Origin of the sequence: Mediterraneibacter agrestimuris, assembly GCF_943193195.1 — a bacterium.
Classification (GTDB): domain Bacteria; phylum Bacillota; class Clostridia; order Lachnospirales; family Lachnospiraceae; genus Schaedlerella; species Schaedlerella agrestimuris.
Map to the genome: position 1 here is coordinate 1 of NZ_CALPDG010000034.1, position 42,153 is coordinate 42,153.

Consider the following 42,153-nt stretch of genomic DNA (forward strand, 5'->3'; position numbering starts at 1 on the left):
AGTAAATCAACCAAAGAATCCTTTATTTATAAAGATTTCTATCTCTAGCTTTGCATAATATATAGCTTTTCATAACCGACTTTATGTGAAGCTTCACATAAAGTCGGCAAGACCACCACCACAAGCAATTTAGGAATTGGATTGGCAAAACAGGGAAAGAAAGTGCTTCTGATTGATGCGGACGCACAGGGAAGTCTTACCGCAAGTTTAGGCTTTACAGAGCCGGACAGTCTGGAAGTCACGCTTGCAACCATTATGGGGGATTTAATCAATGACGAGGAAGTAGAACCGGGAGAAGGCATTCTCCACCATGAGGAAGGGATAGACCTTATGCCGGGGAACATTGAGCTTTCCGGTCTGGAGGTTTCCCTTGTGAATGTGATGAGCCGGGAAACGGTACTCCGGTCATACATAGAGATTGTCCGGGAGAGTTACGATTATATTTTAATTGATTGTATGCCTTCTCTCGGCATGATTACCATAAACGCCTTTGCCAGCGCCGACAGCATATTGATACCCGTACAGGCGGCATACCTGCCCGTCAAAGGCTTGCAGCAGCTTATTAAGACGGTGGGAAAGGTAAAGCGGCAGATTAACCCGAAGCTGGAGATTGAAGGGATCCTGCTTACAATGGTGGACAGCCGAACGAACTACGCAAAGGACATCAGCGCCATGCTGAAGGAAGCCTATGGAAGCCGGGTGAGGATATTTGCCAATGTTATTCCCATTTCCGTCCGGGCGGCGGAGATTTCAGCGGAGGGCATCAGCATTTATAAGCATGATCCAAAGGGAAAAGTGGCGTCAGCCTATGATTCTCTGACAAAGGAGGTGCTTGCAGATGGGCAGTAACGCAAAACCAAGAAGCGCATCAAAGGTTGCTCTGGAAAGTTTTGATGATTTGTTCGGTGGAAATACCGCACAGGAAAATGGGATAGAGCAGATTATCAATGCGCCACTGGCAGAGCTTTACACGTTCAAAGACCACCCGTTCCGGGTGGAGGACGATGAGAAGATGGAGGAAACAACCGAGAGTATCCGCCAGTATGGGGTGCTTGTGCCGGGGATTGCAAGACCGAGGGCGGGTGGAGGCTATGAAATCATAGCCGGACACCGCCGCAAACGTGGCTCGGAGCTTGCCGGAAAGACGGAGATGCCTGTGGTTGTCCGCAACTACACCGATGATGAAGCTACGATAATCATGGTGGATTCCAATATCCAGAGGGAAGATATTTTACCGAGTGAGAAGGCGAGAGCCTACAAGATGAAATATGAAGCCATGAAGCATCAGGGGAAGAAGTCAGGCAGAAACACACTGAATGAGGTCGGGGAAGCTGCCGGGGAAAACGCTAAAAGGTACAGCGGTATATCTGGCTTTCCCGTTTGACTGATGAACTCCTTGCTATGGTGGACGGTAAAAAGCTCGGTTTCTCACAGGGCGTTGACATTTCCTTTCTGGCGGAGGAAGCGCAGCAGTGGGTGCAGGCAGTCATAGAGGAAAAAGGCTGTAACGTCAGCATGGTGCAGTCGGCAAAAATAAAAGAGTATGGCAAGACCGGGGAGCTTACCCTTGCAATGGTGCGCCTGATACTGACGGAGGAAAAGCCAAAGGAACGGAAGGTAACACTGAAAGCGGACAAGATCAGCGAATATTTTGCGGAGGACTGCAGCAGTGAGGAAATAGAGGGCATCATCATTCAGCTATTGGATGAATGGAAGAAAAGACAATAGAGGGGAGGTGCATCAGCGTGGATGGCACAATAAAATTTGACTATTATTATGGTATCGAAGCGGAACAGTTTTCTTTTTACCGGGTTCCGAGGCTGCTGATAAAAGACGCAAGGTTTAAAGAGTTGTCCAGCGATGCAACTACTTCATCAAATGCAGTAAACGGCATTAGAGATTCAACAAAACAAAATTCCTTTTGTGTTATCGGATAATTACCGAGTATGCCTGCTGTCCATTGATAAAATGATTTTTCATCTTGGCACCACGATAATATCGTATCTACATCCGAAGCTTTATATGGTCTTATTCTAATCATACATTTTCCCTCGCAAATCGGAATTCTGATAAGACACTTTTTATAGGATTTATTAACTGTTATATCTTATCTGCAAAAAATCTGCAAACCCTTGAAAATGCTAAATTTATAGCGAGTGAGTTTGCCCTTAGACTTTCCCTTGTGTTATATCCTTTTCCCTCGTGTTACGAACCCTCATAAGGGCAAAAATAAGGGAAGGAAAAACCTGTAACAAATTATAACATGAAATGAACAGGACAGGAAGAATTGATTGGAATGCTTTCACAAATTTCTCCAAAATACAGACAAGAAAGGACAGATAAGATATGAGATTTATATATGCAGAATACAATATGTACCACAACAGCGTTGATGTAACAACCTTTGACGGATATATCCTACGGATTGACTGTAATGTAGCAGAAGATAGATTACGGACTACTCCCCGTTCTCAATGTGCGCTAGATGCTTTAGCAATAGACGAACCACTTGAATATGCCCGATTAACACTTGATGGCAACTTGCAGATATGGGTAGATGCAGAGGATGATTTAGAAATTTGGTAATAATAGAGTGCTGGCTGTTCTGAATCTGACTGGTGAATGCCACAGTCTTTCCTATGACGCACTGACTGCCCATACAGCAATCGTGTTTACCAGATATATGCTGCTTGCTTTGGAGTAGCACAGGAATGAAGATCAGAGGACTCTGGGGGAGCTGTTCTTCTTTCTTGTAGATGAAATGGCGGATATAACATTCTCACATTCCCTTTGTATCCTGATGGAAGCAATGATGGCAAGTCTTCATGATATCCTGAAACTGAGCAATGAGCAGATAGCAGCTTTTACTGCAGATTTTGAGAAGCGTTTACCAAAATATCTTCAAAAAGCATTACATCCAGCAGCAGTATCGGCATAAATACTGTTTTGTTAGCTGAAATATTGAATTTTCGAGGTACGAAGCCCATTTAAGATATGGGAAGTCTTAGTAATTAATATACAAATTAGGATACTGATTATAGATATCCAGGAAATAGTATTTCGTTTCTTATTATGACTTCCTGTTCTCATTCAGTATCCCTCCTATCTCTACTTAATTAAAAGTCTTTCAACTGCTCCGAGCCTTCCACCACTCCTATTAACTGAATGCTCAAATTTAGATATCAAAGCACCTATTTCCATATTTGAACATTTATTAAGTGTACTTCTATCATAAATACCAGACATTACCGTAATATTGTCTTCAACTACATGGACAACTACTTTATTCACTGGTAGCAACGCCATTAAATCTCTAGCAACTCTAATCGAAATTGCAGCAATCAAGTTTTCAAAACTACTATTATTAACACCACCATCCAACAGATCATTTGCATTATGTGAAAACTCTACCTCTATATAACTTGGTTTATCCGTGCCAAATTCAAAGTTTCCGCTGTATAATAACAAATCATCAACGGGTCTTAATTCTTCTATTGCTTTTAAATAAGCATCTATGTTTCCACTCAATATATCTGGAGCTATTTTTTTACAGAACTGCCAAACATCAGGATTTATTAATAACTCGTCAGCTGTAGCACCACCTAATATCTCTGTCCATTCGATGGTTGCATCACAATATCTATATATATTTTTAATATCTTCCTCTGTAAGATTTATTTTCTTGCTTTCATCGACATTCCCAGGCTCCAAAGAATCCGAATAATCCCATGGTATTTCACTACTGTCTATATCTATAAGTTCTGAAAATGCACTTGTCCCACTAGAAGAAGTTGCCACTTCTCTCCTGTCTACACTTCGACTCGCCTCTGGAATATCAACATATTCAGACTCATTATCATATATTGAATCCATCGAAACGAGTTCATCATATCTTTGCAAATCAGATTCTTCGGGTACCTTTTTTCTACCAAACAGACCATTGGTTGCTCTACTTGGTTGGGTACTCCTATTTTGTTTTTGTCCACCAATCTTTTTTGTATCTGTATAATAAATACCTGTTCCCGGAAGGCCAACGGTTGTTGTGACTCTACCACTGGTACTTATAGTTTTATGATATCCTTTTGTTCCAAGAGAGACACTCATCCCAGTTTTACTGAAATTCAACTTGACCCCTTTGCACAAGGATACACTTTTTCTGAATCGTAATCCCATTCTTATCTCTCCATTATCAATACTGAACAATCATCGCTGGATCCAAGTTCTTGAGCCTTTTTCCATAGTTTAACTACTCGTTCTTTTATTGGTATAGGTTCACACAGTATTTCTTCAAAAGTATCTATATCAACGTAATCATGTATTCCATCTGATGTCATAATCAATGTATTTGGAATAGACTCCATTAAAATTGTTTCTACAGATAACATTTTAAGCAAATCATTGTCCCCTCCACCAAAACACGAAATAATCTCGCTTTTATTACACATTTCAGCAGCTTCGTAATTTCCTTGACGAATCAACCATTGATATGTTGTGTGGTCAGATGTTAACTGTTTTAAATAGTTTCCTTGCAACGCATATAATCTGGTGTTGCCAGAATGAGCTATTTTCAAGCCTTCATTACAAAAAAATACGCCTGTAAATGTAGTTGCCATTTGTTCTTTTCCGGCTATTTTTTGTGCATTGTCTATCAAGCTTATGTTTGCATCTTTCAATAACAACTCTAAAGCGGCCTCATCATCTGTTTTCTCATAATTACACTGTATATAGTCCAACAAATAAGTACTAGCTTCATGCCCTCCGGCATTACCTCCTACTCCATCGGCAACTGCAAACCATGAACTCTCAATTTTTTCAAATACAATAACCGCATCTTGTGAGATAATATTTTCTCCATTAAAAACACTATCATCGCATATTTCTTTTCCAATACCTGTTTTTACAAGCGCAGTAACTATCACGAAATCACCTATCTCTCCGAGCAAACAAGTGAGTATGGCATTTTTTCAGCATTAATTTGCTCAATTACTATTTCCTTATCTCCAAAAATCTCATTATCAAACATATATCTAGAAAGAGGATTAATGAACAAGCTCTCAACAATGTTACCTATTCCTCTACCACCATTTTCAAGATTTCCAAGAGCTGCATCTTCCAATGTTTTCATTGCAGAATCTGAAATAGAAATTTTAATGTTCTTTTCAGACTGTACATTCTTAACAATCTTATCTATTTGAGCCGCCAAGATGGATTTTGCAACATCTGGTCTAATAAAATCAAAAACAACTATATTCTCACCAATTCTATTAAGAACTTCTGGTCTGCCTAACTGAAGCTTAAAATAATCTTCGATACCCTTTCTCACATTTTTCTGCACTTCTTCATAAGGCATATCTGGATTAACTCTTTGGACTCTTTCGCCCATATTATTGGTCGAATATATTCCTAAGTTGCTTGTGAAAATTATTATTGTTTCTGAAAAATAAACTGTATTACCTTGACCATCCGTCATTCTTCCATCCTCCAATATCTGAAGAAATTTGTCTAAAATTGACGGATGAGCCTTCTCAATCTCATCAAACAACAAAATTGAAAAAGGATTATTCTTTACCGCATTTGTAAGCTGTCCACCCGCTTCGTAACCCACATATCCAGGAGGCGCTCCTAATAACTTTTGATCACTGTGTGACTGACCATACTCACTCATATCAAAACGAATGCAATTATGTTCATCACCAAACAATTTTTCAGCCAATGTTTTTGCTGTTTCTGTTTTACCCGTACCTGTTGGTCCCGCAAAAAACAACACTCCTTTGGGCTTACCAGAAGATTGCATCCCAGACATTCCAGTCATAGCTCTCTTTATTACATCTAATGTTTTTGTTAATGCTATTTCCTGTCCTTTTACTCTTTTTTCGAAGTCAGCATGAGCATTCTGCATTTCTTGATATTTGAGTGTATTCCATGGATTCTCTTTAATTCCAAACTTATACAAATCTACAACATCACACATATTTTTGATGTGAATTTGCTGATTTTTTGATAATCTTCGTAATCCATTTAGTTCAGTAAAAGTGAATCCTTCTGTTAATGCGACAAATTTATCTTGTATTTTTTCAAGTTCGTCTGGATGTTCTTGATAGTAAGCATTTTCTTCTACAAAGATATCACTTGCAAAAAAGCTAGGGAAATTGGCTCCTTTAACTAAAGCCTCACGTTCCTCCTTTGATGGAGTTTTCAGCAAAATCGTTTTTACATTTGGATTGTCCAAATAAAACCAAGCTGGCAAATCGTTAATCTTATTAACAAGAAGTATCACAACATTTTTTAGTATTCCATTTTGGGTTCTGACATCTTTTCCTTCAATAGAGGCCTGTAATAAAATTGTAAAACTATCAATTTCCGACTGCTCCATATTACTAGGAGACGCAATATATCTAGATGCAAAATCCATTACCACAGCTGTAGCTTCATTTGCTTGTGAGATAGCTTGCTTAACAATATTTGAAGCCGTGCCATTTCGTCCCTTAAAATCGGCCCTTATATGTTGATCCTCAAGACTCCCTCCAACCAGTTTTGCAAAATTTTGAATATAGCCATCCTCACAATTGTTGTAGAATCCTCTTATGCTATCGTAAAATGCAATATTTTGATATCCAGCATCCTTAAAATAATAATGAAGATATTCAACAAGCCTTAATATGCTACCTTTTTGAACACTTCCATCTGTTGGATATTGGTATTTATCCAACACATTTCCTTCAAGAATGATTATAGGTTTAATCTTATCAAAGATTTCTAATTCCCTATGCCACTTCGGAATAAAATCACCCATTGTTTGTCTCCTCCAATCCCATTTTATTCATCAAATCATTTAGTTCCTGTTCGTATCCCCGTCTATGAATTCCCACAGAAATCACACCGTCAGTTGTTGTAAAATTTTGTATCTCATTCTCTCCATTTATAAGATAGTTATCATACATATCCTTATAACTTTGGTTTAATACAATGATATTTTGGTTAGTTGAACCTTTCATAAAACAGTTCTCATTTTTTTCTTCGATGTATTCCCCATCGATTAAAACTGCTATTTTTTCTAAAATAGAATGATGTTTATCATTCAAATAATCAAATTTGTAACCCGAATATATAATTATGTCTTGAGTAATTGTGGATAAATAATTTACTAACTTTTCCAAATCTTCTGCCTGTTCAAAAGGATCTCCACCTGTAATTGTAAACCCATCAACCTTATGATGTTCTGTTATTCTTTCAATTAACTTAATGACATTTTCTAAAGAGACCTTGTACCTATCCTGTAATTCCCACAATTCCGGATTACTACAACCTTTACAAAAATGAGTACACCCATTGAACCAAATACCTACACGGTTGCCCGGACCTAAAACTTTTACTGGATACAACAATCTTGCTACGTACATGAACCAATTCTAATCACAAAATATGCAGCCTCATTTTGACGTTGTCCATTTTGTGAATTACCTCCTAATCCTATTTCATCTCCATCTTTTAACTCTTTAGGATTATCATCTTCTATTTTTACATTGTTAATATATGTATAATTTGTTTTGCTAAAGTTGAAAACATACAACTTTCCATCTATAATTTTGAATTCCGCATGTCTTCTACTGACATATGACTTATCTCCCAAATAATCCTGAAGTTCATTCTCACGTCCAACAACGGTTGATTCAGAGACGAATTCATAAGCAAAAGATCCATCCAAACTAGAAATAATAAACTTGTTTGTTTCTTCTGTTTCCGCCTCATCTGGTGACGGAACAACCATCGAAATATCCTCTCCGCAGCTTTGACATTTTCTACTTTGTACAGGATTCTTAAAACCACAATCACACAGACGAATCATCTTAGCTGTAGAAGAAGAAACATTTTCTTTTGAATTCTGTTCAGATTGCGCTTTTTCTGTGTCTTCATCTAAAACACGTGTGCTTGATAAATCAGTTTCACACTTCGAACATTCCAACATATATGGTTCATTATGTTCTCCACACACAGGACATATTTTATACTTTGCCATATCTTATCATTCGTCCTTTCTTAAATATCCTTGGGTAGCAGTTGACTTATGAGTTTTTTTAGCCTCATAGCTTACCACATCCTCTTTCATACAATAGTCTGAAGTGTTTATTATTTGGGCAAATTGTGCTTCGGGTGGCAAAATAGACACACGATGACTTACTATACCCATTGCCCTCAGTTTTTCTTCAATTTTTAAATAGTCATCGCAAAACGAAACCATATCTTGTGCCAAACTTTGGCATTCTGCTTCACTTGGAATTCTGTCCTGATCATCTAATCCACCTAATTCCATAGTAATCTGTCCTTCATCGCTATACGTAACATTTACAGCAGTACCTTCATCGAACAGGTACAATTCATTTGTAAATCTTCGGCCATCCTTTCTAACAACTTCACGATTGCCAATGACCTTGTATCCCATTTCCTGCATTGCTTTATCAACACATTCACTTATGTACTCTTGTTCTTCTTTTCTTTGAATTATTTTTTGCATATCCTGAATTTCTTTTTCTAATTCTTCAATGCTCTCTAAAGAAAAGGAAAACTGCTTTTTAGGAACACCCAATTCACCAACTAGCACTTCATACTCTGCACATAATTCTTCAAACCTCGCTCCATACTCTAAAAATAGGGAATTATACGCTTGGCACTCTTTCAAAAACGGTATAATTGACATTGCATAATAATTCTCTATAAAATCTATACTATCTATTTCAGCAGCCTTTTCCTTTAGTACTATGAACTTAGCTCTTAATTCATTAGAAATTTGAAATCCTCTAATTTCTTCCAATGCTGCATCAATTTTCGAAGTATAATCCGACATATTAACCGCTGGAAGTTCTTCCTCTATCCTTATAAATGAAATTGTGAATCCTTCAGAAATTGCAGCATTTATCTCTTCTCTGAATTCTTCATCTGCCTTTCTTAATTCGGATGACATTTTCACTTCGCCATCAGACAACACCTTCGTCATTTCCTTTAATTTTTTATTTGTAGACTCCATCACAGACAATCCACTTTTTTCAGAAACAGTTCCGGCATCATTTAGGATTTGCATAGCCTTATTTCTTACCGATTCAAGAGTGTCTATTTCAAAAGTACTTTTTCCAGTTTCAGAAACTATTCTTCTGAATTGTGCAATTTCTGTATCAACCTTTGAAACTATCTCTTTCAACCCAGCTACATTTTGCTTTAGCATAACCGTATTTTTTTGAATCTCTCGCTGAATTCGTCTCTGCTCCGCTAAAATCCTTCTCTGCTCGGGTGTCAATGTATATCGAGAAGTTTTAGGACCACTCATATCTTTTCCCTCCTAATTTAATACTTTCTGTCTCCATTGCTCTATTTCTTTTCTCTTACCCAGGGCAACAAGCCAACTCTCGAACTGACAATCTAAATTACCATCATAATCAACAAGACTATGACAGAGTTCTTGAAAATCATCAAAAGACTCATCTACCATTTTTTTCATAAACTCGTTTAATTCACCAACTGTTCTAAAGTCCTTGTCTCCAATATGCATAAGTTTCTGGCCAGAAAGCATATATCCTGTCATATACAAGTTAATTCTTCTATCGCGCCCGCTAGTATAGGCTCTAAATGATGATTCTAGACTTTCCACAGCTTTAAGCATCTGTGTATTTTTTGCATCAAACTGTCTAACATATGCAGAGAAAATAGAGTTATTAAAGATTTCTGTAACGTATGAATTTAAGCTTTTATCGTCTTTCCATAAATGTTCTAGCAAATCTCTCCCTAATGCTGGAAGACTCTGATACACTCGACCTTTCCAATAAAACTCTGTGGTTTTTGGATTCAAAGCGTACATTGTTGACCAAAAAATCATATCATCTTTTCCACTTTGTCTAGTTGCATCCATTTCGGCCTTCCTACATATATTTTCAGCTGGTTTATCAAATCTTCCAAAATACTGTGAAAAGTTACCACGAAACAGTTGTTTCTTTCCATCATCCCAATTTTCAACAAGAGCTCGAACTAATTCTTCTCGTTTTATATACTTCTTTCCTTTGAACTCAAACGGAGGTATTTCCTTCCTATCAATACCTTCGCCGGGTATAGTTTGTTTAATACCACTGCACCATTTTTTTACTTCGTCATAGCCCCATCGTCTATTAGGATTCTCTTTGTTCTTACGATTAGTAATATCATAGTATGTTAATGCAATTATGAGTTCCTTTAATTCTTGTGGCATATTTGATGGAAAAGGAATTCTTTGCACTGAAACATATTTTTCAATTTCTTCTTGTGGCATATTATCATATGGTGTTTTTCCACAATATAATTCATAAATGGTTATACCCATAGAATAATAATCGGATTCACTCAAAAATAAATCTCTAAATGTTTCGGGTGCCGAGTACTGTGGAGTCATACCAGTTCTAGTAACAATTACCGTGCTACCCGATTCAACAGCTGAACTTATACCAAAGTCTATAATCGCTATGCTTTTTCCACCTTCGGTAATCATAATATTTGAAGGTTTCAAATCTTTGTGAATGATTCCATTATCGTGCATAGCCTTAAGTCCATTATTTAAACAAGGGATTATCACATTTTTTAATTGATCTAATTCTAGTTTCTTTCCTTGCAGGCTTCCTATTGGGTAATATGGCATTACTTCAACAGTTGTCCCATTCCACTCACCCATATCACATATTGGTGCGACATATGGGGAAGAAATATTCTTCAATTTTGCAATTACATCCGGCTTTATCGACATTTCTCTTCGATACACTTTTGCTACATACTTCTTATTACCATGCTCACATATGTATAAATCTGCCTCTCCTGATTTAACTTGCATTTTTTCTTTGACCACATATTTTTCGCACAGAACTGTCCCCACAGAAATATGTGTTCCAGAAACACTTCGATTAATTACAGTTGCATTGCCATTAGAGGGATTAACATTTCTATTAATCATAGTGACATTACTTCCAGATTTTATATTTTTATTTATTTCTGTTACATTTGCCATTTATTATCCCTCCAATAGCTGTACTCGTTCATCAGATACCCTAACGATTCCCCGCTTTTCTAATGATTCGATTGCCTCAAGCATTCTTTGACGTATCTTAGCGCCCGTCTTTTCAAATCCAAAAATTCTCGCTGTCTCCAAAATCAAAGATGGTACTTCAACGCCAAATGCACCTGATAAAACTAATTTCATTGCTTCTTCTATTTCCTTTAACGGAATATATTCAATATTTCTATCTGGACTTCCAGCAAGAGAACGTCTAACTTTTATTCGAGAAAAATCAGAAAGCGTTATAAAACTATCTCTGTCAATTTTTATTTCGCCTGACATCTTTCTCTTTAGAGCATAATCAACACTATTCCTGATTGGGGCAGTTACCTTCTCATTTCCAAAGCAACCTGCCATTCTCTTATACAAAAGTTCCAAGTGAATTGGCTGCTCAACTCTAATCACTTCGTGCATTCTGTCAGCAATTCTTGATTCATTATCATTGGCCCTGTATGTTGTAACATCCCACCAATGACCTTCTTGATACCTATCAAGATTATATGGATTATTCTGATTAATAGGTTGAACATTCTTATTTGACGAAATTTCTTCTGTCTCAACTTTAATCTCTTCATTTTTTCGCTCTATCGTTTCAAATTCAGAATAATTCTTTAATGCATCTGTGATAAAATCAATTAATTTCTGTTTTGCCACCTGCTCGTTTTGAATCCACTCAGTAGACCAAACTCGATACATCTTCCAGCCCATTCTCTCCATAACAGATACACGCAAATGATCTCTATCACGTACAGTTCTTGCCATTTGATATGAATCACCATCACACTCTATACCAGCAATATATGCGCCTTCAATTTCAGGATGCTCTATGGCCATATCAACCGTATAATCTGATGTTCCTATATTGCGCTTAACCTTATATCCTCTACTTTCAAGGAAAAGTGCTACACTTTCACTAAAAATATCAGTTTCATAAAGTCTATTTTTCTTCTGTACAGGACTAGACTCTCTAACGGTTCTAGATGCAAATTCAATATATGTTCTCAACATCCTAACACCTTCAGATTTAGTTTTATCCAAATCTATATCCTCTGGTTGAATGGATCCAACAAGTTTTACATTATATTTTGCTCTAGTAATGGCAACATTGAGTCTTCGTTCTCCTCCTTGATGCCCAAGAGGACCAAATCTCATGAACATTCTTCCTTGAGAATTCTTTCCATAACAAATAGAGAAAATAATAGTATCTCTCTCATCACCCTGCACGTTTTCCAAGTTTTTAATAAAAAATGCCTCTTCTTTTTCTTCTGAAAAGAAACCATCATACTCTCTATGCTTCTTTCTAAATTCTTGAACGGCATCTTCAATTGTACTCTGCTGGCTTTCACTAAAAGCAATTATTCCTAGTGACCTCTCCGGATGTTTTTTGATATGTTGCTCGATTAATTTAACACAATATGCTGCCTCTTCTTTATTGCACCTATTCTCATATACACCATTTTGCACATAAATATATTCAACACCAGAGTCCGCTTCGTTCACTTTACTGCTCGGAAATGTAACTAAATTATTTCCATAAATTTCTCTGTTTGAAAAAGAAATCAAATCTTCATATCGGCTTCTGTAATGCCATAGCAATGATCTGTTCGGTATTGTGTTTGTAGCTTCCTCCAAAATAGAATCAGAGATGATTTCATCATAATCATCGTCATCTGAATCGTAATCCGAATCATTGTTAGTACTAGCCGCAAAGAAATTTGTTGGTGGAAGCTGTTTGCTGTCACCGGCAATAATAACCTGGGCTCCCCTAAAAATTGCTCCAATAGCATCTTGCGGAAAAATCTGCGAAGCCTCATCGAAAATAACCATATCGAACTTATATGTATCTGCTTCCAAAAAATATGAAACAGAAAGTGGAGACATCATCAAACAAGGTTTCAACTTAAGTAAAAGATTTGGTATTGATTTGAATAACTTTCTTAATGGCATTATTTTTCTCTTCTTGCCCAATTCATGAATCAATACCGACATCTCATCTCCCGTTCTGTTGAACATAGACTTGTCTGGCATTCCTTCTATTAATTTTTCCCTTATTCTCATTTGTGCAACAGGCAACTGATGTGTATCTAATTCTCTGAATTTCTCAACATTATCAGAATGAATTCTTGCATTGAACCCTCCAATTGCCTTTACATCATCAGCTCTATCTCCAATCCATGCATAATAGAATGCCTTTAAGAACACCCTATTTAACTGACCTTCTGGGAATACAATATCTTCTGACTGCTCAACAAATTCTGTGAGACCATTTTGTTCGCAAGACGCTTTACACTCCCTATAGTCAATCCACAAATCCATAGTTTCAAACTGATCCACACATTTGTTTAATTTATTTGCAAATTTTTCAAAATTAGTAAATCCCGGTTTAATATCAGCATTAAACAACTCGATAAAAGCATAAAAGAGACTCTTTTTACTTATAATTTCTGCAATATATTTTTTTATCTCTTCTACTTCATTTCTTTTACCCTTATTAGAAATAAATTTGAGCCATTCTATGCTAACACCAGTTTTTTCAGGCAATGCCACAAACTCTTCGAAATTAGAAATTAAAGTTTTCAATGAAGCCCAATTGGTATCTGCATTTATACTCGCAAATGCAAATTTCTCTCGTGCAGATTTCAAAAGAGTTTCATAATTTGCTTTCATCAAATTATAATCCTGCAATTTACTCATATCTGCTTTTATTTCTGTATACGATTTATTTCCCTTCAAATATGCTTCAATACCTGCGATTTCCGATTTAATTGCTGATATTATTCCCTGTGAATCCACAATTGAATCATTCATATCTACAAGTCCATTTTTAGAAACATTTGTAAACTTATTTGAATAATCCCGGACAGCATTTATTAATGTCTTGGTGCTATCCACTTCTGACTCTGTCAGTACAGACGCTGTTACTGTCAACTGTTTTCCAAGCAATTCTTCTCCCCTATGTTCTAATGCCTGCATCTCATCCATAAGGTTCAAACACTCTGTTAATTTTTTAAGTAAAGCAACATTTTCTTCATATGATAATCTCTTATCTGCACTAACAGACCTATTTTGTATCTTACTAGCATCTTCCATATAACGAGAATTAAGGAGTTCTATCAAATCAGACTTAATTTCACTATATGGTCTCGTACCAATAACCCATGACTCTATAATTTTTATTTCTTTTATTACTTCATCCACTGCACTTATAGAACCATTTATACTTTCAATTGTTGCCACAATTCCTGTATGACTAATAGGAGAATACATCTTTAATAATTCTTCTCCAGATGATATAAGTTCCTTCACAGTCTCAACTTCCTGTAAAGATAAAACTGAGTCGATGTCATTGAACTCTGCCACATTCAGTATTTTAGCAGCTTTACCAAGTTCATTACTCTTTACTTCAAGAAGAGCTTTTCTTTCTCTTAATTTTTGCAATAAAGCAATAGCTTCTTCATTCGTTATTTTCTTTTTAACGTTCTTATATCCAAGACGTAACTGTTTTATATCCTCCCTGTATTGCTTTTTGAATATTCTAAAAAATCCTGTATATTCAACTTTAAAGCGATTAAGCATATTATCCACATCAATCTCAAATATACTTTGCTCACATTCACCTAGGATTTCATTTTCTAATTTGCTTATTTCTTCTTGTAATCTTGTTTTCTCAAACAAAACCGTACACACATCAAGGAATAACTGTAATTTCTGAATAGTATCATTAGAATTTGACGGCATATATGCAACATTCATTTTGTCAAAATATACCTTCAAATCCGCATAAGTAGCATATAATTTCTTTAAATCAGAACTAATATCATCATATTTTTCATAAATAGAATCATCCGAAAAATCATCTCCAATTTGATGACGAACATTTATACATGCGGCCTCAAAAGATGCATAAAACTCCTTATTTATGCCGAAGACTGTCTCATCATATCTCTCGATAATTTTCTTTATTAACGATGCATAATCAACTTCAAAACGATTAAGCATTTCAACAGCTTCTATATCAAAAATGTTGCTATTATATCCTTCAAGAATACCTGCTTCAATTTCTTTAATATGGGCAGAAGTCTTTTCCATTTTTATCAAAATTCCGCAGACTTCAACCAAGCCACAAATGTACTTCAAAGAAGAATCTGTGTTTTGATTACAATAAGCAGTATTCATTTTGTCATAAACGGCTTGTAACTCTATTACTGCTGTTTGAAAAGCTTGTAACTCTTCGGCCAATTCAGAATATTGTTGAAACAGAACACTATTAGTATAATCCTTTCCTAATAGTTCTCTTGCGACATCACAAACACCTTCATAATTTGCCAAAAATGATATTGGATCAATATCAAATATTGACTCTTGATATGAGCGTACTATTTCCTCTTTCTTATTGCCGATTGCATCAATTGTACTTTCAAGTTCAGAAAGCAATCTCTTTTCTTGTGTTAAGTCTTTTCCAATCCATTCACTTGGAGCGTCTGAACATCTATCCAACAAAGAAAATGCTTGATAGTATGCATCAATATTATCTAGACTACATATAGCAAGAATATTTTCCCCTTCAACTACGCAAGTATTAGGTACTCGACTCAATATCCACTGGAGTGTGCTCATCTTTTCTTTTAATTCTTCTTTTTGCACATTACCTAATCGTGAAATCGTGATTCCTTGCCATGGGTTTTTATACCACTTTTCTCCCAACGAACCTCTTGTCATCTCAAGATTTTCAACTAAGAGACCCATTCTATTTACTTCATCTTTAGAATAATCTCCAATTCCATCTAATGTTAATCTAACAAATGGTAAATCCTGTAACTCAGCAATTGCTCCATAGACTTCATACAAACTCATCTCAATAGGCATTATTGTCTTGTGTATATCCTCTACATAGCACTTAAGTCCGTCTCTCAAAACGTCTAATCTAGTTAGCTTTGCAATTTCTTCATCTTTAACTTTTATATGCTTTAAATTCAGATTTTGTCCGAGTTGCTCCAAAATCTCCTTTTTATTCGCCTTATGGCTATGGAGAGCCAAGCAAAAATCTGCTAGATGAACCTCTTCAAGTCGTCTGTGTACCACTTCAAGCGCTGCCATCTTTTCTGACACAAACAATATCTTTTTGCCATCAGCCAACCCTTGTGCAATAATGTTTGTAATCGTTTGGCTTTTTCCTGTTCCTGGAGGTCCTTGCATAACAAAACTGACGCCCTTCTGCGAGAGCAGAATCGCATCTTGTTGGCTAGAGTCCGCATCTACAACTTGATATAACTCACTTGCTTTCTCTTTATCGTGATCGAAATCGATTTCCGAAATACGGTCTGTATTTAATGCTGTTGTATCTCCGGCAAATGCCTGAATAATTGGATTATTTTTTATCTCTTCCTCATTGTTGAGAATATCCTTATACATACTTATCTTTAAGAAAGATACTAATCCTAAACTTGTCTCTCTTAGGACTCTCCACCCTCTTACATCTACTAACTGCTCCATTTCAGACATAAAGTCCTCAAGAGAATTCTCGTCCGGGTCAAATTCTGGAAGTGTAATTCCATAATCACATTCAAACAAATATGCCAAAGTAGGATTAACTACTAAATCATCCTCATATTTTTTAAGTACATATGGAGCATTCAACGATTCCAAAACAAGGCTGACAGGAACTAAAATTAGTGGTGATTTAATCCAATTATCCTTGCTTCCTTTTTCTCTCCATTCAACAAATCCGAACACTAAATATAAAATATTAGTACCCTGCTCATCCAACGACAATCTAGCCTTATTTCGCAAATCTTTTAATGTCTTTTTTGATTCTTCGACTGTTCCTGCTGCTTTGATATCTCCCAATCTAACCTCAACAGGTGCTGAAAGAGAGTCCATAAGTGATAAAACAGAATAAACTCTTATATCTGAATCCTTATCAATAGCCTTTTGAAATGTAAGTTTCTCTTCTTTCACAACCAAACGATCATACAAGCCTTCAAAACTTGGTTCAAGTATGCGTAGAGTAGCCCTCTTGGTCTCTCTGAAGGAAATCATTTTATTTCTTTTTCCTAAATCGAGAAGTTGGTTTTCCCAATATTCAACTTTCTTATTAATCAACTCTGTATTCATGGCATTCTCCTAAATCACACATACTTTAAACTAATCATCTTGATTGTCTTTTTTGTTCTTGTTTCTCCAATTTTTATATTCACCAGAAGTCACCCTATTATCCGTAGGTTTTTCAGCATTAACAGGAATTGCCCATGCTTTTCCAAACTTTGTGACTCCCTTTATTTTTCCTTCTGCACATAAAATTTGAACCGTCCTTGATGTCAGTCCCCACTTTTCAGCTATTTCCTTAACTGTTGTATAACCTTCTATCATCATTCACCTCATAATAAGACAAAAATAGCATTACCGAATACGGCAATGCTACATAATCAAAGCAACTGGCAACCATTTTACAGGCCCTATAGTTTTGCGTCATTTTCTTTCAAAAATTTTGCCAAAATATTCTTTTATTATCATACTCGTTTTTGCGAAATTTGTCAATATAATCTCCTTGATTATACAGGACAAACGCATGAATGTTTATTCTCTTTATTATGCTTCATTGTCAAGTCTTACAGGCTTAATATCTGTTCCAAATACTTTCTGGCATTCATACTGATACAATAGCGTTTCTTTCTCAGTGACAGTTTCTTTCCCACATCAAAAAGTTTTAATATGGATAAACACCATTTATTTATGATATTCAGATTCTGTGCTGCTGTTTTATCCAAAGTAGTGTTGGCATCTTCTTTAAACGTTACATCCAAATGCCAGTGCATAACCTCCACTGACCAGTGTTCCCTCACTGTCCTTGCAAACAGCTCCACATTTAACGGCAGGCTGCTGATATAATACCTCCTTTCTGTTACCTGTTTCCCTGACTGTTCCGTTGTCTTACAGATCATCCCTATGCTTTTTATACCTTTCCAACGGCTTTTTTCCTGCATCCAGCCTATCTTACTGCATTGGTAATATTCCCTTGTTTCTATTTGGGAATGGGATTTTTCTTTGGTAATTCTATACCCGTTCTTTCATTTGGGCTGCGGATTCCCAAAGACATTGTACACCTTCAGGATGATGTCCACAGTTTTCTGTCAGTATTCTGTAGGATTCTTCTGCTATTTCAGTAGGCAAAAATTCATACGAAACACTATCTGCCAACCATTCATGCAAATCAGTTTCTACACGCATCTCAATATTTAAGTCTTTTGACAAAATAGCTGCGCTGTGTAATGTCCTGCCATATGGTGATGTGATAATCAGTTCAGCATATCTTAGTCGGCTGTCTTTTGCAGTTTCATGAATCTGCTCGATTCCCTTTTCAGATAATGTCATCATGTTATAGGCAAAACCCTTATAAAACTTCTTTCCTGCCATTGACACATCCATTTCGCCATGACGAATGAAATAGAATACAGCCATACATATTCTCCTCAAATTCCGCTTGTTGTTGCGTTTAGTTTAGCACATTTATAGGACATCTACAAGATTCCGTGTATGAAAAAGTTAAAAGAATGAATTCTTCACTTGACAATGTGGCAAAGAGGGCATGAGCCTTGAAGATATTTATACCCAATTTAATATAGACCACCCGGCAGACTTTACCGGGCATTCCCTTTCCGTCAGCGATGTGGTGGTGCTGCATCAGGACGGGGAGAACACAAGCCATTATGTGGATTCCGTTGGCTACAGGGAGATACCGGAGTTTACAAAGGAACTTTCCGTATCAGCAGAAGTCACTGTGGAAAAAGCGGCGGTCATGGAGGAAACAGCAGAAGAAAATACAGCAGTCGAGCCGGATAATGACAAGGTTTCCTATTATGTCATTGAGGATTTATCCACATGGGCGGAGAACAGCCCGGAAAAAAGTAAGCTGGAGCATTTTGACAGCCTTCCGGAAGCGGTGGCAAAATTTGCGGAGTACCGGGGAGAAGATGTGGAGGACAAGCCGGATATGGCAAGGGCAACTCTCGGCTTCAATGTCAATGGCAGCGAGTTTGACCTGATCCACGTCAGGAACCATGAAAACTGTCTGTCACTGGATTTTACACACAGCAGGGCGGCAGAGGAAAGCAGCCGCTTCATGGATGATTTGCAGACTTTATATCATGAGGTCGGTTTTGATAAGGTAAGGGTACACCGGGAGATGTCACCGGAGGAAATCAAGGATTTTGTGAAACAGCGGTTTGAGCATCAGTTAAAGAGCAGCGGTCTTGATGATATTTCCCTCTATATGGACAGGTTTGATACACTTTACGGACAGGGGAAAATGGAACACCTCATGCCGACAGCTAACCAGAAGCAGATAGTGGAAGATGTACCGTTCATGGAGTGGGAAAATCCGTACATAGACACCAAAAGCCAGACAATGGGCAGAGAAGAAACAGAGCTTGTCTTCCGTCTGGCAGACCGTTATATCAGTATTCAAGAAGCTACGGAGGGATATGATTACACCATTTATGATATGAATTACCGGGAGCTGGACGGGGGTGTGTATGACAATCCGGACATAACAATTAGACAGGCACTTGATGAGATTGTAACGGATTTGAAAGAGCCTATGCACAGGAGTGAACTGGAGGGCAGTATCCGCACTGATGATGAACTGATACCGATTGATTATGATGGATTGATGGAAAAAGCGGAGCAGGCGGAAAAAGGGCATCTTGAGGAACGGATCAGAAACGAAGTGCCGGGTTCTCTGGAAAAGTGGCAGGCGGCTTTCCTTGCTGCAGAGATAGACCAGCTTTCCTACGATTATGATACCATTCAGTATAATCATACAGTGGAGGACAGGGAAGCGCAGATAGCGAACATCACAGAGGACATCAGGAACGGGAATACCGGGTATCTGAACGATTTCCTCAATGCGCTCATTTCAGACAGTATCAGAGAGGGCATGACGGATATTTTCGGGAAAGGGACGGAGCTTGATGACAGTGAGGGCGTACAGACCGCAAGGAAAGCAAAGGAGCTGTTAGACAAGCTGGCGGAATATAAGCCGCTTGCAAAGATTGAGGAACTGGAAGAATGTAACTATAACATGATTGATAACGTCCTGAACAATGAGAAACCGAAAGAGGAAAAGCAGACAGGCAGAATTTCCATAAAGGAAAAGCTGGCGGAGAAAAAAGCGGTTATCGAACAGAGGGATAAGGGAGAAAAAGAAGTCCCGGAAAAGGGAATGGAGAAAAAATCAGAGAGGGAGATATAAGCTATGGATAAATTTACAGTGGAAGAAATCAATTTGATGTGCGTGTTTGAGGGGCAGGACAGGACGGGCATGATTGCCGAAATAAAGAATATAATCCCCCACATACAGGACAGCGATATGGTGGAGCTTGCGGAGCAGGTCACAGGGAAACTGGAAGCCATGAGCGATGAAGAATTTGCACAGGTCGCATTAGATGCGGCGGAGTAATTAACGCAAAACTTTTATAGCATTATTCGACATAACGTGCTATAATCCTCTTAGTCAGATTAGAGCGAGTAGGGATAGTCTGCGGTTGTCCTTTCTGGAAACGGAAAGGAGGTCGGTATGAACACACTTGAGATACTTACACTGCTGTTGGTCATTTTCGCAGCATTAACATACTTAGACAACAGAAACAACCGCAAATAACGGAAAAGGCTATCCTCTACTGCGAATAGAGAATAGCCAGTGATCCGTTTGTTTTTCTAAAATTGATTACTCGTTTCCGATTGAACAACCGTCGGACGTGCTAGAATCCTTCGGCTTCTATGATGATTATAAACCAACACTGCGGATTTTGCAAGAGGGTTTAGGAGATGGGGGCGCTTCGGCGCTCCTATTTTTTGTGGATTTGTAGATTATCTTACATGAAAACGGTCTTGTCTGCAAGAAATTTTTCTGATTTTATAAATAGATAGGAAGGAAAGAGTGGGATTCCGCCGCAGCCGGCATTGTGGGGAGTTATGCACACTGTCCACGATGCTTTTTTTTGCTTTTAATGCCTTTTCGGGGCTGGATATTACCGGGCAGGGTTATTGTCCCGGTCTGGCTGTTCCTGTGCGTTTTTTGGCGGCTCTGTGCGCCCTAAATACTGGTTCAGGTTCTCCAGTTTCCGGTTCAATGATTTCAGCTCCTTATCGCAGTTTTTGTAAGTGGCGGTCAGTTCCTTCTTCTGTGCGGTCAGCCCTGATATTCTGCTTTCAGTTTGTCAATGTTCAAGCCTTTTAAATGGATGCCCGCCTGTTCCAGCATACGCTTTGCGCCGCCATAAAGTATAATCTGGCTTTCATGCTTGCGGAAATATGCGTCAGGGTTTTTCGATTTCTTATAGGCAACATTGTAACACTATTTGAAGTCAATCGCTGCGGTTTCCGGCGCACAGGCATAGGAAGAAATATAGATGCTTTCGTCCGTCTTGTCCGGGTTGCATATGTAGGCTACCGCTTTATCAACGGTTACTGTGATAGCATGGATTTTTGTGTATGCCATACCTGTTTCATCAACTCCTTTACTTCGTCCATATCTTCCTGATAGACATGGTTTGTGCTGTTAATTCTTTTTGCAATCTGGTTCAGGCTGGAGCTGATCCGTCCAAGCTCCGTATTGTATTCTCTTAAAAAACTGTAATCCACATCATAGACGTATCCGTATAAAATCAGCTTCCGGATGAAAGCCGATTTGCTTTTCATGCCGGACAGTTTAAACTTCTCGTCAAGGATATACTGCTCTTTATCATCTAAGTGAAATTCATTCCGGTTGGTTCGTGTCCTGTTTGCCATTTCTGCATCGTCCTTTCTAAATTTGGGCATAAAAAAACTGCTGTAACTTGTCCGGTTTACAACAGTCTGGTTTCGTGTCTGTTCAGTTGTTCTTGGATAGAATTATCCATGTGTTATTGTAGCAAATCTGCGGGGGAAGGTCAAGGGCTTGCAGAGAAAAACGAAAAGAAAACCAAAGAGGGTTAGGGATACTTCCCTATGGAAATTTCATCATACGGACGGTAGGGAAGTATGGGGAATTTCGCCCATGTGTCCGGACATGGGCAGTGCTTGCTATTCTTGTCTTTCGACACTCCCGGAGGGTGTGTCAATGTTCTGATTATTTGGACAATTTGTTGGAAACACATTTTGGATTCGTCAATTAAGGAATGGTTGATATTATTCGGATGTCCGTATATAATTATATCGAATAGATTTGATGAAAGGACGGATGATATGATGGAATATATGTCTGCGCCGCAGGCGGCGGAGAAGTGGGGAATTTCGGAAAGGCGTGTGCAGAAACTTTGTGAAAATAATCGGATACCAGGAGTAACAAAGCTCGGCTATATGTGGCTCATACCAAAGAATACGAAAAAGCCCGCAGATGGGCGAAGAAAAGAAAACAAATTGCGGTGATATTTCTGTGACATTTTTATAATACTTTATTCAGTGAGAGGATGTGATTATATGAAGTTATTAGTGGTTGAGGATGATCGGCTTTTGAATAATACCCTGTGTTACAATCTGTCCGCCGCAGGGTATGCTGTGGATTCAGCTATGACAAAAGCTACGGCAACTCACTTATGCGAAAAACAGGACTATGATTTAATGATTCTCGATATTAACCTGCCAGACGGAAACGGTTTTGATTTTTGTAGAGAAATTAAAGAACGCCGTTCCGATACAGCAGTTATTTTTCTTACTGCAAATGATATGGAAAGCGATATGCTCCGGGGATTTGAACTTGGGGCAGATGATTATGTGACAAAGCCTTTTCCTATAAGCGTTTTTCAAAAGAAAGTGGCAGCACTTATCACTCGTATTCAAAAGCAGACAGGTGGTGATTGTTATTCGGACGGAAACCTGTCTATCAATTTTTCTGAAACGACTGCTACGCTTGCCGGGGAATTGATTACTTTTACAGCTATGGAGTATCGTTTATTGCGTGTGTTTGTAAAAAATCCGAATAATGTTTTAACAAGGCAGGTTCTTCTTGAAAGACTATGGGATATTGATGGTAACTTTGTAGACGAACACGCCCTGACCGCCGCTGTCAGCCGGATACGGAATAAAATTGAAATAAATGGCCGGCAATATATCAAAACGGTGTATGGTATGGGTTATATGTGGGTAGGGGGACTTCAAAAATGAACGCAAAGAAGTTGTCTATCAATAAAGCCTGTGTGTTTTTAGGCTTGGTACTTCTGCTGTCCGTTTTAGCAATTATCGTCATCTTATATAATTTGACGAATAGTACATTGGTAGTCTTATGCTGCCTGTTCTTTTGCTTGTTTGTTTTGGTCTGCGTGATTTGCTTTGTGGCGCTGGTTCGGCGCAGGCTGACTTTATTTTCCGATCTCTTTTGCAGGACGCTTGACGATATGCTGTCTGGGAATATAGAGCCTCTGCAAATGACTGAAGAAGAAAGCCTGTTCTATAAAATCAATTACCGGCTGGAGCGGCTCTATGAAGTAATGAATGAGAATCGCCGCAATGTTGCTAAGGAACGGGCCGACCTGCAAGAGCTGATTTCAGATATTTCCCATCAGGTGAAAACGCCGATTGCGAATCTAAAAATGATAAACAGCACGCTCATGGATCAGGAAGTTCCGCCACACAAGCAGAAAGAATTTTTATCAGCTTCCGCCAGTCAGCTTGATAAGCTGGATTTTCTCATGCAGGCTATGATTAAAACTTCCCGGCTGGAAACCGGCGTCATTTCTCTGGATAAGAAAAAGCAGACAATCTATGACACCATCGCGTCAGCATTGGGCGGCATTTTGCTGAACGCAGAAAAGAAGCAAATTGATGTTTCGGTAAACTGCCCGGAGCATCTGGCAGTTCCTCATGATAGAAAATGGACGAGTGAAGCGTTGTTCAATATTTTGGATAATGCGGTAAAATACACGCCGGAGAATGGAAAAATCACTGTGACGGTGGAGTGCTGGGAATTGTATCTGAAAATCAGCATTGCCGACACAGGAAAGGGTATCCCGGAAAAACATCAAGGCGCGATCTTCAAGCGGTTTTATCGGGAGGACGATGTTCATGATGTAGATGGTATTGGCATTGGGCTGTATCTGGCCCGTGAAATCATTACCATGCAGGGGGGATATATCAAGCTGACTTCCGGCCCGGACATCGGTTCCTGCTTTATGGTATTTTTACTCCGTGATTGATGAGACTGTGAAATGTCACAGGATTGTGAGATTTTAATGCGTAAAAAACCTCTTGAGGTGACATTTCTGTGAGGATTGGTCTTTAAGATAGAGCCATCACAAAGAAAGGATGGTGTTCTATATGAGCATATTACAAACAACTGATTTGAAAAAATATTATGGCACAGAGCCGAACATCACAAAAGCGTTGGATGGCGTGACTCTCTCGATTGAGGATGGGGAATTTGTTGCCATCGTTGGTACTTCCGGCAGCGGCAAGTCTACACTACTGAATATGATGGGTGGCTTGGACACGCCGACTTCTGGCAGTATCAAAGTGAAAGGAAAAGAATTATCCAAATTCAAGGACGAACAGCTTACGATCTTTCGCAGGCGCAACATTGGTTTTATCTTCCAGAATTACAATCTTGTCCCCGTCCTGAATGTCTACGAAAATATTGTACTGCCGGTGGAGCTGGACGGCGACACCGTGGACAAGCGATTTATGAAAGAAGTTGTAAAACTGCTGGCTCTTGATGAAAAGCTCAATAGTATGCCCAACAACCTTTCCGGCGGCCAGCAGCAGCGTGTTGCGATTGCCCGCGCTCTTGTTTCCAAACCTGCCATAGTTCTTGCGGATGAACCCACCGGCAATCTCGATAGCCGAACAAGCAATGATGTGTTGGGCCTTTTGAAAGTTACCAGTCAAAAATTCCATCAAACCATTGTAATGATAACCCATAATAATGAAATCGCACAGCTTGCCGACCGCATTATCCGCATTGAGGACGGCAGAATTTCCGAGTAAAGGGGGCGAAAATATGACTGATATTTTATTTGGAAACAACAATGGGCCTGTCCTGAAACTTCTGGCAAAGCGTTCACTAAAAGCGCAGAAAAATACGATTGCTGTCTTAGCAATCATGCTTGCAACGCTTTTGTTTACCAGTCTGTCCACGATTGCGATTAGTTTGCAGACTGCCATGCAGGAAAGCAACATGAGGACAATCGGTACTTCCGCTCATGTAGGTATTAAGCGGGTATCGTGGGATGAATACGAACTTCTGTCAGCCGACACAAGAGTGAAAGACATCGGTTATTCTGTCATTATCGGTAATGCTGTGGGGGATCGTTTTCATAAAACACCTACGGAACTGCGCTATGGTGATGCTGCCTATGCAGATATGACATTCAATGTTCCCGATACCGGGCGACTGCCAGAGCAGAAAAATGAGATCGCCACAAGCCGTATTGTTCTGGCGGCAATGGGGCTGACGGACGAAATTGGCACACAAATGGAACTTACCTTTGTGACCGATACAGACACGTTTACCGATACCTTTACCTTGTGCGGTATTTGGGATGGTGACGCTGTGGCCTACCGTCAGACAATGCTGCTATCCAAAGAATACACGGAGCAGGTAGCTCCTGTTATTCGAGGGGAAACAGACGGAGCCACACCCCCAGTAGGAACGGGCTATATTGATACGGTTATGATGATGCCTACGGAATGGGATATTGAGAAACAGGCATTGAAAGTGACTTCGCAATATGGTCTGGATGAACGGGTGAGTATCAATGACGCCTATGGGGCAGCGACGGTCAGCCCATCTACTATACTGCCCCTTGTGGCTGGGATCTTGGTTATTTTTATTGCAGGCTATCTCCTGATTTACAATGTATTTTACATTTCAATCGCACAGGACATTCGGTTTTATGGGATGTTGAAAACACTGGGAACAACCGCAAGGCAGATCAGGAAAATCGTTTATAAAAAAGCAATGAAGCTGTCCCTCGTGGGGATTCCCTTGGGCTTGCTGTTTGGATGGCCCATCGGTCGTTTGCTGCTTCCCTTTATCGTGAATATGCTGACGGACGATATGCGGGTAGTTACTACTGTAAACCCGGTCATCTTTTTGATTGCAATCATCTTTTCGCTGATTACTGTTTTCATTAGCTGCAAAAAGCCGGCCGCGCTGGCGGCCAAAGTTTCCCCAATGGAGGCACTTCACTATGTAGAGCAGGTTCCAGCGAAAAAGAAACAGCGGCGTAGCAGACGGATCAGCACGACTATGATGGCAAAAAACAATCTCGGACGAAATAAGAAAAAGGTAATCATCGTCACTTTGTCGTTTGCGTTGAGTATCGTTCTTTTGAACAGCGTTTACACTTATGTGACCTCGTTTGACTTTGACAAATTTGTTGCCGATTTCAGTTTGACAGATTTTACTGTCGCTGATACTACGGTTATCAACAGTTATGCCCCGTTTAATACGGCGAATGTAAATCGAGATTTCATCAGTCAGGCTGAAAGTCTGAATGGCCTTGAAGATATAGGAAGTGTCTACCTGTGGACTTCCAAACAGTCTCTTTCCGAAAACGACCTTACCCGTTTACAGGAACTTGCTGTTTCTTCCGATACCGTTGCAAAAGAGCTGGGCAATTATATGGTGCGGCAGGAACACGGTGTTAATGTGTACGGACTGGACGATTTTCCGTCAGAATATATACAGGTTTTGGACGGTGAACTGAACACGGAAAAATGGAAATCAGGAGCAGGTGTATATGTTACACCTATGCAGATGATGGGTGACGGTTCCCTCTATCTATATCAGCCGGGAGATCAGATCAATGTTCCACAATTTGACGGAACAAGCAAGGCTTATGAAGTGCTTGCTGTGGTGAATATTCCAAAGGCACTGGAAACTCCTTTGAAAGTGGATATGGGATTGGATTACATTTTCCCAACAAGTGAATTGCTGGGGAATATGGTAGCTGCCGATCAACCAGCCATGAAAACGATATTCAATGTGGATGATGAAAACCTGCTTGCCGCTGAAAACTGGCTGAAAAACTATACCGCAAACACCGACACTGCACTGGACTATCTTTCTAAAGTTGTTCTGCGACAGTCTTTTGACGGCATGATAAATATGTACCGTCTTGTGGGCGGTGTACTTTGTGCAATACTGGCACTTATCGGCATACTGAACTTCATTAACTCCATGACGACTTCCATCCTGTCCCGGCATAAAGAAATTGCCATGCTGCAATCAGTAGGCATGACAGGCCAGCAGGTCAAACAAATGTTGATCTATGAGGGAATTGGCTATTCCGCTTTGGGGCTTTTTTGTTCGCTGATCCTCTCCATTGCCGGGAGCTTGACTGTGGTTCGGATAATGGGGGCAGAATTAAGCTATTTCACATGGCATTTTACCCTGCTCCCCGTTATCCTTTGCATTATCCCACTGATTCTCATTACAGCTTTTGTGCCGATTGTTTGCTACAACAAAATGGCACAGAAAACGGTGGTGGAACGGTTACGCATCGCTGAATAAGATATACAGACACAAACGGCTATCCGAAAGGGTGGCCGTTTTCAAATGTCACAGAATTGTGAGGTTTCAGCCAGTAAAAAGTGTCCTGTGGTGACATTTCTGTGAGGTTTCTCCTTTATGATGATTTTGTTAGAAAAAAGTACTCCGCAAACAACGGGTACTATAAAGAGGAGGTAATATTTTGGACTATGTTCTCAAAGCAGAAGCTTTGACAAAGATTTATGGCCACCATAAGGCATTAGACAATTTTTCCATGCATATCCCCAAAGGTGCTATCTATGGGCTGGTAGGAAAAAACGGTGCTGGCAAAACGACTCTGCTTCGACTGATCTGCGGCCTGCAAGAAGCCACTTCCGGAGACTACACTTTATACGGTGTCAGCAGCCGGAAACATGAAATCCTCAATGCTAGAAAAGAAATGGGTGCGGTCATTGAAACACCAGCAATCTATCTTGATATGTCGGCAACCGGCAATCTAAAGGAGCAGTACCGTATTTTGGGAATACGCTCTTTTGACACCATCCCGGAGCTTTTGAAGATGGTCGGCTTAGGAAATACCGGCAGGAAAAAAGCAAAGAATTTCAGTCTTGGAATGAGGCAGCGGTTGGGAATTGCGATTGCACTTGTAGGTAATCCCCGGTTTTTGGTGCTGGATGAACCGATCAACGGACTTGACCCGCAGGGCATTATTGAAATGCGGCAACTTCTTCTAAACCTTAATCAGCAATATGGTATGACAATTTTGGTATCCAGCCATATCCTTGATGAATTATCACGGCTTGCTACTCATTACGGTTTCATCGACAACGGGAAAATGATAAAGGAAATCAGTGCAAGCGATTTAGAAAATTCGTTCCGCAAATCTGTCCGCATTGAAGTGACAGACGGAAAAGCTCTGGCTGCCGTTCTGGAACAGACAGGCCAGCCCTACAAAATTCTTGCTCCCAATGTGATAGAGGTCTATAACAGAGTGAATATCTCTCATTTGACCGCTGATCTTGAAAAGTACCAATGCGATGTACTTTCCATACAGGAGCGGGAAGAAAACCTGGAAAACTACTATGTTAATTTAATCGGAGGTATTAGCCATGAATAGATTGTTTGCATCGACATTTTTTCGTATGCTGAAAAAAATCGTGTTTTGGATTCTGTTGATTTGTATGTTTGCCTACGGTGTATATAGCGCATCAAATGTCGCTTCGGAAGCCAGTGCGGGTTTTGCGATTGATGGCTGCGTGTTTGAGTTTGCTCCGTTCATGGGTCTTGTAGCAGCAGTTTTTATAAGCCTGTTTGTCGGTTCTGAATACAGCGATGGAACGATTCGGAATAAGTTGGTGGTCGGACATTCCCGGATGCAGATTTACTTGGCAAACCTTATTGTGTGTTCGATAGCCTGTGTATTGATTTCTCTGGCCTATGCTGCCGGTATTATCATGGTAGGCAGCTCCAAAGGTGGTGAACTGCTGACAGAAACGAGTATAGTTTCCATGTGCCTGATATGCAGTGTTTTGGTTTCCATAGCCTTTGCAAGCATTATGACAATGTTGGCTATGCTGAACACCAACAAGGCGGGAAATGTGGTTGTGAGCATGATACTGGCCTTGGTATTACTTGTGTCCAGCTCTTATATCTATCAAAGACTTGGTGAGCCGGAAATGTACGACAACTATGTAAGCGTCAATGAGGTAGGTGTTCCTACACAGGTTGAACAGCTCCCCAACCCTTTGTATATTGACGGGACATCGAGGACCGTTCTTGAAGTAGTCAACGATCTGTTTCCCTCCGGACAGGCCATGCAGCTTGCGGATGCGTTTGATTCAGAAGGAATAACGAACAAGGGCATTGAAAATGATCCTTATCAGTGGATCGGCTATTCGCTGCTGGTGATACTCTTAACATCTGGAATGGGGATTGCCCTGTTTCGAAAAAAGGAAATCCGATGAGATAAATTGGATATAACAAATTAGAGAATATCATCGATTTGTGACAGTTCAGCTTTTTATTTTAGAGGATTTAGGATTGAGAAGATAAAAAGATTTAAATGAAGGAGAATTTAATATATGAAGAAGTATTTTTTAGTTTTATTGTCTAGCAGCATTTTATCAACGGTATTGAATGGGTGCAGCGGTATATTACCGAATGAAAATTCACAAGAAGAAAACTTATCCACAAGTGAATGGGAAACATCAGAAAGCAAATTGTCAAAAACGGAAGAAACATCTAGTATCGAAGAAAAGCCTACTGATAATGGGAAAGTTGATAATTCATGTTCTTATTATGGAACATGGGAAATAAGAGATTACCAGAGTACAGGAATTTCGGCTCTTTCCTCGGATGATATGGAATCATTTCAAGGAATAACAATCACTTATTAGTCGGATTCTATCCTTTTAGATGACGAAAATGTAACGGTTGATTATTTTACTGATGAGACGGATAATTTTGTTTATGACTATGATAGCCTGACAGACGCCTATAATGTAAATCTGGGAGAATGGTGGGATAATATCAGTGAGGTTACATATATAACAATTGATTCAAATAAAAGTTTTTTTGGTGATCAATTTTTTGTGGTAGATTCAGATACAATTTGGATTTATTATGAAGGTGCTTTCTTTCTTGCAAAAAAGGTAAATTTCTAAATAGTGGAACATTTTGTTAAGATGAATGTATAGAAAGCAGTCACAACAGGGGAAGTTGTACTTTTCCTGTGCTGCTTTTTATCAGTATTTTCCTTTATTTGAGAAAAATTATAAGACATATTAGGCGGAAATATTGAGGACGTATTAGACGGGTGATTAGAAATGAGTAAAATAGTGGTACTATCTTTTTCAGAAGATGAAGAAAAATTCTATCAGCGAATATTACATATTCTAAGTGAAAGCTCTCACTTAGAAGGTTGTAACGAGTTTTGTGTGGATGAGTATATTAGTATCGGAGAATTGAAGCTTAACTTAGCAGAGAAGAATGTAGTTATACATGATGCGGAGGTTATGCTTACCAAGAGAGAGTTTGACATATTGTATTTGCTGGCACAAAGTCCCGGCAGGATATTCAGCAAAGAGCAGATTTATGATATTGTCTGGCAGGAACCGTATTCCGGCGATTACAATATTGTTATGAGCCATATCCGCCACATAAGGGAGAAGATAGAGGATAATCCGGGCAAGCCGCTTTACATACAGACCGTATGGGGCATTGGCTATCGGTTCAACAAAAATTTGAGCAGCAGTCTGTGATGTGAAAACAGATTGCTGCTCATTTTTTGTCCTGTACACCTAACAGGTATTCACAGGACACATGGAAGAACTCTGCCAGAGCCACCACTTCATAGTCCGGGACGAACCTTGTCCCCTTTTCAATCCGTAAAACGGTCAGGTCGCTAAATTCATATCCGGCAAGCTGGAGCTGCTCTGCAAGGGCTTTCTGCGATAGCTTTCTTTCAGTCCGCAGTTCCATAACCTTTTGACCGATCAGGTTTTTAGAGTTGTTTTCCTTATTCCAATAGATTTTAATATCCTATCACCAACTTTCTAAAGATGAAGTCCTATATCATTGATTTTACGAAATATTGTTGATAATATACTTCTAAAGATGAAGTGACAGGAAATTATCTTGCGATTGGGAAATTGGAGATTGACAATATGGACTGTAAAATACAATATTATTTTTTAGCAGAGAAAGGTGGAAACAAACATGAATGAAGTTTTTGAAACATTGGCAGATGTCTTTGAGGAACTGCGCAGCGAATCAGAGGATAGGGAATATTCCGTCCAGACAGAGGAAGCAAGAGCAGCAAGCCGGGAACTAAAAAAGAAGCAGAAGGCATTTGAAGCATATCTTTCCAAACTCCCAAAGGAGGACAGGGAGTTCCTAGAGGACTACATGGATACGGTGGATCATGCCCATTACAAGGAGGAACAGCGGGCGTATTATCAGGGGTTTGTGGACAGCATACAGGTTCTTGATGGATTGGGCATTATAAAAAAGCGTATGCGTATAAAGGAGCTTCTTAAAATATTCAGCAGATAGACAAAGAGGTGGCTGGCAGGACAGAAGGCGAGCCACCTTTTTTGCATGGTTCAGAATTATCCAAAAATATTCATGAGAAAATTCAGATATTGGGGATATTCTATTCTTTGGGAGATTTGTATGTCCGAAGATAGGCTTCCACAATAGCTAGGATTGTTGTAATCTGTTCCTCTGTACACTGTGACAGATAAACCAACAGCCGCTGGTAGTCGAGGTTGTCTGCCGGGGCGGTTGGATAAAAAAACGGATCGGCGGAAATATGTAAGGCTCGTATGAGCTGTCCCAGCTTTTCAAGGCTTGGCACATTTCCATGATTCTCGATTTCCTTGATATAGCGTGAGGAAACGCCGGATTTTTCAGCCAGTTCCTCATAGGTCAGTTTCTGATCGGTTCTAGCCTTCTTCAGACGGAATCCCATTTCCTTGTCAATTTTCTTTTTCCTTGCCATATATGCACCTCCATGTATAGTGTATATTGCACATTTTACTTTGAAAATGCACTAATATATCACTTTATCAGAGGGGTATAATGCACATAGAAGAATAAAAAGACTTTGGATATTGCATATAAAAAAACGCAGTATCCAGAGGTTTTTTGCGTGAATTTTTATCCTTTGGGTACGTTTAGGGGAATTTATGTGTTCTGAACGGTCTGAGGGATATTTTTTTGACTTAGTGAACCTGTCCGGCTATTGGCGTGGGAAGGTTCTTTTATAAGGTGTTTTACTGGCAGTAAAGCAGAATATACCCTGACAAGTGAACTATACACACTCGTTGCGTGTGGAGAAAACAGAATAGAAGATATGAATAACGTCCAACAGGCATTTTGCCTGTCCGGGCGTTTTTTATATACAAAAATTTTTTCTAAAATTTTTTACTCCCACCCGAACATCAGCCTACCGCCATTTGGCAGATACAACGGAAAGGGAAAAGGCGAATGCCTTTGTCATGTCACAACGGGGGAGGAGGTGAACTCGTATGAAGAAACCTTCTTGCCATGATGAAATGACAATCAGGCATCGCTTTGACCGCCTGTGCCAGATGTCGCTCAAGGGCGAAGCAATCAATTATTATCGGCACATGGATTACCGCAGGGAGCATGAAGCCATGTTTTCTGAACTGTCTGAAAAGGAGCTGAACCAGTTGTTTGTTATGGACGAGTACGGAGTGGAGAACAGTCATTTTACAGTACATGGATATGACATTGAAGTAAAAGACACCCTGATTGCGGAAGCGTTGCAGGAACTCTCGGAACGAAAGCGGAATGTGATACTGCTTTCGTATTTTCTGGAAATGAGTGATGCGGATATAGCAAGGGAGATGAATCTTGTCCGCAGCACAGTCCATGAACATCGGACACGCTCACTGGAGATTTTAAGGAAGATTATGGAGGGAAAAGCAGATGATGAAAAAATGTAAGAGCAGAGAAGAAAAGAATTTGTTGCCTTTCCATATCATAAAGGCAGCATCAGAAGGCGATGTATTGGCAATCAACAAAGTCCTGAAGCATTATGAGGGATACATAATTACCCTGTCCACCCGGAAGATGTATGACGAGAGTGGTCGGCTTCATTTTTGTGTTGATGAAACGCTGCGCCGGAGGCTTGAAACCAAGCTGATTACAAAGATACTGGCTTTTGAAGCGGTATAGGGGCGGTTAGCAGCCCTTTTCCATAGCTGACAGAGTTTACAGCGTTGTACCTTGATAATTGAATACTGTATTGCATACAGGACGTGAGGATATGCAGAGCCACTAAGCAGATACGCCATGACATACCTGCCCTGTCTGAAACAGGGTGAAATGCGAGGAAATGTTGGAAAAGTGCATTGAAGCAAAGGTAAGGAGCGAGTGAGATCGGGCAAAATATGTAGCAGTTACATGGGGCGATGAAGCATATCTGTGATAATGATACTTCCGGGTTGTGGGGAACTGCAGCCCGGTCAATAAAATGACGGTGCAAGACCGATGTGGGCGGCGTAATGAGCCGCCACCTGTATTGCAGTTTTTATCTGCTAATAAATGGGGAGAAGTGTATTCTGCCTGTTTATTAGCAGATAAAGCTGTGCAAAGAATTAGGAGGATATTTTTAATGCAAAGAATACCGAAAGCGATTAACAAAAAGAGGTTAGTCAGATATAAAGAAGGTGCAGAAATGTACAGCATGGGAATGAATAAATTTCAGTCTTTGGCGAAGGATGCGGGCGCAATATTGAAAATTGACAGAATGGTATTGGTTGATTTGGATATGTTTGACCAATATCTGGAATCATTTCGTGTGAAATAGTCAATATGCGTGTATGTTGGAGAGAAAGATTTTTCGTATAACCAAAAATAAGTGTTGACTTTTGGTTAAACTAAAAGTATAATGATTATGAAATGGATGGAGGTGTATATTGTGGCTAGGACAGGCAGACCAAAGTCTGACAATCCGAAAAAAAGCCTTATCGGATTGAAATTGACAGAGGAAGAAGCCGCAAAACTAAGGGAATATGCGTCCAAACATGACATGACCATAACGCAAGTGCTACAAAAGGGGATTGATTTGCAGTATGCAATGGAAGAACCGATAAGTAGCTAGTACGAAATCTCTTTCCTTGAGAAAGGAGCAGAGATGGCAAAATCAAGAAAGGATAATAAAGGGAGAGTTTTAAGAAAAGGCGAAACCCAACGCAGTTGTGATGGAAAGTATGTTTATACCTATACTGATCCGGAAGGAAAACGCCGGAGCATATACTCTAAGGACATTATGGAACTGCGTGAGAGGGAAGAAAAGCTGATTAAAGACCAGTTAGACGGATTGGATACCTATGTGGCTGGAAGTGCAACGGTTAATTTTGTTTTTGACAGGTATATATCCACAAAGTCAGAACTCAGGGGAACAACCATGAGGAACTACAAATATATGTATGACCGTTTTATCCGTAATGGGTTTGGGAAGAAGAAAATCGCAGCGATAAAGTTTTCTGATGTGCTGCAATTCTACCAGCATTTGCTGAAAGATAAGGAAATGCAGATTAACACATTAGAAACAATCCATACGGTGCTTCACCCAACATTCCAGTTGGCAGTGCGGGATGATATTATCCGCAACAATCCGAGTGACGGGGTTATGGCGCAGATTAAAAAACAGCCGGGGAGAAATCATGGCGTAAGACACGCTTTAACTCTGGAACAGCAGCGAGCCTTTATAAACTATATAGAAAGCAATCCTACATATTACCGTTGGACATCTTTATTTAAGTTCTTATTAGGGACGGGGTGCAGGATTGGGGAAGCAATCGGGATAAGGTGGGAAGATGTAAATTTTGAAAAACGTGTAATCAGCATCAACCACAGTCTTGTTTATTACAGCAGGGAATTTAAGGAACACCCGATGTGTACGTTTTCTATATCACTCCCAAAGACAGAAGCGGGTATACGCAGTATCCCGATGATGGATGCGGTCTATGATGCACTCCGGGCGGAGCTTGCAGACCAGCAGGAGAATGGATTCAATGAAACGGAGATTGATGGAATGAAAGGTTTTATCTTTATGAACCGTTTTGGGTACGTCCACAATCCGCAGTCTATCAACCGGGCGATTAAGCGTATATACGAATCGTACAATGCAGAAGAAGTGGTTAATGCTTCCAAGCAACACCGGGAGCCTGTGCTAATACCACATTTCTCATGTCATCATTTGAGGCATACCTTTTGTTCGAGGTTTTGCGAGAATGAAACGAATTTAAAGGTGATTCAGTCTATAATGGGACACGCTAATATTGAAACAACGATGGACATTTATGCGGAAGTCACCGATGCAAAGAAACAGGAAGCGATTGAAAATTTAGCACACAAATTGGATGTATTTTAGGAAAGAGTCCGGCTAGGACTGACAGAGGGTACGACAACTTGTGTGCCATACGACAAGAGTACGACAAATTCAAGGGTTTTAATCAATGAAACAGCATTATATCGCTGTGCCGGAGATGCCGAAAAGCGGCTAAATAAAGGGAAATAAGTTGTTTTAAATTAAACTGACTTAAAATCCCGACAATGAAGTCCTTGAATGATGTAAACAAGGGAAATGATGTAAAAAATCAGCCTGTCGAGGAAATGAATACTGAGCCTGAAAAGATTGATTTCTCAAAGGTGAAAATCGAGCCTTTGTTTGAGGAACAGGTTGATTTTGATACATTCAGCAAGTCAGATTTCCGTGCAGTAAAGGTTAAAGAGTGTGTTGCAGTACCGAAGTCAAAGAAACTGTTACAGTTTACTCTTGATGACGGAACAGGCACAGACAGAACCATTTTAAGCGGTATTCATAGCTTTTATGAGCCGGAAGAACTGGTTGGAAAGACTCTTATTGCTATCACAAATCTTCCACCGAGAGCTATGATGGGCATTGACTCTTGCGGTATGCTCCTCAGTGCTATTCATGAAGAAGAAGGCGAAGAAAAGCTTCATCTTCTGATGGTTGATGACCACATTCCGGCAGGTGCAAAGCTCTATTAAGATGATGTAAAGATGTACCTTTTTACCAAATAGACGGGACATACTTCATTTGATAAAAAACTGAAAAAACAGCGATTTACATCAAACTTACATCATTTGATGCAGAAATCGGTGCAAGCAAGAAAAAATCGCATAATTAGCAGAATGAATGGGCAGTCCTGAAATCGGGATTGCCCATTTTTAGAAGAAAGACGAAAAACTCTTGACCTGCACGCAGCGTATACGCTTATACTATCAACATAAATCATAAGGAGGTGCATCTGATGTTATTAAATGAAATTATAAATGAGGTTGGAATGACAAAGCGTGCAGTTAAGTATTATGAAGAAAAAGGATTGCTGTCAGTGGATAAAGATAACAATGGTTATCGTAACTATACTGCACAAGATGTTGAAACTTTAAAAAAGATTTCAGTATATAGAAAACTCGGTATTAGTATTAAAGACATACAGAGCCTTTTGGAAACTGGCGACAAAAGTATTCTTCTTCGTATTTATCAAGAAAAAGTACAGGAAAAAGTTTTAAAAGACTCAGAACTTGAAGCTTTGAAGCAATTTATAGATGATGGTGACGCAGACAAAGCAAATGAGGCACTTGATTATCAAACCGTTGAAAATGCAATTGAGTCTTTGCTACCGGGAAAAGAATGGGGAGATTATTTTAAAAGTCATTTCAAACCATTTCTTAATGTAAGGTTGAAGACTCTGGAACAGAAGCAGGCACTACAGAATATATTAGAATATTGCGATGAAACGACATTGAAAGTTCCTTTTATTATGGGAATAGGTGCGAAGATGATAGGTGGGATTGCACAAGAAACCAGAACCGCAGATGAGATGATAGCCTATTATCGTGATATGAGTGAAAGTGAATATGAAAGACTAAAAGAAAAAGTATGGAAAGGTGCTAAAATGAAAAACGGTATAATGAAATACCATCCAGCATTTATTGCACAGAGAAAAATGCAGGAAGAGTTACAAAATAAAGGATATAACGATATATTCATTCCTAATTTAATGGTTCTGTCTCCAACGTATGCAGAATATAAGAAAGCGTTAGATAATGTGAACGATAGAATGTGTAGAGAACTTGGACTGTATTATGATAGCAATTATAACTTAGTTATTAAAAAAGATAATTCTAAGTAAAAGTTAAACTACCCTTTGGGAGAGGAGAAATCCTTTTCTCAAAGGGCTTTTTCTATTTATACGGATATTCGCAAACTACAAGATAAAGCCAAAACTTCATATACTCTAAGCACAAGGAGGTTATAATGGTATCGGAGCTTGTTTCGGAGTGGTCAGAGAAGAATTTACTGCTTACTGATGTTAGAATATAAATAGTACAAAATAAACATGACCATTTTCAATAAATAGTATATGATAGTCATACAGCAAGGAGGAGAATGGTTATGACAAAAGGTACAAAATATTCCCAACAATTTAAAGAGGATGCGGTGCAGTATCGCTTGGATCATCCAGAGCTGCCACTTCGCAAGGCTGCGGAGAATCTTGGAATCAGCGAATCCGCACTAAAAAATTGGATGAAAGCAGCAAAAGAACATGAAGGTTCTGTTCCTACCCGTGGTTCTGGTAACTACGCTAGTGATGAAGCAAAAGAGATTGCTAGATTGCAGCGTGAATTACGAGATACAAAGGATGCTCTTGAAGTATTAAAAAAGGCAATCGGTATTCTGGGAAAATGACAGAAACTCTTTACACGGCTACTTCTGAGTACGTGGAGGAAATAAAAGCCCTGCCTGTGAAACGTCAAGTTTCTGTCAGCGGAATACTGAAAAAATTGGACGTTTCACGTTCGGGTTATCATGCATGGAAAAAACGGGTTCCTTCGGACACGTCTGTTCGTCGTGCCGTTTTAAAAGAAAAAATCCAAAAGATTTATGAGGACTCTCATCAAAACTACGGTGCTCCTAAAATTACTGCGGAATTGCGGAAATTCGGGGAGCGCGTTTCTGAAAAAACTGTGGGAAATTATATGCGTCAAATGGGAATCAAAGCCCAGTGGGTAAAGCCCTACATCCAAACAACCATAGATTCTGATTTTAGTCAGGAATTAAAAAATATCTTAAATGAGGAATTCAATCCTACTCAGCCTGATGCTGTTTGGTGTTCTGACATCACGTATATTTGGACGTTTGAAGGATTTGTATATCTTACCAGCGTTATGGATCTGTATTCGAGGAAAATCATTTCGTGGGTGTTGAGTGAGACGCTGGAGGCTTCCCACGTGGTGGAATGTATTGAAAAAGCAAAACAAGTCAGAAATGTTAAGTAGCCGTTGATTTTCCATTGTGACAGAGGATGCCAGTATGTATCAGAAGCATTTCGGCAATCAACAAAGGATATGATTCACAGTTATTCAAAGAAAGCATATCCATGGGATAATGCCTGTATAGAATCCTTTCATGCACTCTTGAAGCGGGAATGGATTAATCGGTTTAAAATCTTTAATTATACACATGCATATAAGTTGATTTTTGAATACATAGAAACATTTTACAATACAGTACGTATTCACAGCCATTGCGGGTATTTATCCCCAACCCAATATGAGGAAGAATATCTGAAAAATCTAGAAGCTAATGCGATAGAAAGAGCGAGTTAAGCTTTGCTAAGCATAGAGAAAATTGGTTACATTTAATTTGTACTTTTTCTTGACATAAGACCAAGTGCACCACGTGCAGAAGCCGCACGAAAGTAAGCTTCCTTGGATTTGTACTCATCCGGGAGACCGACAATCAGCGGTGAGATCATGGAATAACGCATTAAAGCGATATCCTGTGCTAATTCCTGTTTCATTTAAAGTCCTCTCTTTCGTTTTTTCTTAAGTATAAGAGGAAGCAGAAGCGTTTTCCTGTAAGGCTATGTGGGTGTTAGAAACAGAATATTTGGAGTCTGCCTTATCTGCATGAACTGGTTCCCGAAAAAAGCAAAACACTGCATTACGAGACGGGGCGGGAAAGATAATCCAATACGGAAGGAACGGACCTTCTGCATCCAGTGCTTCACATATCGTTTGATGATGGATGCAATGAGATTTTCATCAACGGAGAGAGTGCCAGCCATGATTTTCTCATAATCTCCAGAAGCCTCATAGTCAGAGATGATAGAAATCTGATCCTGCAGGGATACCTGGGAGTAAGGAACAAGTAAAGAAGGAAGTAAAGCATGAGTCCTGCCGCAGTGAGAGCATCTGACGCGACAGATAGATAAAGAGATCCCGGAATCGTCTTTTTTGAGAGAGCGGGTGTAATAACCATGGATAGTTAAGCAGCCAGAATGGCCACAGGTACACTGTAGCTGGTGAAACTGTAAGGTGTTGATGATATTTTCATAAGTTTTTTGATCGAGTGGATTGTCAAAAGGTACCGTAATTGTTATCATAAAGGTGTTGCTTGCAGTGTTACATTGAAAGATGCTGCACTGTGAGGATTGTTTTGATAGCGGGTATCAAACTTTGGTCGGTGGGATACCTGCTATTCTTGTAACTTTGATATGATAACACAAGAAGGTACTGGTTCAAACACTCTGCTGTAAAATACATCAGAATATATGAGCCAGTACCTTCATTTAATTTGACGAATATAAGAAAGATCTGGAGCACCTAGGGTGCTGGATAACAGTAGAGAAAGACTGAGAAAACTAACAAGCCAAGAAGAATGCCCATTTGTTCTTCATATAGGAAATCGTCGAATGATTAAGAGGAGGATTTTTGATGAATACATTGAAAAACTTACTTTCCTTGAATGATGATGAACGCTTACTTGCCGAAGTAAGAACATATCAGGAAAAACTCATAAGCAATGCTGAAGAACCAATATGGGAAAGAAAGTGGCTGACAATCGAAGAAGCCGCAGCATATTCCGGTATAGGAAGAACGAAGTTGCGTGAGTTGTCTAATCAAGCAGGTTGTCCATTTGCAATATGGATAGGCAATAAAATCCATATTGTGAGGGAACGACTGGACAAATATATAGATAAGCAGTTTAGAATTTAGGAGGACACAATGGCGACAAAAAGAAAAGATAAATCAAGAGTTGTTCTGAAAACCGGAGAGGTTCAGAGAAAAGACGGTACTTATCAATTTAGCTGGCAGGACAGCCAGATGAAAAGAAGATTTGTTTACGCAAGAACTTTAGATGACCTGAGAGAAAAAGAGAAGCGTATTCAGAAAGATAAATGTGATGGTATTAAGACCGAAGCACGATATACAACCATTGATGAATTATTTGACCTTTGGGCAAATATGAAAAGAGGGCTGAAGAATAATACCTTTGAAAATTACAAATATATGTACAATACCTTTGTGCGACCAGTGATTGGAAGTAAAAGAATATCAACGCTGAAGAAATCAGATATTAAGAAATACTACAATTATCTTGTTGATGAAAGAAATTTGAAGCCTTCAACGATTGATAATATACATATGGTTCTTCATCAGGTTTTACAGATTGCTGTCGATGATGACTTCATCAGAAATAACCCGTCAGATAATGTGTTGAGAGAATTGAAAAAAGCACATTGTTTTCAGTCGGAAAAGCGTAGAGCGTTGACGAAACTTGAGCAGGAGCTATTTCTGAATTTCATGAAAATCCACCCTGTATATGAACACTGGTATCCGGTCTTTGCAGTAATGATAGGAACTGGACTTCGTGTGGGGGGAAGTAACTGGATTGAGATGGTGTGATATTGATATGGAAAGTGGAATGATTGATGTTAATCATACTCTTGTATATTATGACCACAGAACTGAGGGGAGTAAAAGTGGCTGTTATTTCAATGTAAATACAACGAAGACTCCGGCGAGTATGAGGCAGGTTCCAATGCTCGGTTTTGTGAGAGAAGCATTTGAACAGGAGAAACAGAAGCAGGAAGATTTAGGACTTCATTGCGAGGTCACGATTGACGGATATACAGATTTTATTTTCATCAATCGTTTTGGTCAGGCACAGCACCAAGCCACACTCAACAAAGCAATCCGAAGAATTATCCGTGATTGCAATGATGAGCAGTTTTTGCACAGTGATGAACCTGATGTGTTACTTCCTCATTTTAGCTGTCACTCGCTTAGACATACATTTACAACAAGAATGTGTGAAGCTGGAGTAAATATAAAGGTCATTCAAGACGCACTCGGACATTCAGATATTTCAACTACACTGAACATCTATGCTGATGTTACAAAAGAAATGAAAGCGGCAGAGTTCAAAGGATTGGATAGCTACTTCAAAGTATAATATTGGACTTCACATACAGAAAGAGAACATACAGAGTGTTGTGTGTTCTTTTTTCTTGTTCTGAAGCAGGAAAAGATAAGGCAGCGTTACTTTGATGTGGATTGACATTGTAAATAAGAGAAGTTATAATTTCTTGTATATGACTATGCTCTTGCATATACTACTATCGCCCTACATCATTTACATCATATTTTACATCATTTGCCCGCAAAGTGACTCAAAGTAGAGCAAAAATATGAAGTATGGGGGATAATTGGAATATGGAGAATTTAATAGTATTAACACCAGCTTGGTCGAGTATGAAAGAACCACAAAAAGGGTCCCGACAATGAAAACGCTTGGCGGAAAAGACCAGTAAAATCAAGGCTTTGCAGACAGCAGGCAGACGGTGCTTTTATAAAAAATGAATATGAAGATGGAAAAAGACGCATTTTGAGATTTGCGTCTTTTTCTATTGGGCTTTCTGCTTTACCTTGAGAAATGAGCAGACAACAGCAAACGCCATTGAATGGACTTCCATTGATGGTGTTTTTTTATTGTCTGGAAAGGAGCAGAAAAATGGAAATAACACATAAAAAAGTAAAACGAAAGGCGGTCTATGTGTGCCCTTAAATTAGGAAGCCTGTTTGATGGAATCGGTGTGTTCCCTCTTGCGGCTTCCCGTAATGGAATTATTCCCGTTTGGGCAAGCGAGATTGAAAAATCCCCAATAGCCATAACAAAACGCCACTTCCCAGACATGTGATTATTATCAAGCTTGGGAGCTATCGTTCTCATACTTGAGAGCCACTTTGTTTTCAATATAATTATCACGCTTGA

The 42,153-nt window shown here is 39.3% G+C and carries 42 protein-coding genes, 7 pseudogenes and 1 riboswitch; of the genes and pseudogenes, 32 read left to right on the forward strand and 17 right to left on the reverse strand.

Going from position 1 to position 42,153, the window contains the following annotated elements:
- Window positions 1-102: 102 nt before the first annotated feature.
- From NFS18_RS14090 to NFS18_RS20075, 5 genes and pseudogenes are all read left to right on the forward strand, one after another.
- Window positions 103-849 (forward strand): annotated as a pseudogene (locus tag NFS18_RS14090) (ParA family protein); the annotation flags it as partial.
- Window positions 839-1,728: pseudogene (locus NFS18_RS19770) on the forward strand (ParB/RepB/Spo0J family partition protein). The pseudogenes NFS18_RS14090 and NFS18_RS19770, both read left to right, overlap by 11 nt.
- A 17-nt stretch (window positions 1,729-1,745) precedes the next feature.
- Window positions 1,746-1,937 (forward strand): hypothetical protein, encoded by a 192-nt coding sequence (locus NFS18_RS14100; protein WP_251391363.1) that lies wholly within the window; start codon window positions 1,746-1,748, stop codon window positions 1,935-1,937.
- 409 nt (window positions 1,938-2,346) lie between these two features.
- Window positions 2,347-2,586 carry a DUF6061 family protein gene (locus NFS18_RS14105; RefSeq protein ID WP_016278976.1) on the forward strand — a complete coding sequence of 80 codons (240 nt, stop codon included), beginning with the start codon at window positions 2,347-2,349 and terminating at the stop codon, window positions 2,584-2,586.
- A gap of 13 nt (window positions 2,587-2,599) precedes the next feature.
- A pseudogene (locus NFS18_RS20075) lies at window positions 2,600-2,938 on the forward strand (IS4 family transposase); the annotation flags it as partial.
- Between the two features lie 170 nt (window positions 2,939-3,108).
- On the opposite strand, the gene NFS18_RS14115 reads toward NFS18_RS20075, so the two are convergent.
- The 11 genes from NFS18_RS14115 to NFS18_RS14165 form a co-directional block, all read right to left on the reverse strand.
- Window positions 3,109-4,173, reverse strand: coding sequence for a DUF4236 domain-containing protein (locus NFS18_RS14115; RefSeq protein ID WP_016278978.1), 1,065 nt, complete (start codon window positions 4,171-4,173; stop codon window positions 3,109-3,111).
- A 2-nt stretch (window positions 4,174-4,175) separates the two neighbouring features.
- The gene (locus NFS18_RS14120) at window positions 4,176-4,919 is read right to left on the reverse strand and encodes a PP2C family protein-serine/threonine phosphatase (protein ID WP_034219727.1); all 744 of its coding nucleotides are present in this window, start codon (window positions 4,917-4,919) and stop codon (window positions 4,176-4,178) included.
- Between the two features lie 8 nt (window positions 4,920-4,927).
- The gene (locus NFS18_RS14125) at window positions 4,928-6,793 is read right to left on the reverse strand and encodes an AAA family ATPase (protein ID WP_251391292.1); all 1,866 of its coding nucleotides are present in this window, start codon (window positions 6,791-6,793) and stop codon (window positions 4,928-4,930) included.
- A complete protein-coding gene (locus NFS18_RS14130; protein ID WP_016278981.1) occupies window positions 6,786-7,400 on the reverse strand; it encodes a 4Fe-4S single cluster domain-containing protein in 615 nt (204 codons plus the stop codon). The genes NFS18_RS14125 and NFS18_RS14130 overlap by 8 nt, the downstream gene beginning before the upstream one ends.
- Entirely contained in the window at window positions 7,391-8,017 is a 627-nt protein-coding gene (locus tag NFS18_RS14135) for an FHA domain-containing protein (RefSeq protein WP_016278982.1), read from the reverse strand. Before NFS18_RS14135 ends, NFS18_RS14130 begins: the two co-directional genes overlap by 10 nt.
- A gap of 6 nt (window positions 8,018-8,023) precedes the next feature.
- On the reverse strand, window positions 8,024-9,319 hold the full coding sequence (locus NFS18_RS14140) for a hypothetical protein (RefSeq protein ID WP_251391295.1): 1,296 nt from the start codon (window positions 9,317-9,319) through the stop codon (window positions 8,024-8,026).
- Window positions 9,320-9,331: 12 nt separating this feature from the next.
- Entirely contained in the window at window positions 9,332-11,017 is a 1,686-nt protein-coding gene (locus NFS18_RS14145) for a serine/threonine-protein kinase (RefSeq protein ID WP_016278984.1), read from the reverse strand.
- 3 nt (window positions 11,018-11,020) lie between these two features.
- Window positions 11,021-17,179 (reverse strand): DUF4011 domain-containing protein, encoded by a 6,159-nt coding sequence (locus NFS18_RS14150; protein WP_251391297.1) that lies wholly within the window; start codon window positions 17,177-17,179, stop codon window positions 11,021-11,023.
- Between the two features lie 30 nt (window positions 17,180-17,209).
- Window positions 17,210-17,437, reverse strand: a complete 228-nt coding sequence (locus NFS18_RS14155; protein ID WP_331477705.1) for a DNA-binding protein — start codon at window positions 17,435-17,437, stop codon at window positions 17,210-17,212.
- 54 nt (window positions 17,438-17,491) lie between these two features.
- Window positions 17,492-17,567, reverse strand: a riboswitch (cyclic di-GMP riboswitch).
- Window positions 17,568-17,673: 106 nt separating this feature from the next.
- The gene (locus NFS18_RS14160; protein WP_277613633.1) at window positions 17,674-18,117 is read right to left on the reverse strand and encodes an ISAs1 family transposase; all 444 of its coding nucleotides are present in this window, start codon (window positions 18,115-18,117) and stop codon (window positions 17,674-17,676) included.
- Between the two features lies 1 nt (window position 18,118).
- Window positions 18,119-18,523, reverse strand: coding sequence for a histidine phosphatase family protein (locus tag NFS18_RS14165; RefSeq protein ID WP_251391299.1), 405 nt, complete (start codon window positions 18,521-18,523; stop codon window positions 18,119-18,121).
- A gap of 130 nt (window positions 18,524-18,653) precedes the next feature.
- Between NFS18_RS14165 and NFS18_RS14170 the strand changes: the two are divergent.
- Together NFS18_RS14170 and NFS18_RS14175 are read left to right on the forward strand one after the other, a co-directional pair.
- A pseudogene (locus NFS18_RS14170) lies at window positions 18,654-20,315 on the forward strand (LPD16 domain-containing protein); the annotation flags it as partial.
- Window positions 20,316-20,318: 3 nt separating this feature from the next.
- Entirely contained in the window at window positions 20,319-20,522 is a 204-nt protein-coding gene (locus NFS18_RS14175) for a transposon-transfer assisting family protein (protein WP_251391301.1), read from the forward strand.
- An 897-nt stretch (window positions 20,523-21,419) separates the two neighbouring features.
- Here the strand turns inward: NFS18_RS14175 and NFS18_RS14180 are convergent.
- Both NFS18_RS14180 and NFS18_RS14185 read right to left on the reverse strand, forming a co-directional pair.
- Window positions 21,420-21,563 (reverse strand): hypothetical protein, encoded by a 144-nt coding sequence (locus NFS18_RS14180; RefSeq protein ID WP_251391303.1) that lies wholly within the window; start codon window positions 21,561-21,563, stop codon window positions 21,420-21,422.
- Window positions 21,530-21,853 (reverse strand): MobC family plasmid mobilization relaxosome protein, encoded by a 324-nt coding sequence (locus tag NFS18_RS14185; protein ID WP_251391305.1) that lies wholly within the window; start codon window positions 21,851-21,853, stop codon window positions 21,530-21,532. The genes NFS18_RS14180 and NFS18_RS14185 overlap by 34 nt, the downstream gene beginning before the upstream one ends.
- Window positions 21,854-22,291: 438 nt before the next feature.
- Between NFS18_RS14185 and NFS18_RS14190 the strand changes: the two genes are divergently transcribed.
- The 9 genes from NFS18_RS14190 to NFS18_RS14230 all read left to right on the forward strand — a co-directional run bounded on the left by NFS18_RS14190 (window position 22,292) and on the right by NFS18_RS14230 (window position 30,790).
- Window positions 22,292-22,471, forward strand: coding sequence for a helix-turn-helix domain-containing protein (locus tag NFS18_RS14190; protein WP_251391359.1), 180 nt, complete (start codon window positions 22,292-22,294; stop codon window positions 22,469-22,471).
- Between the two features lie 51 nt (window positions 22,472-22,522).
- The gene (locus NFS18_RS14195; protein ID WP_251391307.1) at window positions 22,523-23,206 is read left to right on the forward strand and encodes a response regulator transcription factor; all 684 of its coding nucleotides are present in this window, start codon (window positions 22,523-22,525) and stop codon (window positions 23,204-23,206) included.
- The gene (locus NFS18_RS14200; protein WP_251391309.1) at window positions 23,203-24,234 is read left to right on the forward strand and encodes a sensor histidine kinase; all 1,032 of its coding nucleotides are present in this window, start codon (window positions 23,203-23,205) and stop codon (window positions 24,232-24,234) included. Before NFS18_RS14195 ends, NFS18_RS14200 begins: the two co-directional genes overlap by 4 nt.
- Window positions 24,235-24,355: 121 nt before the next feature.
- A complete protein-coding gene (locus NFS18_RS14205; protein ID WP_251391311.1) occupies window positions 24,356-25,021 on the forward strand; it encodes an ABC transporter ATP-binding protein in 666 nt (221 codons plus the stop codon).
- Between the two features lie 13 nt (window positions 25,022-25,034).
- A complete protein-coding gene (locus NFS18_RS14210; RefSeq protein WP_251391313.1) occupies window positions 25,035-27,551 on the forward strand; it encodes an ABC transporter permease in 2,517 nt (838 codons plus the stop codon).
- A gap of 181 nt (window positions 27,552-27,732) precedes the next feature.
- The gene (locus NFS18_RS14215) at window positions 27,733-28,647 is read left to right on the forward strand and encodes an ATP-binding cassette domain-containing protein (RefSeq protein WP_251391316.1); all 915 of its coding nucleotides are present in this window, start codon (window positions 27,733-27,735) and stop codon (window positions 28,645-28,647) included.
- Window positions 28,640-29,494 carry an ABC transporter permease subunit gene (locus NFS18_RS14220; protein WP_251391317.1) on the forward strand — a complete coding sequence of 285 codons (855 nt, stop codon included), beginning with the start codon at window positions 28,640-28,642 and terminating at the stop codon, window positions 29,492-29,494. The genes NFS18_RS14215 and NFS18_RS14220 overlap by 8 nt, the downstream gene beginning before the upstream one ends.
- A 117-nt stretch (window positions 29,495-29,611) precedes the next feature.
- The gene (locus NFS18_RS14225) at window positions 29,612-29,926 is read left to right on the forward strand and encodes a hypothetical protein (RefSeq protein ID WP_251391326.1); all 315 of its coding nucleotides are present in this window, start codon (window positions 29,612-29,614) and stop codon (window positions 29,924-29,926) included.
- A 429-nt stretch (window positions 29,927-30,355) separates the two neighbouring features.
- On the forward strand, window positions 30,356-30,790 hold the full coding sequence (locus NFS18_RS14230) for a winged helix-turn-helix domain-containing protein (protein WP_251391328.1): 435 nt from the start codon (window positions 30,356-30,358) through the stop codon (window positions 30,788-30,790).
- 19 nt (window positions 30,791-30,809) lie between these two features.
- Here the strand turns inward: NFS18_RS14230 and NFS18_RS14235 are convergent, their stop codons facing one another.
- Complete coding sequence (locus NFS18_RS14235; RefSeq protein ID WP_251391361.1) at window positions 30,810-31,067, reverse strand: helix-turn-helix domain-containing protein; 258 nt, start codon at window positions 31,065-31,067, stop codon at window positions 30,810-30,812.
- Between the two features lie 180 nt (window positions 31,068-31,247).
- On the opposite strand from NFS18_RS14235, the gene NFS18_RS14240 reads away from it, so the two are divergent.
- Entirely contained in the window at window positions 31,248-31,583 is a 336-nt protein-coding gene (locus NFS18_RS14240) for a hypothetical protein (protein WP_251391330.1), read from the forward strand.
- A gap of 100 nt (window positions 31,584-31,683) precedes the next feature.
- Here the strand turns inward: NFS18_RS14240 and NFS18_RS14245 are convergent, their stop codons facing one another.
- Window positions 31,684-32,031 (reverse strand): helix-turn-helix domain-containing protein, encoded by a 348-nt coding sequence (locus tag NFS18_RS14245; protein ID WP_251391332.1) that lies wholly within the window; start codon window positions 32,029-32,031, stop codon window positions 31,684-31,686.
- Window positions 32,032-32,560: 529 nt separating this feature from the next.
- Between NFS18_RS14245 and NFS18_RS14250 the strand changes: the two genes are divergently transcribed.
- The 10 genes and pseudogenes from NFS18_RS14250 (at window position 32,561) to NFS18_RS19775 (ending at window position 38,702) form a co-directional block, all read left to right on the forward strand.
- Entirely contained in the window at window positions 32,561-33,001 is a 441-nt protein-coding gene (locus NFS18_RS14250; RefSeq protein WP_160284356.1) for a sigma-70 family RNA polymerase sigma factor, read from the forward strand.
- Window positions 32,985-33,233 carry a helix-turn-helix domain-containing protein gene (locus NFS18_RS14255; RefSeq protein WP_120418431.1) on the forward strand — a complete coding sequence of 83 codons (249 nt, stop codon included), beginning with the start codon at window positions 32,985-32,987 and terminating at the stop codon, window positions 33,231-33,233. The genes NFS18_RS14250 and NFS18_RS14255 overlap by 17 nt, the downstream gene beginning before the upstream one ends.
- A gap of 439 nt (window positions 33,234-33,672) precedes the next feature.
- Window positions 33,673-33,867 (forward strand): excisionase, encoded by a 195-nt coding sequence (locus tag NFS18_RS14260; protein ID WP_251391339.1) that lies wholly within the window; start codon window positions 33,673-33,675, stop codon window positions 33,865-33,867.
- Window positions 33,868-33,978: 111 nt separating this feature from the next.
- The gene (locus tag NFS18_RS14265) at window positions 33,979-34,161 is read left to right on the forward strand and encodes a hypothetical protein (protein WP_330391898.1); all 183 of its coding nucleotides are present in this window, start codon (window positions 33,979-33,981) and stop codon (window positions 34,159-34,161) included.
- A 33-nt stretch (window positions 34,162-34,194) separates the two neighbouring features.
- Window positions 34,195-35,436, forward strand: coding sequence for a tyrosine-type recombinase/integrase (locus NFS18_RS14270; RefSeq protein ID WP_251391341.1), 1,242 nt, complete (start codon window positions 34,195-34,197; stop codon window positions 35,434-35,436).
- Window positions 35,437-35,603: 167 nt separating this feature from the next.
- Window positions 35,604-36,077, forward strand: a pseudogene (locus tag NFS18_RS14275) (lysine--tRNA ligase); the annotation flags it as partial.
- Window positions 36,078-36,340: 263 nt separating this feature from the next.
- Entirely contained in the window at window positions 36,341-37,225 is an 885-nt protein-coding gene (locus NFS18_RS14280; protein ID WP_251391345.1) for a MerR family transcriptional regulator, read from the forward strand.
- Window positions 37,226-37,488: 263 nt separating this feature from the next.
- Window positions 37,489-37,782, forward strand: coding sequence for a transposase (locus NFS18_RS14285; RefSeq protein ID WP_251391347.1), 294 nt, complete (start codon window positions 37,489-37,491; stop codon window positions 37,780-37,782).
- Window positions 37,779-38,372 (forward strand): IS3 family transposase, encoded by a 594-nt coding sequence (locus NFS18_RS14290; protein WP_251391349.1) that lies wholly within the window; start codon window positions 37,779-37,781, stop codon window positions 38,370-38,372. The genes NFS18_RS14285 and NFS18_RS14290 overlap by 4 nt, the downstream gene beginning before the upstream one ends.
- 69 nt (window positions 38,373-38,441) lie before the next feature.
- Window positions 38,442-38,702 carry an integrase core domain-containing protein gene (locus tag NFS18_RS19775; protein ID WP_251391351.1) on the forward strand — a complete coding sequence of 87 codons (261 nt, stop codon included), beginning with the start codon at window positions 38,442-38,444 and terminating at the stop codon, window positions 38,700-38,702.
- A 62-nt stretch (window positions 38,703-38,764) separates the two neighbouring features.
- On the opposite strand, the pseudogene NFS18_RS14300 reads toward NFS18_RS19775, so the two are convergent.
- Window positions 38,765-38,896, reverse strand: a pseudogene (locus NFS18_RS14300) (IS481 family transposase); the annotation flags it as partial.
- A 63-nt stretch (window positions 38,897-38,959) separates the two neighbouring features.
- Entirely contained in the window at window positions 38,960-39,481 is a 522-nt protein-coding gene (locus tag NFS18_RS14305) for a DUF6431 domain-containing protein (protein WP_251391355.1), read from the reverse strand.
- A gap of 225 nt (window positions 39,482-39,706) precedes the next feature.
- On the opposite strand from NFS18_RS14305, the gene NFS18_RS14310 reads away from it, so the two are divergent.
- The 5 genes and pseudogenes from NFS18_RS14310 to NFS18_RS19785 all read left to right on the forward strand — a co-directional run.
- Window positions 39,707-39,847, forward strand: a complete 141-nt coding sequence (locus tag NFS18_RS14310; protein ID WP_331477706.1) for an excisionase — start codon at window positions 39,707-39,709, stop codon at window positions 39,845-39,847.
- Entirely contained in the window at window positions 39,813-40,094 is a 282-nt protein-coding gene (locus tag NFS18_RS14315) for an excisionase (RefSeq protein WP_023920548.1), read from the forward strand. Before NFS18_RS14310 ends, NFS18_RS14315 begins: the two co-directional genes overlap by 35 nt.
- A gap of 9 nt (window positions 40,095-40,103) precedes the next feature.
- The gene (locus NFS18_RS20080; RefSeq protein ID WP_331477707.1) at window positions 40,104-40,784 is read left to right on the forward strand and encodes an integrase DNA-binding domain-containing protein; all 681 of its coding nucleotides are present in this window, start codon (window positions 40,104-40,106) and stop codon (window positions 40,782-40,784) included.
- On the forward strand, window positions 40,771-41,334 hold the full coding sequence (locus NFS18_RS20085) for a site-specific integrase (RefSeq protein ID WP_331477708.1): 564 nt from the start codon (window positions 40,771-40,773) through the stop codon (window positions 41,332-41,334). Before NFS18_RS20080 ends, NFS18_RS20085 begins: the two co-directional genes overlap by 14 nt.
- A 598-nt stretch (window positions 41,335-41,932) precedes the next feature.
- Window positions 41,933-42,076, forward strand: a pseudogene (locus NFS18_RS19785) (DNA cytosine methyltransferase); the annotation flags it as partial.
- Between the last annotated feature and the right edge of the window lie 77 nt (window positions 42,077-42,153).

What these genes read in the sequence shown, in the direction of transcription:
- NFS18_RS14150 (WP_251391297.1), bottom strand. Translation starts at nt 17,179, where the DNA reads ATGAATACAGAGTTGATTAATAAGAAAGTTGAATATTGGGAAAACCAA.
- NFS18_RS14255 (WP_120418431.1), top strand. Translation starts at nt 32,985, where the DNA reads ATGATGAAAAAATGTAAGAGCAGAGAAGAAAAGAATTTGTTGCCTTTC.
- NFS18_RS14130 (WP_016278981.1), bottom strand. Translation starts at nt 7,400, where the DNA reads ATGTACGTAGCAAGATTGTTGTATCCAGTAAAAGTTTTAGGTCCGGGC.
- NFS18_RS14190 (WP_251391359.1), top strand. Translation starts at nt 22,292, where the DNA reads ATGGAATATATGTCTGCGCCGCAGGCGGCGGAGAAGTGGGGAATTTCG.
- NFS18_RS14250 (WP_160284356.1), top strand. Translation starts at nt 32,561, where the DNA reads ATGAAGAAACCTTCTTGCCATGATGAAATGACAATCAGGCATCGCTTT.
- NFS18_RS14270 (WP_251391341.1), top strand. Translation starts at nt 34,195, where the DNA reads ATGGCAAAATCAAGAAAGGATAATAAAGGGAGAGTTTTAAGAAAAGGC.
- NFS18_RS14315 (WP_023920548.1), top strand. Translation starts at nt 39,813, where the DNA reads ATGAATACATTGAAAAACTTACTTTCCTTGAATGATGATGAACGCTTA.
- NFS18_RS14155 (WP_331477705.1), bottom strand. Translation starts at nt 17,437, where the DNA reads ATGATGATAGAAGGTTATACAACAGTTAAGGAAATAGCTGAAAAGTGG.
- NFS18_RS14185 (WP_251391305.1), bottom strand. Translation starts at nt 21,853, where the DNA reads ATGGCAAACAGGACACGAACCAACCGGAATGAATTTCACTTAGATGAT.
- NFS18_RS14230 (WP_251391328.1), top strand. Translation starts at nt 30,356, where the DNA reads ATGAGTAAAATAGTGGTACTATCTTTTTCAGAAGATGAAGAAAAATTC.
- NFS18_RS14285 (WP_251391347.1), top strand. Translation starts at nt 37,489, where the DNA reads ATGACAAAAGGTACAAAATATTCCCAACAATTTAAAGAGGATGCGGTG.
- NFS18_RS14205 (WP_251391311.1), top strand. Translation starts at nt 24,356, where the DNA reads ATGAGCATATTACAAACAACTGATTTGAAAAAATATTATGGCACAGAG.
- NFS18_RS14200 (WP_251391309.1), top strand. Translation starts at nt 23,203, where the DNA reads ATGAACGCAAAGAAGTTGTCTATCAATAAAGCCTGTGTGTTTTTAGGC.
- NFS18_RS20080 (WP_331477707.1), top strand. Translation starts at nt 40,104, where the DNA reads ATGGCGACAAAAAGAAAAGATAAATCAAGAGTTGTTCTGAAAACCGGA.
- NFS18_RS14140 (WP_251391295.1), bottom strand. Translation starts at nt 9,319, where the DNA reads ATGAGTGGTCCTAAAACTTCTCGATATACATTGACACCCGAGCAGAGA.
- NFS18_RS14135 (WP_016278982.1), bottom strand. Translation starts at nt 8,017, where the DNA reads ATGGCAAAGTATAAAATATGTCCTGTGTGTGGAGAACATAATGAACCA.
- NFS18_RS14290 (WP_251391349.1), top strand. Translation starts at nt 37,779, where the DNA reads ATGACAGAAACTCTTTACACGGCTACTTCTGAGTACGTGGAGGAAATA.
- NFS18_RS14280 (WP_251391345.1), top strand. Translation starts at nt 36,341, where the DNA reads ATGTTATTAAATGAAATTATAAATGAGGTTGGAATGACAAAGCGTGCA.
- NFS18_RS14145 (WP_016278984.1), bottom strand. Translation starts at nt 11,017, where the DNA reads ATGGCAAATGTAACAGAAATAAATAAAAATATAAAATCTGGAAGTAAT.
- NFS18_RS14305 (WP_251391355.1), bottom strand. Translation starts at nt 39,481, where the DNA reads ATGATAACAATTACGGTACCTTTTGACAATCCACTCGATCAAAAAACT.
- NFS18_RS14165 (WP_251391299.1), bottom strand. Translation starts at nt 18,523, where the DNA reads ATGGCTGTATTCTATTTCATTCGTCATGGCGAAATGGATGTGTCAATG.
- NFS18_RS14105 (WP_016278976.1), top strand. Translation starts at nt 2,347, where the DNA reads ATGAGATTTATATATGCAGAATACAATATGTACCACAACAGCGTTGAT.
- NFS18_RS14225 (WP_251391326.1), top strand. Translation starts at nt 29,612, where the DNA reads ATGAAGAAGTATTTTTTAGTTTTATTGTCTAGCAGCATTTTATCAACG.
- NFS18_RS14195 (WP_251391307.1), top strand. Translation starts at nt 22,523, where the DNA reads ATGAAGTTATTAGTGGTTGAGGATGATCGGCTTTTGAATAATACCCTG.
- NFS18_RS14220 (WP_251391317.1), top strand. Translation starts at nt 28,640, where the DNA reads ATGAATAGATTGTTTGCATCGACATTTTTTCGTATGCTGAAAAAAATC.
- NFS18_RS19775 (WP_251391351.1), top strand. Translation starts at nt 38,442, where the DNA reads ATGATTCACAGTTATTCAAAGAAAGCATATCCATGGGATAATGCCTGT.
- NFS18_RS14180 (WP_251391303.1), bottom strand. Translation starts at nt 21,563, where the DNA reads ATGGCATACACAAAAATCCATGCTATCACAGTAACCGTTGATAAAGCG.
- NFS18_RS14115 (WP_016278978.1), bottom strand. Translation starts at nt 4,173, where the DNA reads ATGGGATTACGATTCAGAAAAAGTGTATCCTTGTGCAAAGGGGTCAAG.
- NFS18_RS14175 (WP_251391301.1), top strand. Translation starts at nt 20,319, where the DNA reads ATGGATAAATTTACAGTGGAAGAAATCAATTTGATGTGCGTGTTTGAG.
- NFS18_RS14260 (WP_251391339.1), top strand. Translation starts at nt 33,673, where the DNA reads ATGCAAAGAATACCGAAAGCGATTAACAAAAAGAGGTTAGTCAGATAT.
- NFS18_RS14210 (WP_251391313.1), top strand. Translation starts at nt 25,035, where the DNA reads ATGACTGATATTTTATTTGGAAACAACAATGGGCCTGTCCTGAAACTT.
- NFS18_RS14125 (WP_251391292.1), bottom strand. Translation starts at nt 6,793, where the DNA reads ATGGGTGATTTTATTCCGAAGTGGCATAGGGAATTAGAAATCTTTGAT.
- NFS18_RS14245 (WP_251391332.1), bottom strand. Translation starts at nt 32,031, where the DNA reads ATGGCAAGGAAAAAGAAAATTGACAAGGAAATGGGATTCCGTCTGAAG.
- NFS18_RS14240 (WP_251391330.1), top strand. Translation starts at nt 31,248, where the DNA reads ATGAATGAAGTTTTTGAAACATTGGCAGATGTCTTTGAGGAACTGCGC.